This is a genomic window from Isoptericola sp. GX10416, from assembly GCF_056590155.1.
Map to the genome: position 1 here is coordinate 56,694 of NZ_JBWPVO010000014.1, position 46,314 is coordinate 103,007.

Here is a 46,314-nt window from a genome sequence, read left to right on the forward strand (position 1 = left end):
GAACGACCGCGTGGCCGCGGGGAAGCCGGACCAGGACAGCTCCGGCGAGATGTTGCCGCCGTCGACCGCGTGGTCCGACGACATCGGTTCGCCGGGCGAGACCTCCGGGCTGGTCAGCTCGAACGTCGCGGGGACGGGCAGGAGCGAGTAGGGGTCGGGGGGCACGGGGCGGGTGAAGTCCATGCCACCACTGTGGTGGTGACCGCGGCTCGCGGCAACGCGGCCGAGACGGCGTCCCGGGTGCTGAAACGGGTGCCGCGACGGGTGCTCGGCGTCCGCGGTCCGTGGTAGCGTCAATCCAACAAACCGACCGGCCGGTACGGCTGGCCCCGTGTCGCGACGCCGCGACGCGAGATCGACGACGACGTTCGAGAGGTGGCGCGGTGCGCAGGTTCGCAGGGAAGGTCACGCTCGTCACGGGCGCGAGCCGGGGCATCGGCCTCGCGGTGGCGCACCGGCTCGTGGCCGAGGGCGGGCAGGTCGTGCTCACGGGGCGCAAGCCGGAGGCGCTCGAGGAGGCGGTGGCGGCGCTCGGCGCTGACAACGCCTCCGCCGTCGCCGGCAAGGTCGACGACGCCGCGCACCGCGAGCAGGTCTTCGCCCACGTGGCCGAGCGGTACGGGCGCCTTGACCACCTGGTCAACAACGCGGGGATCAACCCCGCCTGGGGCCCGGTGCTCGAGGTGGAGCCGTCGGTGGTGCGCAAGATCCTCGACGTCAACGTGGTCGCCGCCCTCGAGTGGACGCGCGACGCCGTCGCCGCCGGTCTCCGGTCGTCGATCGTCAATACCGCCTCGATCTCCGGCACCTCCACGAGCCCCAACATCGCCTTCTACGGCGTCTCGAAGGCCGCGCTGATCAACCTCACCGGTCAGCTCGCCCAGGAGCTCGCGCCCCGTCTGCGCGTCAACGCCGTCGCCCCGGCCGTCGTCAAGACGCACCTGTCGCGAGCACTGTACGAGGGGCGCGAGGACGACGTGGCGGCCGGCTACCCCCTGGGCCGCCTCGGTGTGCCCGACGACGTGGCCGGGCCGATCGCGTTCCTGCTCTCCGACGACGCGGCCTGGATCACCGGCCAGACACTCCGGATCGACGGTGGCGCGTCCATCGTGCCCGTCGGGTGAAGGATGGACCCATGAAGACCACCCACGTCGCCGACTCGGTCCTGCAGGCCGCCCTCGACCTCTTCGCCACCCAGGGCTATGCGACCACGAGCGTCCAGCAGATCGTCGAGGCCGCCGGCGTCACCAAGGGCGCCATGTATCACTACTTCCAGTCCAAGGACGATCTCCTCTTCGCGATCTACGACCGCATGCTGTCGTTGCAGAAGCGGCACCTCGAGGAGATCGTCGCGCGCGGTGGCGCCACGACGGACGTCCTGCGCACGGTGTGCGTCGACGTCGTCGAGACCTCCATCGACCTGCTGGCCGAGGGCACCGTGTTCTTCCGGAGCATGCACATGCTCAAGGACCCTCGGCGCAAGGACGTCATCCAGCGGCGGCGCGAGTACCACGACGAGTTCGCCGCGCTCATCGCCCAGGGCCAGGCCGAGGGAGCCCTGCGGACCGACGTCCCGCGGTCCGTGCTCATCGCCCACTTCTTCTCCGACGTGCACTACCTGTCCTACTGGTACTCGCCGTCGGGTCCCGAGACCAAGACAGAGGTCGCGAACCAGCTGACCGACCTCTTCCTGCGCAGCATCACCGTGGAGAACTGATGACCGAGACCATGCGCGCCTGGCGCGTCACCCGCAACGGCGAACCGACCGAGGTCATGAGCCTCGACGAGGTCGACCGCCCCGAGCCCGGGCCGGGGGAGGTGCTCGTCCGCACCCGTGCCGTGGCCGTGAACTTCCCCGACGTCCTGCTCGCCCGTGGTACCTACCAGGTGCGCCCGGAGCTGCCCTTCGTGCCGGGCATCGAGCTGTGCGGCGATGTCGTCGCGCTCGGCGAGGGGGTCGACCGCTCCGGCCGCGTGGCCGTGGGCCAGCGCGTCGTGGGGTCGGCCATCGGGGTGCTGTCCGAGTTCGCGGTGCTGCCGGCGGAGTCGTGCCGGCTCGCCCCGGACTCGCTCGACGACGCCCAGGCCGCAGCACTCACCATCGCCTACCAGACCGCCTGGTTCGGGCTGCACCGCCGTGCGGGGCTGGCGTCCGGCGAGACGCTCCTCGTCCACGCCGCCGCGGGCGGCGTGGGCACCGCCGCCTGCCAGCTCGGCGCGGCGGCCGGTGCGACGGTGATCGGTGTCGTGGGCAGCGAGGCCAAGGCCGACGTCGCCCGCACGGCCGGGGCCGAGCACGTCCTGGTCCGCTCCGGTGATCTGGCAGCTCAGGTCAAGGAGCTGACCGGCGGCGCCGGCGCCGACGTGGTCTTCGACCCGGTCGGTGGCGCGTCGTTCGAGGCGTCGACCAAGTGCATCGCGTTCGAGGGCAGGATCGTCGTCGTCGGTTTCGCGAGCGGCGAGGTCGCCCCGGTCCGCGCGAACCACGCGCTGGTGAAGAACTACGGCGTGCTGGGGCTGCACTGGGCGCTCTACCAGCAGCGCGATCCCGCCCTCGTCGACGCGGCGCACGCGGAGCTGACCCGGCTGGCGGGCTCGGGCGCCGTGGTGCCCGTCGTGGCCGACGTCGTGCCGTTCGACCGTGCGCCTGACGCGGTCCGCCGCCTCGCCGAGGGCGCCACGACGGGGCGCCTGGTCGTCCGCGTGGCCGCCTGACCCGGCTCGGCCCACCCAGATCCACTCGTGCGAAGGAGCACCGTGACCACTGACCTCACCGACCGCGTCGCGATCGTCACGGGCGGTGCCCGGGGGATCGGCGCCGCCTACGTCCGGGCGCTGCACGACGCCGGCGCTCGCGTCCTCGTCGCCGACCTGCTGGAGACGGAGGGGGCCGCGCTCGCGCACGAGCTGGGGGAGCGTGCCCGGTTCGCGGTCCTGGACGTGACCGACGAGGACGGCTGGACGCGTGTGGTCGACGACACGGTCGCGAGCTGGGGCGCCGTGGACGTGCTGATCAACAACGCCGGGATCGCCAACGCCGGCCCGATCGAGCACTACCCACGCACGAAGTGGGACGCCGTCATCGCGGTGAACCTCACCGGGACCTATCTCGGCTGCCGAGCGGTCGTCCCGGCGATGAAGGCCGCGGGCCGCGGCTCGATCATCAACATCTCGTCCGTCGAGGGGATGCGCGGCAGCACCCACCTGCACGGCTACGTGGCCTCGAAGTTCGGGGTGCGGGGTCTGACGAAGTCGCTGGCCGTCGAGCTCGGCGCGGACGGGATCCGCGTCAACTCGGTGCACCCGGGCTTCATCGACACGGAGATGACGGCGAAGATCGACCCGTCCGGGCTGCCGATCCCGCTGCGACGGGGCGGGCGTGCCGAGGACCTCACCGGCACGGTGCTCTACCTCGCCGGTGCCGCCTCCGCCTACGTCACCGGCGCCGAGATCGTCGTCGACGGCGGCATGATCAACGGCGTCGGCCACCTCTGACCGATCACCCTCAGGTCGCGTTCCCCGGCCAGGCACGGGCGTCGCCTGACCGCGCGACGGCTTGCAGGTGAAGGGCCGCGTCGCGGAGGGTGGGAGCCGCTTCGCGTCGGTGCACCGGTGACAGCAGCAGCCTCCATGTCGCTGCACGCAGCGATGACGTGAAGGCTAGTGCGGTGGCAAGCTGCACCCCGCCCCGGTGGACCTCGATGAGCAGGTTCGCGCTGGTTCCGCGCCCGCTGGCGGTCAACAAGACGTGGTGGTGGTCCTCCGAGCCGATCGACCAGCCTGCGACGCTGTCCGGCTGGCCGTCAGCGGCTGTCCGCAGGCCGAGCAAGGTCTGGAACACCAGGTCTCGGTCCGAACGGGAGATGGCCTTCTCGAACATCGCGAGCGCCCATGCCCGGGGACTCGCCACCACATCGGTGGTCAGGGCGAAGCGGTCGAGATAGGCCGGGCAGATCGACATCCGCTCAGCGGCCACCGCCGACCCGGTGATACCGCCCTCGACCCGTGGCCGGCGCTCGGGGCGACTGCGCGTCGTCCTGGTCCTCGGTCGTGCCAGCGACCGAAGCATGCGCACGGAGCGTGACCACCGCGGTGCGGGCGATTCGGTCCCGGAGACGATCGACTCCGCTCGGTCCAGCGTGTCTTCGATCAGGGCGTCGTGCAGGGGGCGGAAGGCCAGCGGCCAGCTCAGGCGCGCGACGTGGTGCGGCGAGATCGACAGGACGTGGGTGAACGTGGTGTGGAGCGGGCCGCTCTCCTCGAGGCGGAACTCGTGGTAGCCGTCGAAGCCCGACGGCGCGGTGAACCGAAAGCGGACCCGCCGGCCCGGTTCCAGCTCCTCGACGTAGTAGCGGATCGGCCCGTGACCACCCGGAGCCCCGAGCCGCAGGTCTGGCGCCAACCGGAGAGCGGGCCAGTGGTCGGAGGGCCACATGCGGTCCCGGTCGCTGGCCAGGTCATCGACCAGTGCTGCGCACCGGGCGATCGGCGCCGGGAGCGTACGGACGTGCTCGTTCCTCACAGTGGCCATGGACGGCTCCGTTCCCGGGGCGTTCGAAGTGTATGTACCGTATGGTACACAGCCGAATGCTGTGGCGTACCGTTTGGTACACTAGTGGATGTGACCGACGATCCGCAGACCTCCGACCGCTCGTCCCCGGTGGCAGGCGTGCACCGTGAGCCTGGGTGGGGCGCGGTCCGTCTGGTGAGGCCCGCCGGTCACGGCTATCTGCACATCGGTCTGACGAGCGGCGCGTGGCGTGTGCCACCCGCACTCCCGTCGAGGCGGCGACGCGCGATGCTGTTGCGACTGCACCGGGTGGCTGCCGAGCTGCGGCGGCAGCCGGGAGTCCAGCGAGCGGACGTCTTCCGCGGCTTCCTCCGGCCGCCCGGGTCGGGCAGGCCGTTCGAGGGGCAGGACGTGCCGGTGCTCCTCCCCGATGTCGTGCTGCTCGTCGAGGCCACGACACCACAGGTGGCCCAGAGTGCGCTCGAGCATCCTGCCGTGGCCCGGCTCCTGGTCGAGGAGCCGACCGCACATGCCTTCGCGGCGTCCGACGTGCGCCGCATCGGGCCGGTCGACCACGAGCGTCAGGGAGTGTTCCTCTTCAACTACTTCGCGGCCGACGACGTCGAGAGCAACCTCCATGCCTGGCAGTACACCGCCGGGTGGTTCCAGGAGGAGACGGGGCTCGACAACTCGACCGTCCTTGCTCCCCGCGCTCCGCGCGTGGGTGAGCACACGCTCGTCAACCATTGCCGCTGGGATCGTTCGGTCGACATCCTCCCGTCGCTGGTCTTCAAGCGGAGCTTTCGGACCTACGTGCTGCAGACCTTCGCGCGCCACCGGGTGTCGGCCCGCCCGCTGCTCTACCGGCTGGACCGGTGACTGCCGCACTCCTGCGCCGAACCGGTCCACCCGATCGCCATACGACAGGAGCGACGCCATGAAGGTTCTGGTCAACGATGGAAGCGGCGACGTCGGCTCGGGCGCCGATCCGGCGGCCGGGGTAGAGGTGCAGCCGGCTGCGGCCGCGTCGCGACGAGAGGACCTGGTCGAGATCGTCGACCTCGTCCGTGCGGTGCAGGATGCGCAGCAGTCCGAGGACGCTGCCGCCTTCACCGCGTTGTTCCAACGTGACACCGTGTGGACCACCGCTCACGGCCACCGCATGACCGGGTGGGAGGAGATCGACAGCTTCACCCGCCGGGTGCTTCCCGGAGCGATGCGTGAGTCCACGGCGACCTACGACGTCGAGCACGTGCTCTTCGTGCGACCCGACGTCGCGGTCGTCAACGTCCGGCAACGGCCGGTGACGCCGGACGGCGCACCGCTCCACAGCGTGCCCGAGGGGCGACCTGTCTACGTCCTCGCCCGGAACGCGGGCGGGTGGCAGATCGCCGCGGGGCAGAACACCCAGGTCCGTACGGGCTGAGCGCGGGCAGCGCTCCGGCGGGCAGACCGGCCGGGGCGGGCGGGCCTCTCCTCAGGGCGTCGTGGCGCCTGCCGGGGGCGCAGCACCCGCGGCGACGTCGGCTCGGGCGTCGCTGATCCCGGCGAGCCAGGTGTCGAAGGACGTGGGCGCGATATGTGCGCCGTCGAGCGGGAGCAGGGCGTCTCCGGCCATCTCCACACCGAAGATCCCGGTGTGCCAGCTCGGCACCAGCTGGATCTCCTGACCGCGCGTGGCGAAGGTCCGCCGCGCCATGTCGACGAGATCTTCGCGCTCGGGTCCCGCCACCTCGACGTGCCGGCCCTGAGGACCCGTGACGGCCACGCGGGCGAGGATCTCCGCCACGTCGGCCGGGGCCACCGGCTGGACGAGCAGCGGGGGGACCAGGGCCACGCCGTTGTCCTCGGTCCACGAGGCGACCATCTCGGCGAAGTCGTGGAACTGTGTCGCGGGAACGATCGTCCAGGGGACGTCGCCTGCCACGACGGCGGCCTCCTGTGCTCGCTTGCCGGCGTAGTGGGCGTTGCCTCGGACTCGGGACACCCCGGCGATCGACAGGACGATGTGGTGCTTGACGCCTGTCGCGCGTTCGGCGGTGAGCAGGTGCTCCGTGGTGGTGCGGAAGAATTCTTCGGCGGCACGTTCGTCGGTGACGGTCGTGTTGGTCACGTCGACGACGACATCGACGTCGGCGAGGGCGTCGTCCAGGCCCTGGCCGGTCAGGGCGTCGATGCCGTGCGCGCGGCTGACCGGGACGACCTCGTGGTGATCGCGCTCCAGCGCGCGGTGGACCAGGCGGCCGATGCGTCCCGTGGCACCGACGACAGCTGCTCGCATGACTCCTCCTCTTTTACGGATATGCAGGGTCCATAATATTGCCAATAGCTATGATGGCAAGATGAAGCTGCCGGAGAGTACGGAGTGGGCCCTGCACAGCGTGACCGCGTTGGCCCAGGTGCCGCGTGAGGCGGTCAGTGCCCGTCGGCTGGCCGAGCACTTCGGGCTCCCCTCGCCCTACCTCTCGAAGCAGCTCGCACTTCTCGTGCGCGCGGGCGTGCTCTCCGCGTCGACCGGGCCCCGCGGCGGCTTCCGGCTGGCCCGCCCCGCCTCGAGCATCACGCTGCTGGACGTGGTCGAGGCCGTCGACGGGTCGGCCGACCCCTACACCTGCCACGAGATCCGTCAGCAGGGCCGCGGTGCCGCACCTCTGGAGGAGTGCGTCGAGCCATGCCTCCTTGCGCAGAAGATGCGCAAGGCCCACCTGGCCTGGCAGGGGAGCCTGCGTGCCGTCGTCGTCTCCGAGCTCGTGGGCTCGCTGTCCGAGGAGGTCGTGGCGCGCACTCGAGCGTCGCTGATTCGTGCCGCGGGCTGATCGAGTGGGCCCGGCGCCGTCAGGGTGTGGGCCACCTCGCGTCGAGGAAGGTCCGCACGGTGGTGTCAGCCGTCGTCCGGTCCCCGGTCAGTCGTAGCTCCCACAGCGCGCCCAGCATCACGGCGACACACATCCGGGAGGTGGGTAGCGCCTCCTCGGAGGGCTCTCCGGCAGCTACGAGACGCGCTCCCACCTGCTCCACCATGACCTGGAGCCCATCCGTGAAGGAGTCCTTCCACGGCGCCCCGTGCATGGCCTGTGCGGACAACTCGAACACCAGCGGTGCGAGGGCGTCGTGATCTGCCACCATCGTCCAGTAGCTCCACGCGCCGGTCTTCGGATCGTGCGGCGTCGCGTCGGCGAGCTCCTCCATGGTCTCCCGCTGGGACTGCCAGACCTTCGTGACCACGGCCGTGAGCAGCCCTTCACGCGATCCGAAGTGGTAGATCAGCATGCGGTGGCTCGTGCCCGCGGCGGCCGCCACCGCCCGGAGGCTGGCATCACCCACGCCGTTCTCGATCAGGAAGGCGATGACGCGGTCCAGGAGGGCGTCGCGCCCCGACGGTGCAGCCGCGCTCACGGCGCGACACCGTCCGTCGTGGCGGCGTCCGACACCGATCGGTGGACGGTCCGAACCCGCTCGACCACGTGCCGGGCCATGACCATGCGACATCCCCTTCCGTCCGCATCCTGGCGGTCAGAGTACTCGCCCGCGTCCCTGAGGATCTCTGACGCCTGCGGTGGCAGGAGGAGCGCGGACCGACCTGGACCTGCGCTGATGGGCCCGCCGAGGGCCCGCGTCACAGCCGTGCAACAACTCTGAATATGACATACCGTCCAGTCGGTTTATGCGCTAGGGTGTGACGCATCCGACACGAAGAGGTGCCGATGTCCAGCAACACACCGCGACTCCAGGTCGACGGGCTCACCGTCACGTTCGGTGGTCTCACCGCGCTCGACGACGTCAGCTTCACCGTGGGCGACGCCGAGACGGTGGCGCTCATCGGCCCCAACGGGGCCGGCAAGACGACGGTGTTCAACGCCGTCTGCTCCTTGGTCCGGCCCCGTGCGGGCTCTGTCCGCATCGACGGCCGGCCCGCACCGACGACGCCGACCGGGCTGCCGGCCCGCGGGGTCTCGCGGACGCTGCAGGGCCTCGGTCTGTTCGCCGGGATGACGGTCCTGGAGAACGTGCTCGTCCCGCTGGTGGGCCCGGCGGGGTCGGCCGCCGTACCGGCCGCGGCGCCGGCCGTGCTCGAACGCCTCGGCCTGTCTGCCGAGGCGGGGACCCCGGTCGACGCCCTGCCGTACCCGGAGCGCAAGCGGGTCGCGCTCGCGAGGGCCCTCGTCACCGGGCCGCGCCTGCTGCTCCTGGACGAGCCGGCCGGCGGACTGGGCGCGGAGGACATCGCCGACCTCGCCGGGATAGTCCGCGGCCTCTCCGCTGACGGCTGCTCGGTGCTGCTCGTGGAGCATCACGTGGACTTCGTCATGGACGTCGCCGACCGGGTCGTCGTGCTCGACTTCGGCCGCGTCGTCGCCTGCGGCACGCCGGACGAGGTCCGTGCCGACCCGGCCGTCGAGGCCGCCTACCTGGGGCTGGAGGCTGCGGCATGACCACCCCGACCGAGACCCCCGCGTCCACGACGACGCGCACGATGCTCGCGGTCGACGGCCTCACGGTCGGCTACGCGGGCGCCCCGGTGATCGACGGCATGCGCCTCGAGGTCCCCCACGGCGCCGTCGTCGCGCTGCTGGGTGCGAACGGGGCCGGCAAGACGACGCTGCTGCGGACGATCTCCGGCCTCGTCCCGCCGCGCGCGGGACGGATCGAGCTGGACGGGCAGGATCTCTCGGCACTCAGCGTCGAGGACCGTGTCCGGCAAGGGCTGGCCCAGGTGCCCGAGGGTCGCAGCGTCGTCTCCGAGCTGACGGTCGAGGAGAACCTGCACCTCGGCGCGCTCTGGAAGATCCCGGGCCGCGCGGCACGGCGCGACGCCGTGGCCGAGGTGTACGAGACCTTCGAGCCGCTCGCGCGTCGCCGGCGCAGCATGGGCCACCAGCTGTCCGGCGGCGAGCGGCAGATGCTCGCCCTCGCCCGGGCTCTCGTCGCCCGCCCGCGCGTGCTGCTCCTCGACGAACCGTCGCTCGGCCTCGCGCCGCGCGTCGTCGCCCAGCTGTTCTCGATCCTGCGGGACACCGCGGGACGCACCGGGCTGACCGTGCTGCTCGCCGAGCAGAACGTCACCAGCGCACTCTCGATCGCCGACCGCGGCGTCGTGCTCGGCCTGGGGGAGATCGTCGCCGACGCCCCGGCTGCCGAGATCGCCGCCGACCCTGCCCTCCGGCACGCCTACCTGGGGTTCTGATGGATCGTCTCGCCTTCCTCCTCGCCACGGGCCTCGCCCGCGGCCTCGTCATCGCGCTCTTCGCCCTGTCGCTGGTCATCATCTGGCGTGCGGCCCGCATCGTGAACTTCGCCCAGGCCGCCATGGCGATCGTCGCGGTCTACGTCGCCTTCGCCGTGACCCAGGCCACCGGGTCCTTCTGGCTCGGCCTGGCCGCAGCCCTCGTCACCGGCGCGCTCGTCGGCGCCGTCGTCGAACGCTGGCTCATCCGGCTCGTGCCCAGCGGCACGCCGCTGCCCGGCATGATCGTGGCGATCGGGCTGGTGATGATCCTCCAGTCCGCCATCAGCATCATCTTCAGCCCGAAGCACCGGCCCATGGCCGCGCCCTTCAGCGAGCAGCCGTTCACCGTCGGCGGCGTCGCCGTGCTCTCGCCCTACGACCTGTTCATCCTCCTCGTCGCGCTCGGCGTGGTCGCCGCCCTCGGCCTGCTCTTCAACGGCACCACGCTCGGGCTGCAGATGCGAGCGTCGGCGATGGCGCCGGAGGTGTCCCGGCTGCTGGGGGTCAGGGTGCCGCGCATGATCACCCTGGGCTGGATGCTGTCGTCCGGCGTCGCGGCCCTCGCCGTGCTGCTCCTCGTCCCCACCGAGCTCGGGCTCAACGCCCACAGCGCGGACATCCTGTTCGTCCACGCCTTCACGGTGGCGGTGCTGGGCGGGCTCGACTCGCCGAGCGGCGCGCTCGTCGGCGGGATCGTCGTCGGGATCCTCATCAGCCTGGTCACCGGGTTCCTCGGCGCCGGGCTCGCGCCGATCGCGGTGCTCGTCCTGCTCACCGTCGTCCTCCTCGTCCGGCCGGGCGGCATCTTCGCAGCCAAGGAGGCGCGAACCGCATGACCGCCATCATCAGCTCTCGGACCCGCGGGATCGTGCTGCGTGCACTCGCGCTCACCGTTCTCGCGCTGGCCGCGACGTTCCTGCTCGACTCGTACCGGAACTACCAGCTCGCCGTGGTCGCCGCCGTCTTCTGCGCGACGGCCGGGCTCACGCTGCTGGTGGGCCTCACCGGACAGCTCTCCCTCGGCCATGCCGTCCTGATGGCCTGCGGCGGCTACGGCTACGCCCTGGCCGCGGGACTCGCCGCCGAGGCGGACCTCAGCGGGATCCTGCGCTTCGCTCTCGGGATCCTCGGAGCGGTGGTCGTCGCCGGAGGCGTCGGTGGGCTCCTCGGGCTCGCCGGAGCACGGCTGCGCGGTCCATACCTGGCGGGCCTGACGCTGGCGCTCGTCATCGCGTTGCCGGCCTTCGCCTCGCAGGTCCCCGGCCTGGGCGGCGACCAGGGCCGCAGCGTCCCCTTCGAACCCGTCCCGGACTGGCTCGCCCCGGTGCTGTTCAGCACCGAGCAGTGGCACGCGTGGATCGCCGTCCTCGTCGCGGCCGTCGCGGTCACCCCGCTGGCCGTCCTGCGGTCCGGGAAGGCCGGCCTGCGCATGCGGGCGGTCCACGGCGACGAGGTCGCCGCACGCCTGGCCGGCATCTCACCCGGCCGCGTCAAGACGAACGCCTTCGTCGCGGGTGCGCTCTCGGCCGGTCTCGGTGGTGCGGTGCTCGCGATCGCCACTCAGACGGTCAGCCCGGGGGGCTACGACCTCGCCTTCTCGCTCCTGCTGCTCGTGGCCGTCGTCATCGGCGGGCTCGGCAGCATCGGGGGAGCCGCCGTGGGCGCCGTGCTGGTGGTCCTGCTGCCGTGGCTCATCGACACCCTCACCACGTCGGTGGGCCTGCCCGCCGACCTCGAGCAGCGGCTCTCCGGGAACCTCGTGGTCCTCGTCTTCGGAGCGTTGCTCGTCCTCGTCACCGTCGTCTGGCCCGGCGGGCTGTCTCATGCCTTCGCCGGACGCTTCGCATCCCTGTCCGCGCGGCTCCGCCGGCGGTCCGACCAGCACGTCCCGCAATCACTCACAGAGAGGTGACTCCCATGCGGACCACTCACACCACACCGCGCAACCGCGCTCGTACCGTCGTCGCGGCCACCGGTGCCGTCGCCGTCGGCCTCACCCTGTCCGCCTGCGGCGGTGCCGACGAGGCGACACCCGGTGTCTCCGAGGACACCGTCACCGTCGGCACCCACCAGCCGCTGACCGGCCCGGCCGCCGCCGGGTACTCCTCGATCTCCGCCGCCACCAGCGCGTACTTCGACTACGTCAACGCCAACGGTGGTGTCCACGGCCGCTCCATCGAGTACATCGTCAAGGACGACGGCTACAACCCGGCGAACACGCAGACGGTGGTGCGCGAGCTCGTGCAGCAGGACGACGTCTTCGCCGTCCTCAACGGACTCGGGACCCCGACGCACTCGTCGGTGCTCGACTTTCTCAACCAGAACGAGGTCCCGGACCTGTTCGTGTCCTCCGGGTCGACCGCGTGGAACGACCCGGAGGCCTACCCCTACACCTTCGGCTACAACGCGGACTACCTCGTCGAGGGCTCGGCGCTGGCGCAGTACGCCACCGAGGAGCACGCGGGCGAGAAGGTCTGCCTGCTCGGTCAGCACGACGACTACGGCGAGACGCTGCGCGAGGGTGCCGAGATCGTCCTCGGCGCCGACGGGCTGGCCGCGTACGAGACGTACGAGACCTCCAACCAGGACGTCACCGCGCAGATCGGTGCCCTGCAGTCGGCCGGCTGCGAGGTCGTGATGCTCGCGACCGTGAACGGCTTCTCGGCCCTGGCGGTCGGCACCGCCGCGCAGATGGGGTTCATGCCCACCTGGATGGCCTCCTCGGCCGGGGGCGACTACCCGACGCTCGTCGAGTTCCTCGGTGAGGACGTCGCGCCCCAGCTCCTCCAGGGCTTCGTGTCTGTGAACTACCTGCCGTTCAGCCCGGACGGTGAGTGGGTGGAGCTCTTCCAGCAGATCAACGACGAGTACAACGACGGAGCGTCGTTCGACGGCAACACGGTGTTCGGCATGGGCGTCGCGTACGCCTTCACCGAGGCGCTCGCCAAGGCCGGCGAGGACCCGACGCGGGAGGCCCTGGTCGAGGTGCTCGAGTCCGGTGAGCTGGTCGGCAACGGGATCGTCCCGCTCGCGTACTCCGCCGAGAACCACGCCGGGTACGACGCCGCGGGGATCACCATGGTCGACGGCGGCGTGCAGGACTTCGTCGGGACGACCTACCGCCTCGAGGGGGAGTCCGTGACGCCGATCGAGCCCGAGCAGATCGCGCTCGAGGACGACGGCATCCCGGTCGAGTGACCTGACGCGGCCTCTCCGGGCAGCGCACGACGGCCCGCCTCCCTCGAGGGAGGCGGGCCGTCGTCGTGGTGCGAGCGGGTCAGGCGCGGAGCTGCGCTCTGCCCAGCGACGCCAGGTGGACCTCGTCGGGGCCGTCGGCGATGCGCAGCGCGCGGGCACCGGCGAACATCTCCGCCAGGGGCTGGTCGGCGGAGAGGCCGGCCGCGCCGAAGATCTGCATGGCACGGTCCAGGATCTGCTGGACCGCGCGCGGCACCGCGATCTTGATCGACTGGATCTCCGTCATCGCCTTCCGGTTCCCCACGGTGTCCATCAGCCACGCGGTCTTGAGCACGAGCAGGCGCAGCGCCTCCAGCTCGACGCGGGCCTCGGCCGCCCACTGGCGCACCACGCCCTGCTCGGACAGCGGCACGCCGAACGCCGAGCGGCTCCGTGCGCGCTCGGCGGCAAGGGCGACCGCTCGCTCGGCGGTGCCGAGAGCACGCATGCAGTGGTGGATGCGCCCCGGGCCGAGGCGGGCCTGGGCCATCGCGAAGCCCCCGCCCTCGGTGCCGAGCAGGTTCTCCACCGGGACGCGGACGTCGTCGAACACCACCTCGGCGTGGCCGCCGTGGTCGCGGTCGTCGTAGCCGAAGACCGTGAGCGGACGGACGATCCGCACCCCGGGCGTGTCGCGCGGGACGAGGATCATCGACTGCTGCTGATGCCGCGAGGCCTGCGGGTCGGTCTTGCCCATCACGATGAGCAACCGACAGTCGGGGCTCATGGCACCGGTCGACCACCACTTGCGACCGCTGATCACGTACTCGTCGCCGTCGCGCCGGATCCGGGTGCCGATCTGCGAGGCGTCCGACGACGCGACGTCGGGCTCGGTCATGCAGAACGCGGAGCGGATGTCCGCCTCGAGCAGCGGGGCCAGCCAGCGCTCCTGCTGCGCCGGCGTGCCGAACTTCTCCAGGAGCTCCATGTTGCCGGTGTCCGGGGCGGAGCAGTTGAGCGCCACCGGTGCGAGCCGGGTGCTCCAGCCGGTGAGCTCGGCCAGGGGGGCGTACTGGAGGTTGGTCAGCCCGGCACCGAGCTCGGACGGCAGGAACAGGTTCCACAGGCCCTCGGCGCGCGCCTTGGCGCGCAGCTCGGCGACGACAGGTCGGAAGGTCCAGTCGTCGGGGCTCGCGGCGAGCTGGGCGTCGAGGACCGGCTCGGCCGGCAGCACGTGGGTGTGCACGAACGCGCGGACCTGCTCGGTCAGCTCGGCGGTGCGGGTGTCGGGGGAGAAGTCCATCAGGTGCTCCTGGGTCGGGCCGCCGCACGGGCGAGGCCGTCGGCGGCGAGCGGGGCGACGAGGTCGCCGATGGTGTCGAACCCGTCGCCGACGGTCTCGCCGGCGCGGTAGCGGTAGCGGATCCCCTCGAGGATCACCGCGAGCTTGTACGCGGCGAAGGCGCGGTACCACCACAGGTCCGGCGGCGTCGTCCCGGTGCGGGCCGCATAGGCGTCGACGAGCTCGTCGAAGGTGGGGTAGCCGACGTCGGGGACGACGGCGCTCGCGGCGACCGCTCCCGCGGAGAGCGAGCGGATGTCCCAGTAGAGCCCGAGGAGGCCGAGGTCGACCAGCGGGTCACCGAGGGTGGCCATCTCCCAGTCGAGCACCGCGGCGATCGTGGGGCGGTCGGGCGTGCCGCTGACGAGGGCGTTGTCCAGCCGGTAGTCGCCGTGCACGATGCCGGTCCGCCCCGAGTCGGGGACGTGGGTCGCGAGCCGTTCCTGCAGCTCGTCCAGGGCGGGCAGGTCGCGCGACCGGGACGCGTCGTACTGCCGGCGCCAGGTGGTGAGCTGCCGGGCGAGGTACCCGTCGGGTCGGCCGAAGTCAGCCAGGCCGACCGTCCTCGGGTCCACGGTGTGCAGGTCGGCGAGCGTCTGGGCGAGCGTGATGCCGAGCCGGTAGAGGCCTGCGGCCGTGAACCCGGAGTTCTGCTCGGGACGGGACAGCACCTCGCCCTCGACCCGTTCCATGACGAAGAAGGTCGTCCCGGTGACCTCGCACCGCTCGGTGTCGTCGACGACGTCCACGGTGGCGGGCACCGGGACGTCGCTGGTGCCCAGGGCGGAGATCACCCGGTGCTCGCGGCGCATGTCGTGCGCGCTCGAGAGCACGTGGCCCAGCGGTGGTCGGCGCAGCACGAGGGGCAGCGCGGCGCCGTCGATCCGGTACGTCAGGTTGCTCCGTCCGCCGGCGATGACCTCGGCGGTCAAGGGGCTCTCGGGGCCGGACGCCAGCTCGGGGTGCTCGCGTGCCAGCCAGGTGCTCAGGCCGGTACGGTCCAGGCCGGGCACGTCGGTCATCGATGACCTCGCCTTCCTGCTCAGGCCCGACGTCGGTGCCGGGTGCGAGGAGCATACCGCGCGGTCGGTATGTGAGCGAACCGGGCGCCGGTCGCCCGACGTCGCCACCGTGCTCGAGCCTCTCGAGGAGGCCGCCGCCACCCCGACGGCGTGGCCGCGCTTCGTGGACGACGGCGACGCCGTCGTGGCGGAGGCTGCGCGGCGGGGGCGGGACCGGGGTGACGGTGCTCTGGTTCCGGAGCGACGAGGGGCCTGAGGGCTTCTACCGGCGGATGGGATTCGAGCCCGCCGGCGAGCTCTTCGGCCAGGCGCTGGGCGTCAAGGAGGTCCCTGTCGCGGTCGGGGACGCCTAGGAGAGCAGCTGCTGCTCGACGGCGGAGCGGACCCCGTCGGGGACGGGGACGGGGCGTTCGGTGGTCGCGTCGACGAACACGTGGGTGAACCGGCCGACGGCCACGGGCTTCTCGTCGCCCGCGAGCAGGATGGGCAGGTCCCAGGTCACGCTCGTCGTCCCGAGGCGTTCGACACCGATCGCGACCGCCAGGTCGGCCGGGTAGGCCACCGGCGCGGTGAACTCGCACGACGACGCGACGCAGTACCCGCGGACGACCCCGGCGGGGTCGAGGCCCGCCTCGCGGATCATCCACGTGTTCACCGCGGTGTCCATGGCCTGGTAGTAGACCGTGTTGTTGACGTGGCCGTACTGGTCGTTGTCGTTCCAGCGCAGGGCGAAGGGGTGGTGGACGCGGGGCATCGGGTCTCCTGTGTGTGGTCTCGGTTGTTCGGTCAGGCCACGCGCAGCAGGTGGCGGAAGGCTGAGCGTGCGGCGTCCGGGCTCGGAGGCTCGCCCGTGATGAGGTCGGCGTACGTGAACGACTCCGACACGCGCACGCACAGGTAGGCGAGAGCGTGCGGGTCGATCGCGCCGTCGAACGGCTGGTCACCCAGGTGGGTGCGGATCAGCCACTCGGTCGTGGCGAGGTAGCGCTGCTGGATGGGGCTCGCCTTGGTGGTGAGCAGCCGCAGCGCGCGGGCGGGCTCGCGGGTCAGGAAGACGCGGAAGTAGTGCGCCTCGATCAGGTCCGTCGCGAACCGGGAGAGCAGCGCGGCCACGTGCTCGGCGCCGCCGGCGTCGTGGGCGGCGCGCTCGGCCTGGAGCAGCGTCGGGACGGCGAGGGACCACAGCACCTCGGTGAGCAGGGCGTCGCGGTTGCCCACCCAGCGGAACACCGAGGTCCGGTCGACGCCCAGGTCTGCCGCGAGGCCGCCCATGTCGATGCGCTGACCTGAGACGAACGTCTCACGCGCACGCTCGAACGCGCGCAGGGCGTCGCCGTGCACGCTGGGCTCGAGGCGCGCGGAGAGCCTGGTCGGTGCGGCCTGCAGGCCCACGGAGGCGATCTGCGCGGTCGTCGTCAGCATGCGGGCAGCCTAGCGCCGCCGACCGAGGTGCGTGCAACATCTGGCAGAATGATGCACACTGACGCCACAGATCGACGTTGATCGGAGCAGAGATGACCCTCACCACCCCGGCAGCCCCTGCCGGCCTCACCGTGCCGGGCGTCCTGGACGCGGACTTCTACGGCTTCCAGGACCTCCTGACACCCGTCGAGCAGGAGGCCGTGGGCCGCGTCCGCGACTTCATGGAGAGCCAGGTGCGGCCCCTCGCGGACGACTACTGGGAGCGCGCGGAGTGCCCGGTGCACCTCTTCAAGCCGTTCGCGGAGCTCGGCTCCGTCGGCGCTGCCTGGCCGGAGACGGCCCAGTTCGAGAACTCCGCCGTCTTCCGGGGCTGGGTCGGCATGGAGCTCGCTCGTGTCGACTCCTCCTTCTGCACCTTCATCGGTGTCTCCAGCGGCCTGGCGATGAGCTCGATCGGTCTGGGCGGTTCGCCGGAGCAGCGCGAGCAGTGGCTCCCGCCGATGGCGCGCGGGGACCTCATCGGCGCCTTCGGGCTCACGGAGCCGCTGTCCGGCTCGGACACCGCCCGGGGGCTGCGCACCACCGCGACCCGCCACGGCGACACCTGGGTGCTGAACGGCGCCAAGCGCTGGATCGGCAACGCCACGTTCGCCGACGTCGTCGTCGTCTGGGCCAAGGACACGGCCGACGACCAGGTCAAGGGCTTCATCGTGCGCAAGGGCACGCCCGGTTTCACCGCCACGAAGATCGAGCGCAAGCAGTCGCTGCGCATCGTGCAGAACGCGGACATCACGCTCGACGGCGTGGAGGTCGCCGAGTCGGACCGCCTGCAGGGGATCGACAGCTTCAAGGACCTCGCCAACGTGCTGCGTGTGACGCGCGACGGCGTCTCCTGGCAGGCGCTGGGCACCATGATCGGCGCCTACGAGGCCGCCGTGCGGTACACCAAGGAGCGCGAGCAGTTCGGCAACCCGATCGCCTCGTACCAGCTCGTCCAGGACAAGCTCGCCACGGCGCTGGGCAACATCACGGCGAGCCTCGGCATGTGCGTGCGCCTCGCGCAGATGCAGGACGAGGGCACCCAGCGCGACCAGCACGCCGCGCTGGCCAAGGCGTTCGTCACCACGCGCATGCGCGAGACCGTCGCCCTGTCCCGCGAGGTCTGCGGCGGCAACGGCATCACCCTCGACACCGGCGTGGTGCGCTACTTCGCCGACGCGGAGGCCGTCTACACCTTCGAGGGCACCCGGGACATGAACCACCTCATCGTCGGGCGCTCGATCACCGGCCACGCGGCCTTCGTCTGAGAAAGGATCCACATCATGACCGAGGCCTACATCGTGGCCACTGCCCGTTCGCCGATCGGACGGGCCTACAAGGGGTCGCTGCGCGAGATGCGCGCCGACGATCTCGCCACACAGATGGTCCGCGCGGCACTCGACAAGGTGCCGTCGCTCGACCCGACGCGTATCGACGACCTCATCCTCGGCTGCGGGCTGCCGGGCGGCGAGCAGGGCATGAACATGGGCCGCATCGTCGCCGTGCTGTCCGGGCTCGACGGGGTGCCCGGCACAACCGTGACCCGCTACTGCTCGTCCAGCGTGCAGTCCACCCGCATGGCGTTCCACGCCATCAAGGCGGGCGAGGGCGACGTGTTCGTCTCCGCCGGCGCCGAGTCCGTCAGCCGAATGGTCAAGGGCTCCAGCGACTACATCGAGGGCCAGGACCTGGAGAACCCGCGCTTCGCCGGGGCTACCGAGCGCACGGCCAAGCGTGCCGTCGGGGAGGTGCCGGTCTGGACGGACCCGCGCGCCGATGGCGAGCTGCCCGACGCCTACATCGCCATGGGGCAGACGGCGGAGAACCTGGCTTCCGTGCACGGCATCAGCCGCGCCGAGCAGGACGCCTTCGCGGCCCGTTCCCAGCAGCGTGCCGAGCAGGCGATCGCGGACGGCTTCTGGTCGCGCGAGATCACCCCGGTGACCCTGCCGGACGGCAGCGTCGTCGCCGCCGACGACGGCCCGCGGCCCGGGACCACCGTGGAGAAGCTGGCAGGGCTGGACCCGGTGTTCCGTCCCGACGGCACCGTGACGGCAGGCAACGCCTGCCCGCTCAACGACGGCGCCGCGGCGCTCGTCATCGTCTCGGGGCGCGTCGTCGAGGAGCTCGGCCTGCAGCCGATCGCCCGGATCGTGTCCACGGGCGTGACCGGGCTGTCCCCGGAGATCATGGGGCTCGGTCCGGTCGAGGCGAGCCGTCAGGCGCTCGCGCGGGCCGGGCTCGGCATCGACGACATGGACCTCGTCGAGATCAACGAGGCGTTCGCCGCGCAGGTCATCCCGTCGGCCCGCGAGCTCGGCATCGATGAGGCCAAGCTCAACGTGCACGGCGGGGCCATCGCCGTCGGGCACCCGTTCGGCATGACCGGTGCTCGCATCACCACCACGCTCCTGAACGGTCTGGAAGCGACCGGCGGCCGCTACGGGCTGGAGACCATGTGCGTCGGTGGGGGACAGGGCATGGCGATGGTGCTCGAACGCGTCTGAGGCGGGTGTCGCGATCGCTGGCACGGGCTGGACGTCGTGCCGATCACCGGCCCTCGAGTTCCCCCGTCCGCGCTCGGTGACCTCGTCGTCGTCGACGAACACGTGGGAGATCTGCAGGTCGCCGTGGACGAACACCGGTTCCCACGGCCGCAGCGCGGCCTCGGCGATCTCGCGGTTGCGCCGGATCGTCTCGGCGGGCAGGACGGCGTGGGCGAGCAACCACGCGCACTCCCGGTCGAGTTCCGCCGCCACGTCGTCCGGCTGACGGCCCGGCCACGGTGGCAACGGCGCGTCGTGCAGCCTCCGGACGGCGGCGCCTGCCGCGGCCCACGCCGCAGGTGACGCCGTGGACGGTTCACCGAGAGCACCGAGCGCGGTGCCGGGCACGGCGGCGATCGCCAGCACGGGCCTTTGGTACCAGAGGCCCGCCGGGGTCGGGACCGGTGCCATCGCCATTGTCGCCGGATTTACGTTTACGCTCGCCTCAGAGCCAGTCCCCGTCGCGCATGAGGGTCCGCCCAGTCATCTCGTCCACCTCGCGCCACGCCTGGATCCGTAGCGGTCGCAGGACGAGGTAGACGTAGCCGTCCGGGTCCCTGCGGGGGTCCCAGTCCGCCTGGGCGGCATATCCCTCGGCGAGTTCCGCCGGCGCGTCCGCCACCGGCACGGCCTGATCGAGCACGGCGTCGACGAGCACCACGTCGCGGGTCTCGCCCAGAGCGAGCCGGGTCGTGGCGGTGGCGGCGATGCTGCGCGCCGTGCGGGACGATCCTGGCAGGGCCAGGACCACCTGTCCGTCCAGCCAGACCAGCGACAGCGGGACCATGTATGGGTGTACCGCGCCGTCGTCGTCTGACGACGCCGTCGCGACCCAGGCGTCGCGGGCCGGGCTCCGCAGCATGGCCAGGGTGTCGACGAGGCGCTGTTCACGGGTGCGGGGGGCCGGCTGTGGGAGGTGTGGCATGGGGGTCATCCTGCCCGACCCGATCCGGGTCGGGCAGGACGGACTCTCACGCCTCCGGGACGTACAGCGCCAGCGTCTGCGCGATGAGCGCGGGCTTCTCGGCGCCCTCGAGCTCGATCGTGACGGTGGAGGCCAGCCGGATGCCCTGCCCGGCGGGTTCAGCGCCGGTGATCTCGACGGTCGCTCGCACGCGCCCGCCGGCCGGCACCGGGGTGAGGAAGCGGACCTTGTCGAGGCCGTAGTTCACGGCCATCGCGGTCTGTCCGACCTCGACGAGCTCGCCGGTGAGCTTCGGCAGCAGCGACAGGGTGAGGTATCCGTGGGCGATGGTGCCGCCGAACGGCCCGGCGGCGGCGCGCTCGGCGTCCAGGTGGATCCACTGGTGGTCCTCGGTAGCGTCCGCGAACGCGGTGATGCGGGGCTGCTCGACGGCGAACCACTCGCCGGTGGCCTTCTGGCCGACGGCGTCGGCGAGCGCGGCGGGGTTCTCGATCTGGATGACGTCGCTCATGCTCGCGGACCTCCCGCCACGTACAGCACCTGGCCGCTGGTGAAGGAGGCCTCCTCGGAGCAGAAGAACGACGCCGCGGCGGCGATGTCCTCGGGCTGCCCGACGCGTCCCACGGGCACCTCCTTGGCCATGTGCGCCAGGAAGTCCTCCAGGGGCACGCCGACCCGCTCGGCGGTCTCGGCGATCATGTCGGTCGCGATGACGCCGGGCGCGATGGCGTTGGCGGTGACACCGAACTTGCCGAGCTCGATCGCCAACGTCTTGGTGAAGCCCTGCATGCCGGCCTTGGCGGCGGCGTAGTTGGCCTGGCCGCGGTTGCCGAGCGCGGAGGTGCTGGACAGGTTGACGATCCGGCCCCAGCCGGCGTCGATCATGTGCTTCTGCACGGCGCGTGTCACGAGGAACGCGCCACGCAGATGGACCCCGAGCACGGCGTCCCAGTCGTCGGTGGACATCTTGAACAGCAGGTTGTCGCGCAGGATGCCCGCGTTGTTGACCAGGACGGTCGGCGCGCCGAGCTCGGCGACCACGCGCTCGACGGCGGCGGTGACGGACTCCTCGTCGGCGACGTCGACGCCGACGCCGATCGCGCGGTGACCGTCCGCGGTGAGCTTCGCGGCGGTCTCTGCGGCGACGTCCTCGAGCAGGTCGAGCACGGCCACGGCGTAGCCGTCGGAGGCGAGTCGGGCCGCGGTGGCGGCGCCGATGCCGCGGGCGCCGCCGGTGACGATCGCGACGCGTGCGGTGGGGGAGGTCATGCGGTCTTCCTCTCGTCGAAGGTGATCAGCTGGCGCAGCTCCTCGCCGGCGGCGAGGCGGTCCAGCGCGCGGGGCAGCTCGTCGAGCCCGATGCGGGCCGAGACGAGTCGTTCCAGCGGCAGTCGTCCTGCTCGCCAGAGTTCCACGTAGCGGGGGATGTCGCGGCTCGGGACGGCCGAGCCGAGGTAGGAGCCGACGACGGTGCGCGCCTCGGCGGTCAGGCTCAGCGGGGAGATGCTGGCGCGTTGGTCCGGGCCGGGCAGACCGACGGTGACGGTCGTGCCGCCGGGGGCGGTCAGGGCGTAGGCGGTCTCGAAGGCGCGGGGGTTCCCGGCGGCCTCCACCACGACGGGGGCACGGAGACCTTCGTCGAGAGCCTCGGCGGGGGTGAGGGCGCGGGCGCCCAGCTCACGGGCGAGGTCGAGCTTGGCGGGCACGGTGTCGACGCCGACCACCTCGTGCCCGAGCGCCCGGGCGACCAGCAGTGCGGCCATGCCGACACCACCGAGCCCGACGACGGCGACGGTCGCGCCCGCGGCCGGTCGGCCCGCGTTGAGCACGGCGCCGCCGCCGGTGAGCACCGCGCAACCGAGCAGCGCGGCGATGTCGGCGGGGACGTCGTCGGGCACGGGGACCACGGACGTGGCCGACACGACGGCGTGGGTGGCGAACGCGCTCACACCGAGGTGGTGGTGCACGTCGGCGCCGTCGCGGTGCAGGCGGCGCACGCCGCCGACGAGCTCGCCGGCCGCGTTGGCGGCGGAGCCCACGGAGCAGGGCAGCCGGCCGTCGGTGGCGCACTCCGCGCACTCCCCGCAGCGGGGCAGGAAGGTCATGACGACGCGGGTGCCGACGGCGATCCCGGTGCTGTCGAGCCCGGTGCCGACGCCGTCGCCCGCGGCCTCGACGATCCCGGCGGCCTCGTGGCCGAGCAGCATCGGCGTGGGGCGCGCCCGGTTGCCGTCGACGACGGACAGGTCCGAGTGGCACAGGCCGGCCGCCTCGATGCGGACGGCGATCTCGCCGGGTCCGGGCGGGTCGAGCTCGAGCGGCCCGACGGTGAGCGGGCGCGACTCGGCCCAAGGTGCGGGTGCTCCGCAGCGTTCCAGCACGGCGCCGATGATCTGCACGGTACGACCTCCTCGTCGTCGGGTGTCCGGGAACGGGCACTCCTCACAGCATACCGACCGCGCGGTATGGAGAAAACCTGGACGCCGTCGCAGGTGTGTGACGACCACGAGTCGCCGCACCTGGGCGCTCGCGTCGCTGGGTGGGTTGCGTGCTTGTTCGCCAGATCGCAGCGTGCATGTTCGGTAGAACGGTGCGTGTTTGACCAGTAGAATACTACGCATCTGTCCAACAGGGCCTGTATAGCCTGGTCAGGAGGCATCGATGGCATACCTTCCCCGCGTGGTCGACGACACCCTGCGAGAGATGCTCGGGGGTACTCGTGCGATCGCGATCGAGGGCCCTCGTGCCGTCGGGAAGACAGCCAGCGCGGCGCGGGTTGCGGCGAGTGTCGTGGGCCTCGACGATCCGGACACGCGCATGATCGTCTCGGCGGATCGGCGCCGCTATCTGGCCGGGCTCGATTCTCCGGTCCTCGTCGACGAGTGGCAGCGCGATCCGCCCGTCTGGGATGCCGTGCGCCGGATCGTCGATGACGACCCGCAGCCTGGGAGGTTCGTCCTCACCGGGAGCGCGAATCCGCGCGATACCCACATCCACTCCGGGGCGGGGCGGTTCATCCGCTTGCGGATGCGGCCGTTGTCGTTCGCGGAACGGCACCCGGGCATGGCCACGGTCTCGCTCCGCGACATCTGGGAGGGTGGCGACGAGATCTCCGGCAGGTCTGACGTGACATTGGCGGACTATGCCCGGGAGATCGTCGACTCGGGTTTTCCCGGCATCAGGGCAGAACCACCGACGGTTCGCCGCAGGGCCGTCGCTGACTACGTGTCCCACGCGCTGGAGCACGAGGTTCCTGAGCTCGGAGGGGCTCGTCGCCGTCCGAGGTCTCTCCATGAGTGGCTCCGCGCCTACGCGGCCGCGACATCGACGACCGCTACCTTCGAGGCCATCGCGGCCGCGGTCGACCGCGCTCAGCCACCCAGCCGGACGACGATCAATGACTTCCGTGACGTCCTCCAGCGGCTGTGGCTCCTCGATGAGGTGCCTGCCTGGAATCCCGGAACCATCCGTCTGAACCGCTTGGGTCGCGTGCCGAAGCATCACCTGGCCGATCCGGCTCTGGCGGCTGCCCTGTTGCAGTTGAGCGCTGGCCGGCTGATCGAGGGACGCTCTCTCGGAGGGGCGCAGGACTCGCTCAGGGACGGTCCTCTCTTCAGCACCTTCTTCGAGTCGTTGGTCGTCCAGAGCGTCCGCACCTACGCCGCTGCACTTGAGCTCGAGGTCTCCCATCTGCGGATGCATCGCGGTGAGCGGGAGATCGATCTCGTCCTTCATGCGGGCGACGGACGTGCGATCGCCATCGAGGTCAAGCTCGGCCAGGCGGCCGACGATCACGACGTCCGCCACCTCAACTGGTTGTCCGAGCAGATGGACGAGGACCTCGTCGCTCGCATCGTCGTCACGACCGGGCCCGCGGCGTATCGGCGAGGCGACGGTGTGGCCGTCGTCCCGTTGAGCCTGCTCGGGCCGTGACTGTGCCCCGAGTGGCGTGGCGTCGGCGTCCTCCCGACCAGGGCCAAGGCGCGTCACGGTGTGGGCCGGCGTAGCCGCTGTCGGCGGCTCCGCCTACCCTGATCGCCGTGACGATCCTGGGCGACACGCTGACCATGCGCCGGCTGTCCGGCACCGGAGCGTGGACGCTGCTGCGCGGCGACAACGCGCCGGTGGCGCTCGCCGTCCTGGGCGGTCACCTGGGGGACCAGCGGCGTCGGATGCCCGCTCCGGAACTGTTCGAGGCGGTGGACGCGGACCTGGCGGAGCTGCACAACCACGGCTTCCAGGTACCGCGCACGGGCGCCCAGTACTGCCGCGACTGGCTCACGGCCGGGTACCTGGTCCGCCGTCCGGGCGAGGCCCGCGAGGAGCTGTTCGAGCTGAGTGAGGCGGCGCTGACCGCGGTGCGCTTCGTCGAGCAGCTCGCCGCGCCCCGGGCGAGTGCCACCGAGTCGCGCCTGGCGACGATCGTCGAGCGGTTGCACCGCCTGGCGGTGGACACCGACCCGGACACCACACGCCGCATCACCGCCTTGCAGCGCGAGCGGGACCGCATCGACGCGCAGATCGCAGGGTTGCTGGCGGGGCAGGACGACACCTTGCCCGAGGACCGCGCGGTCGAGGCGGCCGCGGACATCCTCGCCCTGACGGCGGAGATCCCCGAGGACTTCGCGCGCGTGCGCGGCGCACTGGAGCACCTCAACCGGGACGTGCGCACCAAGCTCGTCGAGGAACCGAGCTCGCGCGGTGCGGTGCTTGACGACGTCTTCCGTGGCGTCGACCTGCTGGCCGAGTCCGATGCCGGACGCACCTTCACCGCGTTCTACGCCCTTGTGCTCGACGCCGAACGCACCGCCGCGTTCGAGGCCGACGTCGAGGATGTGGTCACCAGGCCGTTCGCGCGCCGCCTGGATGCGAGTCAGCGAGACCAGCTGCGCCGGCTGCTGCCCGCCCTGCAGGACGCGGGCGGCGAGATCCACCAGGTGATGACGTCCTTCAGCCGGAGCCTGCGCCGGTTCGTGCAGTCCGAGGAGCTCGCCGAGGACCGCCGCGTGCACCGGCTCGTCCGAGAGACCGTGGCGATGGCGCACCGGTTGTCGGGCGACGTCGCCCCGTACCGGAAGCTCGACGTCGAGCTCGACCTGACCGCGGTGAGCGTCTCGCGGCTGGCCGGGATGCGGCTGCACAACCCGGCCGACTCCGAGACCGTCGAAGTCGTGACCAGCGCTGAACCACAAGAGGCCGACCTGGCCGCGCTGCGCGCCGCCGTGCGGGCGTCGGAGATCGACCTGGCCGAGCTCACGGGCAACGTCAACGACGTCCTTGCCGTGCGTGGTCCGTCCACCATCGCCGAGGTCCTCGCCGACCGGCCCGCCACGCAGGGCGTGGCCTCCGTCGTCGGGCTGCTGGTGCTTGCCGAGCAGCACGGCACCCGCACCGGTGAGTACCGCACCGAGCGCGTCACCTGGGAGCCGGTGAGCCCGGGCCCCCGGCGTGGCGCCCACCTTCCGCAGTACCTGTTCGAGGAGCCGCTCACATGACCGAACTCGACACCACTCTCGCGGCGCCGGGGGCGTACGACGGCGCCGGCCCGCCCGCCGTCGAGCCCCTGTGGGACGGCGACCCGGGCACCCTGCGCGAGGACTCGCGCCGCGCGCTGACCGCGCTCGTCAAGGGACCGTACGTCTCCGCGGAGCGGCACTCGGCGATCTGGCGCGCGCTCGTGGCTGACACGCCGGCGATCCGCTCGCGCCTGGCCGACCTGTTCCTCGACCTGGTCGTGGACCCCGCGCTCGGGGTGGCGTTCGTGCGTGGGGCACAGACCGATGCGGGGACGGCACCCCAGGTGGTGCGCACGCTGCCGTTGACCTTCATCGACACGGTGCTGCTGCTGCACCTGCGTGGCGAGCTCGTCCGGTCTGGTGGTGCTGGCCGGGTCATCGTCGGTCGTGACGAGGTGTTCGAGCACCTGCACGCCTACCGCGCCGCGGCATCCACCGACGAGGCCGGGTTCGCGAAACGGATCAACGCCTCATGGACCAAGCTGGAAAAGCAGAACATCCTGCTGGCCACCTCCACCACGGGCCGCTACGAGGTCTCCCCGGTTCTGCGGCTCATCTTCGGGCCGGAGGAGATCGCGGCGGTCCGCGCCGAGTACAGCCGACTGCTGGACGACGACGCGGAGGGCCGGCCGTGAGCGAGACGACCACTGCCCCTGCGGTCGACGCGGCCCCGGCGCCCACGCCCCACCCGGGCCAGTGGCGCCTGGAACGGGTCGAGCTGGTCAACTGGGGCACCTTCCACGGGCATCACCGCATCGACGTGGCTCGCCAGGGCTTCCTGCTGACCGGAGCGTCCGGGTCGGGCAAGTCCTCGCTGGTCGACGCCATCACGGCGGTGCTGACCCCGCGGGGCAAGACCCGCTTCAACGCCGCCGCGGCGGACGCCACCACCAGGGCCGGGGACCGCACCGTGCTGTCGTACGTGCGGGGCGCCTGGCGCCGCGGCACCGACGCCGACACCGGGGAGATCGCCACGCAGTACCTGAGACCCGGCGCCACCTGGAGCGCGATCGCGCTGCGCTACGGCGACGGGACGCACGACGCCGACGGCGCACCGCGGACGGCCACGTTGATCAAGCTGTTCCATGTCAAGCGCGGCGCCAACAGCCTCGGGGACGTCCAGGACGTGCACGTGCTCAGCCCGGAACCGGTGGACGTGCTGGACGTGGCGGACCTGGTCTCGTCCGGCCTGGACGTGCGGGGCCTCAAGAAGCGTCTGCCCGGTGCGCATGTCGACGCTGAGCACTCCCGGTTCGTCGCCCGGTACTCGCGGCTGTTCGGCATCAGCGGCGACCGCGCCGTCCTGCTGCTGCACAAGACGCAGTCCGCGAAGAACCTCGGCAGCCTGGACGACCTGTTCCGCACGTTCATGCTGGACGAGCCCGCGACGTTCGCCACCCGCGACCGCGCCGTCGAACAGTTCACCGACCTGTCGCGGGCTCACCAGGCCGTGGTCGAGGCGCGCGAGCAGATCGCCGTGCTGGATCGGCTGCCGGATGCTTCGACGTCCTACGACGACGCCGGTGCGGCCCAGCGCGACGCCGACGAGCTGGCCGCCGCGCTGGAGGACTTCACCCAGACCTGGAAGCTGGACCTGGCCCGGCAGGCTGCCGACACCGCCGCGGACGACGTCGCCCGGGCGACGATCGCCCGCGACGCCGCCCGCGCTGGGCGCGAACAGGCGGACCTGCGGCGTCGGGAGGCTCAGGGCACGGTGGACGATCGTGGTGGTGCCGAGCTGTCGGCACTGACGACTCGCATCGAGGCGCAGGAACTGTCGCTACAGGTCGTCACCCGCGGGCGGGACCGGCTGGCGCGCGACCTGGACCGGGTCGGCATCGCGGCCCCGACGTCGGCCGAGGACCTGCACGAGCTGCAGCGAGCCGCCCAACGGGAGGCCGCCGACGCCGACGCCGCCGACGCCGAGCACCAGGCCCGCGCCGAGGAGCTGTGGACGGCGCGGACGACGGCGGCCGGCGAGTTGCACCGGATCGAACGGGAGATCCAGGCGCTGCGCGGCAACCGCTCCAACATGGGCCACGACCTGACCACGGCCCGTCAGCTGATCTGCCGCGCCACCGGACTGCCCGCATCCGCCCTGCCGTTCGCGGCCGAGCTGCTCCAGGTGCGCCCCGAGCACTCGGACTGGACCGGAGCGATCGAGCGCGTCCTGCGCCCACTCGCCACCGTGCTCCTCGTGCCCGCCGCGCACCTGCCCGCCGTGCGCGCCGCGGTCGACGCCACCCACCTCGGGACGCGCCTGCGCTACGAGGCGGTCCCGGCCGCCGTCGAGCCGCCCAGGCGACCGTCCGGGGACGACTCACTGGTCTACCGCGTCCAGGTCGCGGACTCCCCGATGCAGGCGTGGCTGCACCGGGAGCTGGCCCGGCGCTTCGACTACGCCTGCGTGGAGGGTCCGGACGAGCTGGCCGAGCACGAACGCGCCGTCACTCGTACCGGGCAGGTGCGGCGGGGTCGCGGCTCCTTCGAGAAGGACGACCGGTTCGCCGTCCACGACCGCTCGCGCTGGTTGCTCGGCTTCGACAACGCCGACAAGGTCGACCACTACCTGGAGCTGCTGCGCGCGGCGAAGGAACAGGTCGGTCAGGCCGACGTAGCGCTCGGTGAGCTGGGCCGCGCCCAGGAGTCCGTCAAGGCGCGACGCCGAGTCCTGGCCGAACTCGACGACGTCGCCTGGTCGTCCCTCGACGTCGATGCCGCGCAAACCGAGCTGACGGCGGCACGGGAGGCACGCGCGGCGCTGCTGGCCGCGCAGGGCGATCTACGCTCCGCCCAGCACCTGCTGAACCTTGCCGTCGAGACTGCGGGTCAGGCGCTCGCAGTCGAGCAGTCCGCCGCGCAGAACCTGGCCGCCGCGCAGGCCGGGCTCGACCACCTCACGGCAGCGATCCGCGAGATGGAAGCCGTCGACCACCACGAGGTGCCGCCGTCGGTCCATGCCCGGCTGGAGGCCGTCTTCTACGAGCACCAGAGCACGCGACGGGTGACGCACGCCTCGATCGACGCCGTGTCGCGGCGGGTCAGCCAGGAGCTGTCCCGGCGCTCCGCGGAGGCGACCCGGGCCCGTGCGGCGGCCGAGGTCGCGATCGGGCAGATCGCCGGGGACTTCGCGCGGCGTTGGCCCGCCCTGACCGGAGACCTCACGGCGACCGTCGAGGATCGCGGCGGGTTCCTCGAGCTGCTCGGGACGTTGCGTGCGGACCGGCTGCCGGACTTCGAGCACCGCTTCTTCGACATGTTGCGCCAGCAGTCGCAGCAGAACATCGGCCTGCTCGCCAACGAGATCCGCCGTGCCCCTGCCGAGATCAAGCGTCGTGTCGAACCGATCAACTCCTCGCTGATGCGCAGCGAGTTCGCCCCCGGCTCCTACCTGCAGATCTCCGTGGAGGACGCCAAACCCGCTGCGGTGCAGGAGTTCCTGCGCGATCTGGCGACGATCGCGTCCGGGGCGCTGGGGGAGGACGAGGACCGGGCCGAGGCCGAGCGCCGGTTCGAGGTGCTCGCCCGGGTCATGCACAGGCTCGGGTCGTCGGAGTCCGCGGACCGGACCTGGCAGACCCTGTGTCTCGACACGCGGCGGCACGTGCGGTTCACCGGGGTGCAGGTCGACGCCGAGGGTACGCAGCTCGACGTCTACGACTCCGGAGCCGGCCGGTCGGGCGGGCAGAAGCAGAAGCTCGTCGTGTTCTGCCTCGCCGCCGCGCTGCGCTACCAGCTCGCCCGCGACGCCGAATCGGTCCCGTCGTTCGGGTCGGTGGTCATGGACGAAGCGTTCGACAAGGCCGACGCGGCCTTCACCCGCATGGCGCTCGACATCTTCCGCGAGTTCGGCTTCCACATGATCCTGGCCACCCCGCTCAAGCTGCTGCAGACGCTGGAGGAGTACGTCGGCGGCATCGCCGTCGTCCAGTGCGCCGATTCACGTGAGTCCAGCGTGTCCGCGGTGGCGTTCGACGACGTACCCCCGTCGTCGTGACGGGCAGGGCCGACCCCGGCGCCGCGCGGCGGGCGGCCGCCAAGGTCTACGACAGGCGGTTCGCCGCATGGGCCGTGGTCGACGTCGACGTGGAGTGCGGCGTCGATGCGGGCGTCGTGCCCGAGTCCGGCGGCGAACCAGCATCCGAATGGCTCATCGACCGCCCGTTGCACCCGCCGTCGGAGCGCGCGGCGCTCGCCGACACGACCGGCACCGCTTCCTGGATCGCCGCGTGGCGTGAGGCCGACCCGGGCAGCGATGCCGACGCGCACGGTCGTGCTGACGGTCACGTCGTGTGGGCGTCGCGACGCTGGGCCAGCCTGGGCACCCAGACCGTGCCCGACCGGCTGCGTCTCGGTACGCCAGGTGCCGTCGCCCGGTTCGCCGGGCGCTCGAGGCACTGGAAGCGGGCCGTTGCGTGCGCTTCGGCGCTGCTCGGGCTGCTGCGGGCGGCCGCAGACAAGGATGCACCGAACCGGGATGCCGCCCGTGACGCCGTCCGGCGCGTACTCGGCATGGTCGTCGACCTCGACCCGGCCGACACAGAGCGCCTGGTCGGCGTCCTCGGCTGGGTGCTGGAGCACGAGACGGCCGGGCTGTTCGTCCGCCAGGTGCCGGTGCGCGGCGTCGACACCAAGTGGCTGGAGCGCCATCGCCGCATCGTCGACCCGCTGTATGCCGCGGCGACCGGGCGCGCCGGGCTCGAGCTGGCGCAGCGACCGGTGCAGCTGCGGGTTCGGTTTCTCGACCCGGCACTCGCGCCGAGCGGTCTGCGCGACGTCACCGCTCCCGTGGCCGAGCTGGCCGGTCTCGCCGTCGCACCGCGCGTCGTTGTCGTGGTGGAGAACCTGGAGTCCCTGCTGGCCCTGCCGGACCGCGCGGGCGTGGTCGCCGTGCACGGCCAGGGGTATGCGGCCCGTCACCTGCATCGCACCGGCTGGGTGGCGGCGGCCGACATCGTCTACTGGGGTGACATCGACACCGATGGGTTGAACATCCTGTCGGCCGTGCGGAGCCACCTGCCGCAGGCACGGTCGATCCTCATGGACCGGACCACCTTGACAGAGCACCTCGATCTTGCTGTTCCCGAGCCTCGGCCCCGTCGGGCGGTCCCTGAGCATCTGACCGATATCGAAGCGGATGCCTTCGCGGCGCTGGCAGAGCTGGGTGACGTCCGCCTGGAGCAGGAACGCATCCCGTGGGGCACGGCGGTGGCGGCCCTGGACGCCGCACTCAGGTCGAAGGACGCCGGCAGTCACCCGATCATGTAGGCGATGCCGTCGCCACGGTCTGCGGCCTGGGCGACGAACGTCTGAGCCTGACCCAGGAAGTTCTTGAGGTCGGTGCGACGGTATCGAAGGTGCCCTTCGGGCTCGTCGTCGGAGGAAGCGTACTGGTCGATGTCGCGGTCGGTGATCGTCGCAAGGTCTTGAGACGCGGTGCGGACCCCGGCGGGTTCGATGGTGCGCAGCCAGGGGATCCACCCCATCGGGACGTGGGTCACGTGCCCCTCGAAGAGACGGAAGGACGGACGCGCGGGCCGTCCGCGCCGCGGGCCGGTGAGGTCCTGGAACTCCGGCCAGGCCTTGTCGAGGTACAGCAGGTTCGGGCTGGCCTCAGGGTCGCCCAGTCGGCTCCATGCGGCGAAGAACGGATCATCAGGCAGCGAGAGGCGTGGTTCGTGGACGACGATCTCGGCATCGTCGGCGGGCCATGCGGACGCGTAGTAGCGGATTCCCATGCCTGCGACCATGGCCGGGAGGGATCTGTCGCCGCTACCCCCGGATCAGATCTGTGGAAGACGTGCCGCGGCCCGCATCACCTGAAGGGCTTGGCGCCCTGCCGGTGAAGTGTCGATCCTGGAAAGGGTGAGTGCGTCGACACCTACGGGGTGAGGGTGGCCAGATCGATCTCGACGTCGAACGGCAACGGCGTGCGCAGGGAGCCGCGGGCGACCTGTGTGCGTGTGTAGGCGCCGGTCGTGGCGTCCAGCTCGTAGACGGACACGACCGGTGCGCCGTCCTCGTCGTCGACGAGCCACATGCTGCGGATGCCGGCGGCCGCGTACTTGAGCGGCTTCATGTGCCGGTCACGTTCGGCGGACTCGGGGGAGACGACCTCGACGACCAGCTCGACCGTCTCGGCCGGGATCCAGGTCTGGTCGCCCTTGTACGGTGAGGTCGAGACGATGACGTCCGGCTCGGGGCGGTTGCGCTCGTCCAGCACGACGGTCATCTCGCGATCGACCCGGTAGTTCTCGGGGGCCTGTGCCCGGAGCGCGCTGCGCAGCGCGTCGACGACCTCCATGTGCCAGCGGCGCTGTGGCGACATCGTGAAGATCAGGCTCCCGTCGATCAGCTCGGTGTGGCGGGGCGCGTCGGGAAGGTCGTCGAGGTCGGCCGCGAACCAGCCCTCGGGGCGAGGCGGGATCATCCAGTCGGGCAGCGTGCTCATCGTCGGCCTCCTTCCGCTGGTCGTCTGGAGTCCACGGTACCGGAGCAGCCCTGTCGACGAGCGCCCCGCAGGTCGTCCCGGAGATGCCAGTGCCAAGAGCCTTCACCCAGTTCTGCAAGGTGCCGCGAGCGATGCCGAGATCGGCAGCGATCGCCTTGAAGGTCGCCCCGGGCGTCGACTCGTACAGGTCGACCGCCTGACGGCGGAACTCCTCGGAGTAGTTCCGAGGCCCTGAGCAGCGCGGTTGACACCGGTCGCGCGCAGGCGTGTACTGATCCCAGGTTCGAACAAGTGTTCGAGCCCCTGCCGGACGTCCAGACCGACAGCTCGACCGCCGGGAGGGAGGCCGCATGAGCGTCGTCCCCGAGGTCCGTCCCGAGGCGCGAGAGCACCGGACGGCCCACGACGACCGGCACGCCCGCGCGCTGGCCGCGCTGCGGGCCGCCGAGCACGGCCTCGTCCGCCGCCCGCAGCGGGCCCCGGCATCCGGTACGTCGCCCGGCACGCCGTCGTCCCCGGTGCCCGCCCGCGAGGCCCCGAGCGCTCCTGTCGACCCGTCGTCGACCCGCCCGGTCCACCCCGCGCTCGCCCCGCTCCTGCCCGGGGGCGGGCTGCCGAGCGGCGGCGTGCTCACCGTGCAGGGCTCCACCAGCCTGCTGCTCACCCTGCTGGCCACCACCTCGCACGACGGCGCCTGGGTGGCCTTCGTGGGCGCCCCGGCCGTCGGGATGCTCGCCGCGGACGACGCCGGGATCTCGCTCGAGCGCACCGCCGTCGTCCCCGACCCCGGCCCGGACGCCCCTGCGGTGCTCGCCGCGCTGCTCGACGGCATGGACGTGGTCGTCGTCGGCCCGCGCGCCGCCCTGCTGCCCGCCGACCGCCGCCGGCTCGCCGCCCGCACCCGGCAGCGCGGCGCCGTCCTGGTCTCCACGGGGCACTGGCCCGGGGCGCACGTCGTGCTCGACGCCCGGGGCGGGGCCTGGGCAGGCACCGACGCCGGTGCCGGGTGGCTGCGCCGACGCACCCTGTCCGTGCTGCGCACCGGGCGCGGGTCCGCGGCCCGGCCCGTGGAGATCGACGTCGAGGTGCCCGTCTGCGGTGACATCCCGGCCACGTCCGCGCCGACCGCGCCCGCCGCCGGTCGCGAACCCCGGCTGAGGATCGCATGAGCACCCGCACCGCGGTGCTCTGGGTGCCGGACTGGCCCGTCGTGGCCGCACTGGCCGCCGCGGAGCTCGACGCCCACGTGCCGGCCGCCGTCCTCGGCGCCCGCTCGCGCGGCGGCTCGACGGCGGGACGCAGCGTCGTGGCGACCTCCGCCGTCGCGCGCGCCGCCGGGGTGCGCCGCGGGATGCGTCGACGGCAGGCCCAGGGGCGCTGCCCCGACCTGGAGCTGCTCGAGGTCGACGACGCCCGCGACGCCCGCGCCTTCGAACCGGTGGCCCAGGCGGCCGAGACGGTCGTGGCGGGGATCGAGGTCGCCCGCCCCGGACTGCTCCTGCTGCCCGCGGACGGCGCCGCGCGCTACCACGGCTCCGAGCGGGCGCTCGCGGAGACTCTCGAGGCCGCCGTTGCCGCGCGCACCGGTCACGAGTGCCAGGTCGGGGTGGCCGACGGGCTGCTCGCCGCCGTCCTCGCCGCCCGCGCCGACGCCGTCGTGCCGCCGGGGGAGTCCGCGGCCTACCTGGCCGGGCGGCCGGTGGGCGAGCTGGTGCACGCCGTCTGCGAGGCCGGTGCCGTGGCCACCGTGCGCGAGGCGGCGGGGCTGTGGTGGCGGCTCGGGCTGCAGACGCTCGGCGACCTGGCGGCGCTGCCCGCCACGAGCGTGGCCGGCCGGTTCGGGGACCTGGGGACCTGGGCGCACCGGCTGGCCCGCGGCGAGGACGAGCGTCCGCCGGCCCGTCGTCGCATCGAGGAAGACCTTGCCGTCGAGACCGAGCTCGACCCCCCGGCCGACCGGGTGGACGTCGCGGCCTTCGCCGCGCGGCGGCTGGCCACCGAGCTGCACACGCTGCTGACCGACCGCGGGTCGTCCTGCGGACGGCTCCGCATCACCGCGCGCACCACCGAGGGCGAGCTCGAGCGCCTGTGGCGCACCGACGCCGCCGCGACCGGCGGGCTCAGCGCCGCACGGATCACCGACCGGGTGCGCTGGCAGCTCGAGGGCTGGCTCACGGCCTCGGCCCTGCGCCGGACTGGCACCGACGGCACGCCGGAGGTCGCCCCGCTGGTGCACCTGACGCTCGGGGCCGAGGACGTCGCGCCGGCCGGGACGCACCAGCCGCGCCTGTGGGGCGCCGACGCCGGCGAGGATGCCCGGGCGCGCCAGGCGCTGGGGCGCGTGCAGGGGCTGCTGGGCTCCCAGGCCGTGCTCACCGTGCGGCTCCAGGGTGGGCGGGACGCCCGCAGCAGGGTCCAGCTCGTGCCCTTCGGGGAGGAGGCAGCCCTGGAACGTGATCCCGGCCTGCCGTGGCCCGGCGCGCTGCCGAGCCCGGCACCGGCCGTCCTGCTGCCCGACCCGGCGCCCGCCTGCGTGCTCGACGCGACGGGCCGCGCCGTCGTCGTCGACGTCCGGCTCGCCGCGAGCGGTGATCCCGCGCTGGTGCGCTGGGAGCAGGACGGGCTCACCGAGGTGCACGAGGTCGTGGGCTGGGCCGGTCCGTGGCCGCTCGCCGAGCGGTGGTGGGCGCCGGACGGCGGTCGTCGCCGCGTCTACCTGCAGGTCGTGCTCGACGACGGCCGCGGGCTCCTGCTGGCCCAGCTCGACGGCGCGTGGCAGACGGAGGCTGTCTATGACTGAGCCGGAGGTGCAGCGGAAGGTGGGGTCCGAGGAACGAGGAGCGCGCCAGGAGCGGAGCCGCAGGCTCGGTCAGGAAAAGTATGACTGAACAGCCGAGGTACGCGGAGCTGCACGCCCACTCGGCGTTCAGCTTCCTCGACGGCGCCTCCCACCCCGAGGAACTGGCGGCCGAGGCGGCCCGGCTGGGGCTGCAGGCGCTCGCGCTCACCGACCACGACGGGCTCTACGGCGTCGTGCGGTTCGCCGAGGCCGCACGGTCGGTCGGCCTGCCCACCGTCTTCGGTGCCGAGCTCCACATCGAGGCCCCCGTCCCCGGCGGTGCGCCGGTGCTCGACCCGCCGACGGGCGTCCCGGACCCCCGTGCGACCCACCTGCTCGTCCTGGCGCGCGGCGCCGACGGCTACCGGAACCTGTCCCGGGCCGTCGCGACGGCCCACCTCGACGCCGGGGTCAAGGGCAAGGCCCGCTACCGGCTCGACGAGCTCGGGGCCCAGGCGGACGGGCAGTGGCTCGTGCTCACGGGGTGCCGCAAGGGTGCCGTGCGCCGCGCCCTCGAGGAGGTCGCCCCGGACGGCGGACCGCCCGGTCCGGCGGCGGCGCGGGCAGAGCTCGACCGGCTCGTCGCGGCCTTCGGCCGGGACAACGTCGCCGTCGAGATCACGGCCACCGGTGATCCTCGGGACGCCGACCGGCACTCCGCCCTCGCCACGCTGGCGACGGAGGCGGGCCTGCCGCTGGTCGCCACGACGAACGCCCACTACGCCCGCCCGCGCGACGCCGACCTGGCGGGGGCGCTGGCGGCCGTGCGCGCCCGGTCCTCGCTGGACGGCATGGACGGATGGCTGCCCGGCGGCCCGACGGCGCACCTGCGGTCGGGTGCGGAGATGCTGCGTCTGCACGCCCGGCATCCCCAGGCGGTGCGTACCGCCGCCGAGCTGGCGGCCGAGTGCACGTTCGACCTGCACCTCGTCGCGCCGAACCTGCCGCCCTACCCGGTGCCGGACGGCCACGACGAGGCGAGCTGGCTGCGCGAGCTGGTGCAGCGTGGCGCGACGGCGAGGTACGGCGCGCGAGGGGCTGAGCGGGTCCCGGGTGCGTGGGAGCAGATCGACCACGAGCTGCGCGTCATCAACCAGCTCGACTTCCCGGGGTACTTCCTCGTCGTCTACGACCTGGTGGAGTTCTGCCGGCGCGAGGGCATCCTGTGCCAGGGCCGGGGGAGCGCGGCCAACTCCGCCGTCTGCTACGCGCTCGGGATCACCGCGGTCGACGCGGTGCGGCACGGCCTGCTGTTCGAACGGTTCCTCGCACCCGAGCGGGACGGGCCGCCGGACATCGACATCGACATCGAGTCGGTGCGGCGCGAGGAGGTCATCCAGCACGTCTACTCCCGGTTCGGCCGCACACACGCCGCCCAGGTCGCCAACGTCATCTCCTACCGGCCGAGGTCTGCGGTGCGCGACGCCGCCCGCGCGCTCGGGTACGACGCCGGGCAGCAGGACGCGTGGTCCACGTCGATCGAGCGGTGGGGGTCGTTGCGCGGCCCCGACCCGACCAGCCCGGCGGCGGACGCGAAGGCCCGGGACGCCCGCGCGTCCGACGGCGCGCCGGCCACCCGGCGTCAGGAGAAGAAGGCCCGGGTCGCCGCCCAGTGGGGGCACCAGGGGTCCGGCCGGGTCGTCGACCCGCTGGCGGTCGACGCCGGCGAGGTGCGGCGGGCCGACGACGGGCACGACGTCGTGCCCGCGCAGGTGCCGCCGTCGGCCGAGGAGACCGGGGAGATCCCCGGGCAGGTGATCGACCTTGCGGACCGGTTCCTGCGCCTGCCGCGGCACCTCGGCATCCACTCCGGCGGCATGGTCATGTGCGACCGCCCCGTCATCGAGGTCTGCCCGGTCGAGTGGGCCCGGATGGAGGGCCGCACGGTGCTGCAGTGGGACAAGGAGGACTGCGCCGACGCCGGTCTGGTCAAGTTCGACCTGCTCGGCCTCGGGATGCTCACGGCGATCCGGTACGCCTTCGAGTCCGTCCACGAGCACACGGGGGAGCGTCTCGAGCTGCACACCCTGCCGGAGGAGGACCCTCAGGTGTACGACCTGTTGTGCGCGGCGGACACCGTGGGGGTGTTCCAGGTGGAGTCCCGTGCCCAGATGGCCACGCTGCCCCGGCTGCGGCCGCGCTGCTTCTACGACATCGTCGTGGAGGTCGCGCTCATCCGGCCCGGTCCCATCCAGGGCAACTCGGTGCACCCGTACATCGAGCGGGCGCGCGGGCGGGAACCGGTGAGCTACCTGCACCCGTTGCTGGAGCCGTCGCTGAAGCGGACCCTGGGGGTGCCGCTGTTCCAGGAGCAGCTCATGCAGATGGCGATCGACGTCGCCGGGTTCACCCCGGCGGAGTCGGACCAGCTCCGCCGCGCGATGGGGTCCAAGCGGTCCGTGGAGCGGATGGAGGCCCTGCGGGAGCGGCTGTTCGACGGGATGGCCGAGCGCGGCGTCCCGCCGGACGTGCGCGAGGAGATCTACGACAAGCTCAAGGCGTTCGCGGACTTCGGGTTCCCGGAGTCGCACGCGTACTCGTTCGCGTTCCTCGTGTACGCCTCTGCCTGGCTGAAGGTGCACCACCCGGAGGCGTTCTACGCGGGGCTGCTGGCGGCGCAGCCGATGGGCTTCTACTCGCCGCAGTCCCTGATCGCGGACGCCCGCCGGCACGGGGTGACGGTGCTGCGACCGGACGTCAACGCCTCCGCGGCGCTGGCGGGCGTCGAGGCCACGGGGGCCGGGGCGCTCGCGGTCCGGGTCGGGCTGTCGGCGGTGCGGGGTCTCGGCACCCAGGTGGCGGAGCAGACGGCGGCCGAGCGTGCCGAGGGAGGTCCGTTCCGTGACCTGCGGGACCTCGTGCGCCGTGTCGACCTGTCCACCGCCCGGCTCGAGGCGCTCGCCACGGCCGGGGCGCTGGAGTCGTTGGGCGTGACGCGGCGGGAAGGGCTGTGGGCGGCCGGCGCGCTCGGCCAGGAGGGGCCGGGCACCCTGGAGGGGGTCGTCGCCGGGGTCGAGGCGCCGCCGCTGCCGGGGATGAGCCCTCTCGAGATCGACGTCGCGGACGCCTGGGCCACCGGCGTCACCCCCGACTCCACCTCCCCGCTGGAGCACGTGCGCGCCGGGCTGGACCGTCAGGGTGTGCTGACCGTGGAGCAGGCGATCACGACGGAGCCGGGCTGTCGGGTCGCCGTCGGCGGGGTGGTCACACACCGGCAGCGTCCCGGGACGGCGGGCGGGGTCACGTTCCTGTCCCTGGAGGACGAGACGGGGCTGCTCAACGTCATCTGCACGCCAGGCCTGTGGCGGCGGTTCCGCACGGTGGCCCGTGGCGCGCCGGCGATGGTCGTGCGCGGCCGGGTGGAGCGGGCCGACGGCGCGGTCAACCTGCTCGCGGAGCACCTCGCGGCCCTGCGGCTGCCGGTGGCGACCCGGTCGCGAGACTTCCGTTGACCGCGGCGTCCGAGGAGGGTTCTCCCGCGGCGGAGCGTCTCGGTGTCGGTGCTCCGCCCTAGGCTCGGGACATGGCCGAGGTGAGGGTCGAACCCGCGACCGAGCGCCGGTTCGACGACGTCACGAGGATGCTCAACCCGCGAGGGCGTGAGCAGGCCTGCTGGTGCCTGCACTGGCGCATGCCGAGCGGGCTGCCGACCGACGGTCGCGAGGAGCACCTGCGCGAGCTGTGCGCGCACCAGCCGCCCGGGCTACTGGCCTACCTCGACGACCCGGACGCCCCCGGCGCGCCCGGAGAGACCGTGGTCGGCTGGGTCGGTCTCGCACCGCGATCCGCCGTCGGTTCCCTGCAGCGCTCGCGCGTCCTGCCGCGCGGGGAACCGGCGGACTGGCCGACGACCTGGGTGGTGATGTGCTTCGTCGTGCGCCCCGGATACCGGCGACGCGGCGTGGCGCGTGCCCTGCTGCGCGGCGCGGTGGAGCACGCGCGGTCCCAGGGCGGCCAGGTCGTCGAGGGCTTCCCCGTCGAGGCCGCCCCCGGAGTCAGGATCCCGGTCAGCGCGGCGTTCGTCGGCACCGTGGGGCTCTTCGAGTCCGAAGGGTTCGAGCGGGTCGGCGACACCGCGGCGACGAGCGGCAGGCTGCCCCGCTGGTGGCTGCGGCGCGAGCTCGTCGGCGGCTGAGCAGGACGCAGGCGGGTCCGGCGGTCGTCGCCGAGCGGGCGAGGTACTACGGCGTGGTCCCCGGGTACGTGCTGACGATCGACGTCGAAGGCCTCGAGGCGATCTCCCACGCCGGTGGCGCGCACGGCGCCGACGGCTACTCCGCGGTCCTTTCGGATGCCTCCACCGGGGACGCGGTCATGCTCTCCGCCGTCCCGGGAGACCTCTCGGCGGCCACGTGCCCCGACCTGCCGGTGCTCACGATGAACGGGTCGGTGGGGGACGGACCGGTCGAGGTCGTGCGGGTGTCCGGGACAGGTGTCGGCCCGGAGCTGCTCCGTGCGGCCCTGGAGTCGGTGCGCGTGCCCACCGCCGGCGAGCTGGACCTCCTGCTGCCGCCCGGTGACGGCGCCCCGGACAACAGCGTGGGGGTCGGGGGCTGGCCGGCCGGACGCACCGTCCGGCCTGCCGACTTGCAACCGGGCACCGATCCGCGTTCCGATGGGCGACGTGCGCGCGCTCGGGTCCTCGCCGACCGACGAGCCCGAGCGCACGCGAGCATGAGACGCCGCGATCCCGGGACGATCCGGGAGAAGGGATGACCCATGACCGCCACGATCGACACCACGACGGACCTCTACCCGAGCAGGCTCGCCGAGCCGGGCGAGGTCGTCGAACGACAGCACCCCACGGTGTGGGGCACGGCCGACGACGGCCCGTTCGACGCCGCCGCGCTGGAGGCGCACGAGCAGCGCGGGTTCACGATCCTGCAGGACTTCATCACCCCGGACGAGGTGAAGCAGTACACCGCCGAGCTGGACCGGCTCTCGTCCGACACCTCCCTGCAGGGCGACCCGCGCGTCGTCACCGAGCGTGCCTCGGGCGAGGTGCGCTCCATCTTCGAGGTGACGAAGCTCAGCGAGCAGATCGACGCCCTGAGCCGCGACCCCCGGCTGCTGGACCGTGCCCGCCAGCTCCTGGGCTCGGACGTGTACCTGCACCAGACCCGGGTCAACTACATGCCGGGCTACAAGGGCACCGGGTTCTACTGGCACTCGGACTTCGAGACGTGGCACGCGGAGGACGGCATGCCGGCTCCGCGCGCCGTCAGCTGCTCGATCGCCCTCACACCGAACTACCCCTACAACGGTGGCCTGATGGTGATGCCGGGCTCCCACCGCAGCTATGTGCCGTGCGTGGGCGAGACCCCGGCGGACTACCACAAGGACTCGCTCAAGGAGCAGAAGATCGGCGTGCCCAGCGAGGAGGCCATCACCGAGCTCGCGTGGAAGCACGGCGTGGACCAGTTCACCGGTCCGGCCGGCTCGGCGCTGTGGTTCGACTGCAACATCATGCACGGGTCGGGCAACAACATCACGCCGTTCCCGCGCTCGAACATCTTCCTGGTGTTCAACAGCGTCGAGAACGCGCTCACGGAGCCGTACGCCGCGCCGGCACCGCGCCCGACGCACATCGGCAGCCGAGACTTCACGCCGCTGCGGTAGTCCGGGAGCCGGGCTGGCCCGGGCACCAGGTGCCCGGGCCAGGTCGGCCGCCGGTCTCCGACGTCGGTCGTCTCACCACGCCTGCGCGAACACGTCGGCGAAGATCTCGTCGGCGTCCACGTCCAACCCGCGTGCGGCGAACCAGTCGCAGACGTTGCGGCAGTCGCGGTGCAGCAGGTCGGCGCCGAACGGGTTCGCGACCAGGTCCACGACCTGGGGCAGGTCGATGATCACGATCCGTCCACCCTCAGCGCCGTCAGCGCCGTCCACGAGGATGTTGTACGGCGACAGGTCGCCGTGCGCCCACCCGAGCCGGGCGAGGACGCCCATGGCCCGGTGCAGCTGGTCGAACCAGTCGGCGAGAACCTCGGGGCTGGGGCGCTCGCGGGCGAGCCGGGGCGCCGCCTCGTACGCGCCGTCGTCGGACCGCCCGCCCACGAACTCCATGAGCAGCTCCGTGCCGTCTACCTGCACGGGGTAGGGGACCGGCGCGCCGGCCTCCCAGAGCTGGCAGAGTGCCGAGAACTCGGCGTCGGCCCACTGCGTGGCCGCGACCGCACGGCCCCACGCGGACCGGCGGTCCTCCAGGGCTCGCTGGTCACGGGTGCGTCGCGTCCGCCGGCCTTCGGTGTAGGTGGTGTCCCGGTGGAACTGCCGGTTCTCCCGGCCGCGGTAGCGCTTGGCGGCGAGCAGGCTGTGCCGGCGGGGATCGTCCGGCACGGCACGCTCGACGAGGTGGACGTCGGCCTCCTTGCCGGTCTTGAGCACGCCGAGCTCGGTGTCGAGCGCGGCATCGGCCACCACGACCCAGTCGGGTCGCGGGTCCGGTCCGCGCTGGCCCTTGGCGACGGCGGACCAGGTCGACCAGCGCTGGTCGGGCCCGGGCTCGACAGAGGGCGGGGTCAGGAGAGTGTCAGGGGTGTGCTGGTGCACGGGAGGCTCCTCGAGGAGTAAGGAGCGGCCGACGGCGGCTCCTCAGCAGGCGGTGGCGGTCGCCCGTGCCGGAGACGCCGGCCGGGCGTGCGTGACGACGGTGTCCATGGCCTCTGCCCCCCGTTCCGCCGGGCGCACCTGCTGCGCCGTTCACCACGAGGCTGCCAGCGCCTCACGGTGCCGTCCAGCGAATATCCGCCGCTACCGTGGACGCATGGGATTCGAGCCGGTCGCCGACGGCGTCCTGGTCCGTACGAGCCGGCGTCTCGCCACCACCTCGACGCTGGTCCTCGGGCACCGGACGGCGGAGGGCAGGGCCGCGCTCCTGGTCGACCCGGCATGGGATCCGGTCGAGCTCGCGGCCATCGCCGAAGAGGTCGCCGGCCTCGGTGCGCGCGTCCTGGCCGGCTTCGCGACGCACGCCCACCACGACCACCTGCTCTGGCCCCCGGGCCTGGACGGTGCGTGGAGATGGGCGACCCCGACGACGGCACGGACAGCGCTGCGTGAGCGCGACCGGCTGCTGGCCGAGGCCCGCCAGGACGCAGCGCGCTACGGCGGACCTGACCACACCCCCCGGGTGCTCGACCTGCTGGGCCGGGTGGAGTCGTACGGCGATCGCGCGACGCTCCCCGACCTCGGCGGCCTGCTGCCGGAGGTACGGGTCGTCGAGCACGACGGCCACGCCCCGGGCCACGCGGCGCTGTGGCTCCCGGACAGCCGGGTGCTGCTCGCCGGCGACATGCTGAGCGATGCCGAGCCGCCGCTGCCGGCCGACGAGATCACCGGCCGGACGGACGTCGCGAGCTACCGTGCCGGCCTCGACCGGCTGACACCGTACGTCGCCCGGGCGGCGGTGCTGGTGCCCGGCCACGGCACGGTCACGACCGAACCGATGCTCCGGCTCGAGACGGATCGCCGTCTCCTCGAGTCCGGCTCCTGAGGGACGGGACCGGAGCCGACGGCGCTCAGGAGGGCAGCAGTGACTCGCCGGCCGACAGGACGAGCTCGGTCGCCGAGCTCCAGGCCGACGCCGTGTCGAAGCCCATCTGGTCGAGCATCGCCCACGCGACACCGAGCACCGCGTAGGCGCTGACCGGGGTCATGAGCGCCCACTCGCGCCAGGATCCGGCGTCGCCGAGCAGCGGCACCGAGATGTTGCCCCGTGGGCTCCACATGTCGTCGAACGGCAGCCACCGGTGCCGCCGGATCCAGCGTGGAGACTTGATCCGCACAGGCCAGAGCAGCGGGACGCCGCGGGTGGTGAGCATGTCCCCGACGATGTGCACCGCGCAGCCGAGGCCGACGCAGAACGGCATCCAGTACCACTCCTCGGGGGCGAACACGGCGACGAACGCCGCCAGGGAGACCGACAGGCTCCACGTCCACCACCGCCGTTGGCCGGTGAGCTTGAGCGCCCGCACGGCGAACGCGATGAGGAGGACCGCCATGATCCCCGGCCCGATGAGCACCTCGCCGAACTGCTCGGTACGGACGGTCACGAGGCCCATCGCCCAGGCGATGAGGGTGAACACGGCGACGCCGACGATCGAGTGCGTCGCGTTGCGGTGCCCACCCGAGACTGTGGCCACGAACTTGGTCACGCCCTCCGACACCGGTGGCAGGGAGTGCGAGATGGTCCCGTTGTGGTGGTCCGCGTCGGGCAGCAGCGCGGCTCCCGCGCACACCAGCGCGCCGGTCATGACACCCACGTCCGAGACGGGGTACCAGCCGAACGCGATCGGCGTCGAGGCGGTGACGGCCACCCAGGCGGCCGCGCCCGAGGCGGCGTGGTGCCCACCCATCATGGTGTGCGTGCTCCTTCGTCCGGTCTGCTCCCGATGACCGTTTGGTCCGGGTCCGGAGGAACGCTACACGGAGCCGCCGACGCTCCTCGACCGCTGCGCCGCCAGGACGCCCGCGACGTCGGGGGGACGCCATCCCTCCGGCTTGAGGACCTTGCCGTCGGCGCGCCGCACCGGGTGGCCGTCCGCACCGAGCTTGGCCATGTTGGACGCGTGGATGGCGGCGAACACCTCGTCGCCGGGGATGCCGCACTCCAGCTCGAGTCCGTGCAGGACGTACCGCAGGTCGCCGGTCGCGTCAGCGGTCCCGACGAGGTCCGCCCCGTCCGTGGGGCCGTCCACCACCGTGGCGACAGCCTGCTCGACGACGTCGCGCGCCCGCTGGCCGAGGACGGCGCCGGTGAGCTCGGCGAACTCCTCGGCGACGAGCCGGTATCGCAGGCGCAGCCGGTCCTCGGGCAGCGCGAGGTCGGGGACGCCGTCGTTGACGGGCACGCCGAAGGCCTCGTGGAACTCGCGGACCATCTGCCGTTCGTTCGTCATGGCGCGACGCTAGCGGACGTCGGCAGGCGGGGTGTGGCCGACCGCCTGCGCCCCCGGAGCAGCGATGCCGGACAGGATGCGGGCGGAGTTGACCAGCCCGAGGTGGCTGAACGCCTGCGGGAAGTTGCCGAGCTGGCGGCCCGACTCGACGTCGTACTCCTCGGAGAGGAGTCCCAGGTCGTTGCGCAGGCCGACGAGCCGTTCGAACAGGGCGCGGGCCTCCGCCCGGCGTCCGATGCCGTACAACGCGTCGACGAGCCAGAAGCTGGCGACGAGGAAGGTGCCCTCACCGCCCGGTAGCCCGTCGACGTGGTCGTCGGCGTGCGTGAGGTAACGCAGCAGCAGCCCGTCACGCCCGAGCTCGCGCTGCACGGCGTCGACGGTCCCCACCACGCGTGGGTCGTCCCACGGCAGGAAACCGACGCGTGGGATGAGCAGCAGCGACGCGTCCAGCCCCGTCGAGCCGTAGTACTGGGTGAAGGTGTTGCGCTCGGCGTCGTACCCGTTGCCCAGAACGTCGTCGCGGATTGTCTCGCGCAGGACCTTCCACTCGTCGGCCGGCCCGTCGAGCCCGTAGTTCTCCACGGCGCGCACCATGGAGTCGACCCCGGCCCAGGCCATCACGCGCGAGTGCACGAACGGCCGGCGGGGCCCCCGCACCTCCCACAGGCCGTTGTCCAGGTCCTCCCAGTGCCCCTCGAGGAAGTCCAGCAGCAGCTTCTGCAGGCGCCACGAGTCGACGTCTTCGGTGAGCCCGGCAGCCCGGGCCACGTGCAGCCCGCCGAGGGTCTCGCCCCACACGTCGAGCTGGAGCTGGCCGGCGGCACCGTTGCCCGTCCGCACCGGTCTGCTGCCCGCGAATCCGGGCAGCCATTCGAGCGTCGTCTCCGGGATCCGGCGGCGCCCGTCCAGGCCGTACATGATCTGCAGGTCGGCAGGGTCGCCGGCCACGGCTCGGAGCAGCCAGTCCCGCCACGAGCGTGCCGCCGCGGTGTGCCCGGTGCCGAGCAGCGCGATGAGCGTGAAGGTGGCGTCACGTAGCCAGCAGTACCGGTAGTCCCAGTTGCGAGGGCCGCCCGGCTGTTCCGGCAGCGAGGTGGTGGCCGCGGCGGAGATGGCGCCCGTCGGGGCGAACGTCAGAGCCTTCAGGGTGATCAGGGATCGGCGCACCGGTTCCTGCCACTGGCCGTCGTAGCGGGTCTGACCGATCCAGTCCGCCCAATAGTCCAGCGTGTGCACCAGGGACTCGGCGGCGTCGACCGGTGTCGGGTCCGGCAGGTGCGAGGCGTGGTGGGTCAGGACGAGCGGGACCCGGTCACCGGCGGCGACCTCGAACCGGGACAGCACCGCGCCGTCGGCGACGTCGGCCCTGACGGGGGCGGCGAGATGGAGGGCGTCCGGGCCTGCCACGATGTCGATGCTCGGGTCGTGCCCAGCCAGGACGGTGTCGGCCCCGCTGATCCACGGAGCGACGCTGCCGTAGTCGAAGCGTGGCACGAGCAGGCTCTCCACGGTGACGCGCCCACGCAGCCCGTCCACGATGCGCACCACGTCGGCCGCGTCGCCACGGGGCGGCATGAGATCGGTCACTCGCACATGGCCCTCGGGCGTCTCCCACTCCGTCTCCAGCACGAGCGACTCGCCGCGGTAGCGGCGCCGGGTGCACGGCCCGCCGGACGCCGGCGCCACCCGCCAGAAGCCGTGTTGCTCGTCCCCGAGCAGCGCAGCGAAGCAGGCGGGGGAGTCGAGGTCCGGCAGGCAGAGCCAGTCGAGCGACCCGTCACGACCGATCAGGCCCACCGTGCGGAGGTCTCCCACGATGCCGTAGTCCTCGATGCGCCGGTCCATGGCGTCCCACGCTAGGCCCGCCACGTGACTTGCGCCACGGCGGGACGGATTGCAGGTCGGGGCACCTGTCGTGCTATGTTTTTCACCGCACCGAAACGGGCCGTGCGGCCCGCGGAGGTCCACCTGTCCGGGTGGCGGAATGGCAGACGCGCTAGCTTGAGGTGCTAGTGCCCTTTATCGGGCGTGGGGGTTCAAGTCCCCCTCCGGACACTCGTTGAGACAGCGACGACGAAGGCCTCCCGGGTCCACAACCGGGGGGCCTTCTGTCGTTCCGGCCCGCACCACCGGTTGGAGATGTTCCCTTGGTGTTCCCCGCTGGAGTCCTGCCGGTTCCCCTGGGTGTTCCCGCCGGCGTTCACGTTGGCCCGGCTGACAACGTACTCCCAGGTTGGAGCGGTGTCCGGAGGGGGACGAGTGCCCCGGGTCCGAGTCTTGCGTACGTGGCACGTCAAGACGATCCCGGCGACTGCCGGATGTGAAGTCGCAGGACATCGTTGACGGTTCTGTCTCAGGACATCATGGACAGTCGGTCTCATGACATCGTGGACAC

General features: G+C 72.4%; 45 protein-coding genes, 1 tRNA gene and 1 pseudogene (1 of these 47 cut by a window edge). 28 read left to right on the plus strand and 19 right to left on the minus strand.

The window, feature by feature from the left end:
• A protein-coding gene (locus ACWAT2_RS16875) for a YbhB/YbcL family Raf kinase inhibitor-like protein (protein ID WP_402377270.1) crosses the window boundary here: on the minus strand, positions 1-183 show its 5' portion. 348 nt of this gene lie to the left of the window's left edge; the window shows 183 of its 531 coding nt (coding positions 1-183); the start codon lies at positions 181-183; its stop codon lies off the left edge, out of view.
• A gap of 200 nt (positions 184-383) precedes the next feature.
• On the opposite strand from ACWAT2_RS16875, the gene ACWAT2_RS16880 reads away from it, so the two are divergent.
• Genes ACWAT2_RS16880 through ACWAT2_RS16895 form a run of 4 tightly spaced genes read left to right on the plus strand, consistent with a single transcriptional unit; the run spans position 384 to position 3,495 of the window.
• Positions 384-1,124, plus strand: a complete 741-nt coding sequence (locus tag ACWAT2_RS16880) for an SDR family oxidoreductase (protein ID WP_402377273.1) — start codon at positions 384-386, stop codon at positions 1,122-1,124.
• Between the two features lie 11 nt (positions 1,125-1,135).
• Positions 1,136-1,717, plus strand: coding sequence for a TetR/AcrR family transcriptional regulator (locus ACWAT2_RS16885; RefSeq protein WP_402377274.1), 582 nt, complete (start codon positions 1,136-1,138; stop codon positions 1,715-1,717).
• Positions 1,717-2,715: an NADPH:quinone oxidoreductase family protein gene (locus tag ACWAT2_RS16890; RefSeq protein ID WP_402377277.1), complete on the plus strand. Its 999-nt coding sequence runs from the start codon at positions 1,717-1,719 to the stop codon at positions 2,713-2,715. The genes ACWAT2_RS16885 and ACWAT2_RS16890 overlap by 1 nt, the downstream gene beginning before the upstream one ends.
• A 42-nt stretch (positions 2,716-2,757) precedes the next feature.
• Complete coding sequence (locus tag ACWAT2_RS16895) at positions 2,758-3,495, plus strand: SDR family NAD(P)-dependent oxidoreductase (RefSeq protein WP_402377279.1); 738 nt, start codon at positions 2,758-2,760, stop codon at positions 3,493-3,495.
• A 10-nt stretch (positions 3,496-3,505) separates the two neighbouring features.
• On the opposite strand, the gene ACWAT2_RS16900 is transcribed toward ACWAT2_RS16895, so the two are convergent.
• Positions 3,506-4,531, minus strand: a complete 1,026-nt coding sequence (locus ACWAT2_RS16900) for a hypothetical protein (protein ID WP_402377282.1) — start codon at positions 4,529-4,531, stop codon at positions 3,506-3,508.
• A gap of 267 nt (positions 4,532-4,798) precedes the next feature.
• Here ACWAT2_RS16900 and ACWAT2_RS16905 point away from each other — a divergent pair, with 267 nt between their 5' ends.
• Positions 4,799-5,389, plus strand: coding sequence for a hypothetical protein (locus ACWAT2_RS16905; protein ID WP_402377285.1), 591 nt, complete (start codon positions 4,799-4,801; stop codon positions 5,387-5,389).
• Positions 5,390-5,447: 58 nt separating this feature from the next.
• Positions 5,448-5,936, plus strand: a complete 489-nt coding sequence (locus ACWAT2_RS16910; protein ID WP_402377288.1) for an SgcJ/EcaC family oxidoreductase — start codon at positions 5,448-5,450, stop codon at positions 5,934-5,936.
• 51 nt (positions 5,937-5,987) lie between these two features.
• Here the strand turns inward: ACWAT2_RS16910 and ACWAT2_RS16915 are convergent, their stop codons facing one another.
• A complete protein-coding gene (locus ACWAT2_RS16915; protein WP_402377291.1) occupies positions 5,988-6,791 on the minus strand; it encodes an SDR family oxidoreductase in 804 nt (267 codons plus the stop codon).
• A gap of 61 nt (positions 6,792-6,852) precedes the next feature.
• Between ACWAT2_RS16915 and ACWAT2_RS16920 the strand changes: the two genes are divergently transcribed.
• Positions 6,853-7,326 carry an RrF2 family transcriptional regulator gene (locus ACWAT2_RS16920; RefSeq protein ID WP_402377294.1) on the plus strand — a complete coding sequence of 158 codons (474 nt, stop codon included), beginning with the start codon at positions 6,853-6,855 and terminating at the stop codon, positions 7,324-7,326.
• A gap of 19 nt (positions 7,327-7,345) precedes the next feature.
• Here ACWAT2_RS16920 and ACWAT2_RS16925 read toward each other — a convergent pair whose 3' ends face one another.
• The gene (locus tag ACWAT2_RS16925; RefSeq protein WP_402377296.1) at positions 7,346-7,906 is read right to left on the minus strand and encodes a TetR/AcrR family transcriptional regulator; all 561 of its coding nucleotides are present in this window, start codon (positions 7,904-7,906) and stop codon (positions 7,346-7,348) included.
• 308 nt (positions 7,907-8,214) lie between these two features.
• Between ACWAT2_RS16925 and ACWAT2_RS16930 the strand changes: the two genes are divergently transcribed.
• From ACWAT2_RS16930 to ACWAT2_RS16950, 5 genes are read left to right on the plus strand one after another with little or no spacing between them, the layout of a single operon-like run.
• The gene (locus tag ACWAT2_RS16930) at positions 8,215-8,943 is read left to right on the plus strand and encodes an ABC transporter ATP-binding protein (RefSeq protein ID WP_402377299.1); all 729 of its coding nucleotides are present in this window, start codon (positions 8,215-8,217) and stop codon (positions 8,941-8,943) included.
• Positions 8,940-9,695, plus strand: coding sequence for an ABC transporter ATP-binding protein (locus ACWAT2_RS16935; protein WP_402377302.1), 756 nt, complete (start codon positions 8,940-8,942; stop codon positions 9,693-9,695). Before ACWAT2_RS16930 ends, ACWAT2_RS16935 begins: the two co-directional genes overlap by 4 nt.
• The gene (locus ACWAT2_RS16940) at positions 9,695-10,573 is read left to right on the plus strand and encodes a branched-chain amino acid ABC transporter permease (RefSeq protein ID WP_402377305.1); all 879 of its coding nucleotides are present in this window, start codon (positions 9,695-9,697) and stop codon (positions 10,571-10,573) included. The genes ACWAT2_RS16935 and ACWAT2_RS16940 overlap by 1 nt, the downstream gene beginning before the upstream one ends.
• Positions 10,570-11,649 carry a branched-chain amino acid ABC transporter permease gene (locus ACWAT2_RS16945; RefSeq protein WP_402377308.1) on the plus strand — a complete coding sequence of 360 codons (1,080 nt, stop codon included), beginning with the start codon at positions 10,570-10,572 and terminating at the stop codon, positions 11,647-11,649. The genes ACWAT2_RS16940 and ACWAT2_RS16945 overlap by 4 nt, the downstream gene beginning before the upstream one ends.
• A 5-nt stretch (positions 11,650-11,654) precedes the next feature.
• The gene (locus tag ACWAT2_RS16950) at positions 11,655-12,935 is read left to right on the plus strand and encodes an ABC transporter substrate-binding protein (RefSeq protein ID WP_402377311.1); all 1,281 of its coding nucleotides are present in this window, start codon (positions 11,655-11,657) and stop codon (positions 12,933-12,935) included.
• Between the two features lie 79 nt (positions 12,936-13,014).
• Here the strand turns inward: ACWAT2_RS16950 and ACWAT2_RS16955 are convergent, their stop codons facing one another.
• The gene (locus ACWAT2_RS16955; RefSeq protein WP_402377314.1) at positions 13,015-14,217 is read right to left on the minus strand and encodes an acyl-CoA dehydrogenase family protein; all 1,203 of its coding nucleotides are present in this window, start codon (positions 14,215-14,217) and stop codon (positions 13,015-13,017) included.
• Positions 14,217-15,278 (minus strand): phosphotransferase family protein, encoded by a 1,062-nt coding sequence (locus ACWAT2_RS16960; protein WP_402377317.1) that lies wholly within the window; start codon positions 15,276-15,278, stop codon positions 14,217-14,219. Before ACWAT2_RS16960 ends, ACWAT2_RS16955 begins: the two co-directional genes overlap by 1 nt.
• A 218-nt stretch (positions 15,279-15,496) precedes the next feature.
• On the opposite strand from ACWAT2_RS16960, the gene ACWAT2_RS16965 reads away from it, so the two are divergent.
• On the plus strand, positions 15,497-15,631 hold the full coding sequence (locus ACWAT2_RS16965) for a hypothetical protein (RefSeq protein WP_402377319.1): 135 nt from the start codon (positions 15,497-15,499) through the stop codon (positions 15,629-15,631).
• Here the strand turns inward: ACWAT2_RS16965 and ACWAT2_RS16970 are convergent.
• Positions 15,628-16,032 carry an acyl-CoA thioesterase gene (locus tag ACWAT2_RS16970; protein WP_402377321.1) on the minus strand — a complete coding sequence of 135 codons (405 nt, stop codon included), beginning with the start codon at positions 16,030-16,032 and terminating at the stop codon, positions 15,628-15,630. The two genes, ACWAT2_RS16965 and ACWAT2_RS16970, sit on opposite strands and share 4 nt — an antisense overlap.
• 32 nt (positions 16,033-16,064) lie before the next feature.
• Complete coding sequence (locus ACWAT2_RS16975) at positions 16,065-16,700, minus strand: QsdR family transcriptional regulator (RefSeq protein ID WP_402377322.1); 636 nt, start codon at positions 16,698-16,700, stop codon at positions 16,065-16,067.
• A gap of 92 nt (positions 16,701-16,792) precedes the next feature.
• Between ACWAT2_RS16975 and ACWAT2_RS16980 the strand changes: the two genes are divergently transcribed.
• Both ACWAT2_RS16980 and ACWAT2_RS16985 read left to right on the plus strand, forming a co-directional pair.
• Positions 16,793-18,007, plus strand: a complete 1,215-nt coding sequence (locus tag ACWAT2_RS16980; RefSeq protein ID WP_402377325.1) for an acyl-CoA dehydrogenase family protein — start codon at positions 16,793-16,795, stop codon at positions 18,005-18,007.
• 15 nt (positions 18,008-18,022) lie between these two features.
• Positions 18,023-19,246, plus strand: coding sequence for an acetyl-CoA C-acetyltransferase (locus ACWAT2_RS16985; RefSeq protein ID WP_402377327.1), 1,224 nt, complete (start codon positions 18,023-18,025; stop codon positions 19,244-19,246).
• Positions 19,247-19,730: 484 nt separating this feature from the next.
• Here ACWAT2_RS16985 and ACWAT2_RS16990 read toward each other — a convergent pair whose 3' ends face one another.
• Genes ACWAT2_RS16990 through ACWAT2_RS17005 form a run of 4 tightly spaced genes read right to left on the minus strand, consistent with a single transcriptional unit; the run spans position 19,731 to position 22,609 of the window.
• Positions 19,731-20,210 (minus strand): pyridoxamine 5'-phosphate oxidase family protein, encoded by a 480-nt coding sequence (locus ACWAT2_RS16990; RefSeq protein ID WP_402377329.1) that lies wholly within the window; start codon positions 20,208-20,210, stop codon positions 19,731-19,733.
• A gap of 46 nt (positions 20,211-20,256) precedes the next feature.
• The gene (locus tag ACWAT2_RS16995) at positions 20,257-20,721 is read right to left on the minus strand and encodes a MaoC family dehydratase (RefSeq protein WP_402377332.1); all 465 of its coding nucleotides are present in this window, start codon (positions 20,719-20,721) and stop codon (positions 20,257-20,259) included.
• On the minus strand, positions 20,718-21,479 hold the full coding sequence (gene fabG, locus ACWAT2_RS17000) for a 3-oxoacyl-ACP reductase FabG (protein WP_402377334.1): 762 nt from the start codon (positions 21,477-21,479) through the stop codon (positions 20,718-20,720). Before fabG ends, ACWAT2_RS16995 begins: the two co-directional genes overlap by 4 nt.
• A complete protein-coding gene (locus tag ACWAT2_RS17005; RefSeq protein WP_402377337.1) occupies positions 21,476-22,609 on the minus strand; it encodes a zinc-binding dehydrogenase in 1,134 nt (377 codons plus the stop codon). Before ACWAT2_RS17005 ends, fabG begins: the two co-directional genes overlap by 4 nt.
• Positions 22,610-22,889: 280 nt before the next feature.
• Between ACWAT2_RS17005 and ACWAT2_RS17010 the strand changes: the two genes are divergently transcribed.
• The 5 genes from ACWAT2_RS17010 (at position 22,890) to ACWAT2_RS17030 (ending at position 30,994) form a co-directional block, all read left to right on the plus strand.
• Positions 22,890-24,143 carry an ATP-binding protein gene (locus tag ACWAT2_RS17010; protein ID WP_402377340.1) on the plus strand — a complete coding sequence of 418 codons (1,254 nt, stop codon included), beginning with the start codon at positions 22,890-22,892 and terminating at the stop codon, positions 24,141-24,143.
• A gap of 107 nt (positions 24,144-24,250) precedes the next feature.
• On the plus strand, positions 24,251-25,705 hold the full coding sequence (locus tag ACWAT2_RS17015) for a DUF3375 domain-containing protein (RefSeq protein ID WP_402377343.1): 1,455 nt from the start codon (positions 24,251-24,253) through the stop codon (positions 25,703-25,705).
• Positions 25,702-26,361: a DUF4194 domain-containing protein gene (locus ACWAT2_RS17020; RefSeq protein WP_402377346.1), complete on the plus strand. Its 660-nt coding sequence runs from the start codon at positions 25,702-25,704 to the stop codon at positions 26,359-26,361. Before ACWAT2_RS17015 ends, ACWAT2_RS17020 begins: the two co-directional genes overlap by 4 nt.
• Positions 26,358-29,723 (plus strand): ATP-binding protein, encoded by a 3,366-nt coding sequence (locus ACWAT2_RS17025; protein WP_402377349.1) that lies wholly within the window; start codon positions 26,358-26,360, stop codon positions 29,721-29,723. The genes ACWAT2_RS17020 and ACWAT2_RS17025 overlap by 4 nt, the downstream gene beginning before the upstream one ends.
• The gene (locus ACWAT2_RS17030; protein ID WP_402377352.1) at positions 29,720-30,994 is read left to right on the plus strand and encodes a Wadjet anti-phage system protein JetD domain-containing protein; all 1,275 of its coding nucleotides are present in this window, start codon (positions 29,720-29,722) and stop codon (positions 30,992-30,994) included. The genes ACWAT2_RS17025 and ACWAT2_RS17030 overlap by 4 nt, the downstream gene beginning before the upstream one ends.
• Here ACWAT2_RS17030 and ACWAT2_RS17035 read toward each other — a convergent pair.
• The 3 genes and pseudogenes from ACWAT2_RS17035 to ACWAT2_RS17045 form a co-directional block, all read right to left on the minus strand.
• Positions 30,979-31,464: a hypothetical protein gene (locus ACWAT2_RS17035; RefSeq protein WP_402377354.1), complete on the minus strand. Its 486-nt coding sequence runs from the start codon at positions 31,462-31,464 to the stop codon at positions 30,979-30,981. The genes ACWAT2_RS17030 and ACWAT2_RS17035 overlap by 16 nt on opposite strands.
• A 143-nt stretch (positions 31,465-31,607) precedes the next feature.
• A complete protein-coding gene (locus ACWAT2_RS17040; RefSeq protein ID WP_402377356.1) occupies positions 31,608-32,177 on the minus strand; it encodes a Uma2 family endonuclease in 570 nt (189 codons plus the stop codon).
• Between the two features lie 88 nt (positions 32,178-32,265).
• Positions 32,266-32,529 (minus strand): annotated as a pseudogene (locus ACWAT2_RS17045) (transposase); the annotation flags it as partial.
• Between ACWAT2_RS17045 and ACWAT2_RS17050 the strand changes: the two are divergent.
• From ACWAT2_RS17050 to thpD, 6 genes are all read left to right on the plus strand, one after another.
• Positions 32,528-33,346 carry a hypothetical protein gene (locus tag ACWAT2_RS17050; RefSeq protein ID WP_402377359.1) on the plus strand — a complete coding sequence of 273 codons (819 nt, stop codon included), beginning with the start codon at positions 32,528-32,530 and terminating at the stop codon, positions 33,344-33,346. The pseudogene ACWAT2_RS17045 and the gene ACWAT2_RS17050 sit on opposite strands and share 2 nt — an antisense overlap.
• Positions 33,343-34,977 (plus strand): DNA polymerase Y family protein, encoded by a 1,635-nt coding sequence (locus ACWAT2_RS17055; protein ID WP_402377362.1) that lies wholly within the window; start codon positions 33,343-33,345, stop codon positions 34,975-34,977. Before ACWAT2_RS17050 ends, ACWAT2_RS17055 begins: the two co-directional genes overlap by 4 nt.
• A gap of 80 nt (positions 34,978-35,057) precedes the next feature.
• Positions 35,058-38,468 (plus strand): error-prone DNA polymerase, encoded by a 3,411-nt coding sequence (locus ACWAT2_RS17060; RefSeq protein WP_402377364.1) that lies wholly within the window; start codon positions 35,058-35,060, stop codon positions 38,466-38,468.
• Positions 38,469-38,539: 71 nt separating this feature from the next.
• A complete protein-coding gene (locus tag ACWAT2_RS17065; RefSeq protein ID WP_402377367.1) occupies positions 38,540-39,151 on the plus strand; it encodes a GNAT family N-acetyltransferase in 612 nt (203 codons plus the stop codon).
• Entirely contained in the window at positions 39,121-39,732 is a 612-nt protein-coding gene (locus ACWAT2_RS17070; protein ID WP_402377369.1) for a hypothetical protein, read from the plus strand. Before ACWAT2_RS17065 ends, ACWAT2_RS17070 begins: the two co-directional genes overlap by 31 nt.
• Before the next feature lie 3 nt (positions 39,733-39,735).
• The gene (gene thpD, locus ACWAT2_RS17075) at positions 39,736-40,635 is read left to right on the plus strand and encodes an ectoine hydroxylase (RefSeq protein WP_402377372.1); all 900 of its coding nucleotides are present in this window, start codon (positions 39,736-39,738) and stop codon (positions 40,633-40,635) included.
• 72 nt (positions 40,636-40,707) lie between these two features.
• On the opposite strand, the gene ACWAT2_RS17080 is transcribed toward thpD, so the two are convergent.
• On the minus strand, positions 40,708-41,568 hold the full coding sequence (locus ACWAT2_RS17080; protein ID WP_402377375.1) for a serine protein kinase RIO: 861 nt from the start codon (positions 41,566-41,568) through the stop codon (positions 40,708-40,710).
• Between the two features lie 214 nt (positions 41,569-41,782).
• Between ACWAT2_RS17080 and ACWAT2_RS17085 the strand changes: the two genes are divergently transcribed.
• Positions 41,783-42,511, plus strand: a complete 729-nt coding sequence (locus ACWAT2_RS17085) for an MBL fold metallo-hydrolase (RefSeq protein ID WP_402377377.1) — start codon at positions 41,783-41,785, stop codon at positions 42,509-42,511.
• Positions 42,512-42,536: 25 nt separating this feature from the next.
• Here ACWAT2_RS17085 and ACWAT2_RS17090 read toward each other — a convergent pair whose 3' ends face one another.
• From ACWAT2_RS17090 to ACWAT2_RS17100, 3 genes are all read right to left on the minus strand, one after another.
• Positions 42,537-43,376 carry a metal-dependent hydrolase gene (locus ACWAT2_RS17090; RefSeq protein WP_402377379.1) on the minus strand — a complete coding sequence of 280 codons (840 nt, stop codon included), beginning with the start codon at positions 43,374-43,376 and terminating at the stop codon, positions 42,537-42,539.
• Between the two features lie 63 nt (positions 43,377-43,439).
• Positions 43,440-43,916 (minus strand): pyrophosphohydrolase domain-containing protein, encoded by a 477-nt coding sequence (locus ACWAT2_RS17095; RefSeq protein WP_402377382.1) that lies wholly within the window; start codon positions 43,914-43,916, stop codon positions 43,440-43,442.
• Positions 43,917-43,925: 9 nt separating this feature from the next.
• Positions 43,926-45,764, minus strand: coding sequence for a glycoside hydrolase family 15 protein (locus tag ACWAT2_RS17100; protein WP_402377384.1), 1,839 nt, complete (start codon positions 45,762-45,764; stop codon positions 43,926-43,928).
• A gap of 125 nt (positions 45,765-45,889) precedes the next feature.
• On the opposite strand from ACWAT2_RS17100, the gene ACWAT2_RS17105 reads away from it, so the two are divergent.
• A tRNA-Leu gene (locus tag ACWAT2_RS17105) sits at positions 45,890-45,974 on the plus strand.
• Positions 45,975-46,314: the final 340 nt, after the last annotated feature.

Excerpts from the sequence above, each read along its gene's own strand:
- ACWAT2_RS16885 (WP_402377274.1), top strand. The coding sequence starts at position 1,136 with ATGAAGACCACCCACGTCGCCGACTCGGTCCTGCAGGCCGCCCTCGAC.
- ACWAT2_RS16890 (WP_402377277.1), top strand. The coding sequence starts at position 1,717 with ATGACCGAGACCATGCGCGCCTGGCGCGTCACCCGCAACGGCGAACCG.
- ACWAT2_RS16900 (WP_402377282.1), bottom strand. The coding sequence starts at position 4,531 with ATGGCCACTGTGAGGAACGAGCACGTCCGTACGCTCCCGGCGCCGATC.
- ACWAT2_RS16905 (WP_402377285.1), top strand. The coding sequence starts at position 4,799 with ATGCTGTTGCGACTGCACCGGGTGGCTGCCGAGCTGCGGCGGCAGCCG.
- ACWAT2_RS16910 (WP_402377288.1), top strand. The coding sequence starts at position 5,448 with ATGAAGGTTCTGGTCAACGATGGAAGCGGCGACGTCGGCTCGGGCGCC.
- ACWAT2_RS16915 (WP_402377291.1), bottom strand. The coding sequence starts at position 6,791 with ATGCGAGCAGCTGTCGTCGGTGCCACGGGACGCATCGGCCGCCTGGTC.
- ACWAT2_RS16920 (WP_402377294.1), top strand. The coding sequence starts at position 6,853 with ATGAAGCTGCCGGAGAGTACGGAGTGGGCCCTGCACAGCGTGACCGCG.
- ACWAT2_RS16930 (WP_402377299.1), top strand. The coding sequence starts at position 8,215 with ATGTCCAGCAACACACCGCGACTCCAGGTCGACGGGCTCACCGTCACG.
- ACWAT2_RS16935 (WP_402377302.1), top strand. The coding sequence starts at position 8,940 with ATGACCACCCCGACCGAGACCCCCGCGTCCACGACGACGCGCACGATG.
- ACWAT2_RS16940 (WP_402377305.1), top strand. The coding sequence starts at position 9,695 with ATGGATCGTCTCGCCTTCCTCCTCGCCACGGGCCTCGCCCGCGGCCTC.
- ACWAT2_RS16945 (WP_402377308.1), top strand. The coding sequence starts at position 10,570 with ATGACCGCCATCATCAGCTCTCGGACCCGCGGGATCGTGCTGCGTGCA.
- ACWAT2_RS16950 (WP_402377311.1), top strand. The coding sequence starts at position 11,655 with ATGCGGACCACTCACACCACACCGCGCAACCGCGCTCGTACCGTCGTC.
- ACWAT2_RS16955 (WP_402377314.1), bottom strand. The coding sequence starts at position 14,217 with ATGGACTTCTCCCCCGACACCCGCACCGCCGAGCTGACCGAGCAGGTC.
- ACWAT2_RS16960 (WP_402377317.1), bottom strand. The coding sequence starts at position 15,278 with ATGACCGACGTGCCCGGCCTGGACCGTACCGGCCTGAGCACCTGGCTG.
- ACWAT2_RS16970 (WP_402377321.1), bottom strand. The coding sequence starts at position 16,032 with ATGCCCCGCGTCCACCACCCCTTCGCCCTGCGCTGGAACGACAACGAC.
- ACWAT2_RS16975 (WP_402377322.1), bottom strand. The coding sequence starts at position 16,700 with ATGCTGACGACGACCGCGCAGATCGCCTCCGTGGGCCTGCAGGCCGCA.
- ACWAT2_RS16980 (WP_402377325.1), top strand. The coding sequence starts at position 16,793 with ATGACCCTCACCACCCCGGCAGCCCCTGCCGGCCTCACCGTGCCGGGC.
- ACWAT2_RS16985 (WP_402377327.1), top strand. The coding sequence starts at position 18,023 with ATGACCGAGGCCTACATCGTGGCCACTGCCCGTTCGCCGATCGGACGG.
- ACWAT2_RS16990 (WP_402377329.1), bottom strand. The coding sequence starts at position 20,210 with ATGCCACACCTCCCACAGCCGGCCCCCCGCACCCGTGAACAGCGCCTC.
- ACWAT2_RS16995 (WP_402377332.1), bottom strand. The coding sequence starts at position 20,721 with ATGAGCGACGTCATCCAGATCGAGAACCCCGCCGCGCTCGCCGACGCC.
- fabG (WP_402377334.1), bottom strand. The coding sequence starts at position 21,479 with ATGACCTCCCCCACCGCACGCGTCGCGATCGTCACCGGCGGCGCCCGC.
- ACWAT2_RS17020 (WP_402377346.1), top strand. The coding sequence starts at position 25,702 with ATGACCGAACTCGACACCACTCTCGCGGCGCCGGGGGCGTACGACGGC.
- ACWAT2_RS17035 (WP_402377354.1), bottom strand. The coding sequence starts at position 31,464 with ATGGGAATCCGCTACTACGCGTCCGCATGGCCCGCCGACGATGCCGAG.
- ACWAT2_RS17040 (WP_402377356.1), bottom strand. The coding sequence starts at position 32,177 with ATGAGCACGCTGCCCGACTGGATGATCCCGCCTCGCCCCGAGGGCTGG.
- ACWAT2_RS17050 (WP_402377359.1), top strand. The coding sequence starts at position 32,528 with ATGAGCGTCGTCCCCGAGGTCCGTCCCGAGGCGCGAGAGCACCGGACG.
- ACWAT2_RS17055 (WP_402377362.1), top strand. The coding sequence starts at position 33,343 with ATGAGCACCCGCACCGCGGTGCTCTGGGTGCCGGACTGGCCCGTCGTG.
- ACWAT2_RS17060 (WP_402377364.1), top strand. The coding sequence starts at position 35,058 with ATGACTGAACAGCCGAGGTACGCGGAGCTGCACGCCCACTCGGCGTTC.
- ACWAT2_RS17065 (WP_402377367.1), top strand. The coding sequence starts at position 38,540 with ATGGCCGAGGTGAGGGTCGAACCCGCGACCGAGCGCCGGTTCGACGAC.
- thpD (WP_402377372.1), top strand. The coding sequence starts at position 39,736 with ATGACCGCCACGATCGACACCACGACGGACCTCTACCCGAGCAGGCTC.
- ACWAT2_RS17085 (WP_402377377.1), top strand. The coding sequence starts at position 41,783 with ATGGGATTCGAGCCGGTCGCCGACGGCGTCCTGGTCCGTACGAGCCGG.
- ACWAT2_RS17090 (WP_402377379.1), bottom strand. The coding sequence starts at position 43,376 with ATGATGGGTGGGCACCACGCCGCCTCGGGCGCGGCCGCCTGGGTGGCC.
- ACWAT2_RS17095 (WP_402377382.1), bottom strand. The coding sequence starts at position 43,916 with ATGACGAACGAACGGCAGATGGTCCGCGAGTTCCACGAGGCCTTCGGC.
- ACWAT2_RS17100 (WP_402377384.1), bottom strand. The coding sequence starts at position 45,764 with ATGGACCGGCGCATCGAGGACTACGGCATCGTGGGAGACCTCCGCACG.